Genomic DNA, 57,671 nt, shown 5'->3' on the forward strand with positions numbered 1-57,671 from the left:
GCGGGAAGGCTTGTTGATGCAAGAGTGGGGACGTCATGACGCCTTTCCGAGATCTGCGTGCGGTAGCGGCACCACTACCGTTGGCCAACATCGACACAGACAAGATTCTACCCGGTCGCTTCCTCAAAACTATTACGCGCGCCGGCCTCGGCAACGCACTGTTCTCGGCATTAAGGGAAGACCCGTGCTTTGTACTCAACAAAGCCCCCTACAGCTCTGCTGGTATCTTGGTGACATTGGAAAATTTCGGCTGCGGCTCTAGTCGTGAGCATGCCCCATGGGCCCTATCTGATTTCGGTATTCAGTGCGTAATTGCGCCAAGTATAGCCGATATATTTTATAATAACTGCTTTAAAAACGGTATTCTTGCGATTGTTCTGGATCATGGAGCTGTAATGATGCTCTTGAATACAATAACCAACCCATCGACATCTGAGTTGTTTGTGGACTTAAGTAGCCAAGAGATTGTTACCCTGTTGGGTGATAGATTTAGGTTTGATATCGACGGGGGTTCGAAAAGGGGCCCTGCTCCGCGGCGACGACGAGATATCGAAAACACTCTCGTTTATAGATCACATACATAAATTCGAGAACGACCAATTTAGGCTTGCCCCTTGGTTGGTCGAGGGAATCGACTCTGGCTTACTTATCTAATAAACTCGTTATCCTAATTAACGTGGCATCTTGCACACTGTGGATAGCTTTGACCCTGATGCATGCAGGCGACATGTCAAGACATCGCTAATCCTAGATCAAGTTTTTGGCCTGGATTAAGGGTTGCATCCGAAATAACGCCGCCCAAAACGAGACGTCTAAGCGATCTGATCCGAACGACATTTTTGATCGTCCTTTGGACAGATGTTAAATAGGGTTGGATCGGCAAGTCGGTGCCTGCGGAGCCGTCGATTCATGTTGATTGCGCGTTAGCCGGGCGAACCGCTCGGCCAGCAAAGAGCACGAATGCCGCATCTGCATGTATTTAACGATAAGACTGATTGGTCGCTTATCGATTCTCGAGGATCCGGGGCGGCCATCGACGCGTTGAGCTGCTACCCGGAAAACATGCCGCTGATAAGTTAGCTCGTCAGATGGAGACGAGCGATGCGGCGAAGCCGTTTTACCGAGGATCAGATCATTGGCGTGCTGCGCGAGCATTAGGCTGGCGTGAAGACCGCAGAGTTGTGCCGCAAGCACGGGATCAGCGATGCGACGTTCTACAGTTAGAAGGCGAAGTACGGCGGCATGGCACCCGCCGAATTCACCAACCGCCCCCGCCAGGGGCATGAGGACACGGAAGCTAACTTATCAGTGGCCTGAAAAAGGGGAGCAGGTCAGTCGCTGCCTTGCGCGCGTTGCTGGCGGGTTGGAGCATCGAGCGCAATTAGACCGGTTTGATACCGGGCAATACGTCTGCGTCCGCCAGGGTTGTAGGGTAGCATTTGGCACGCGTTCTACCAACCTCGGGAGCACCGAGCCGTACTCCGGTGTTACGTCTGCGGCGTCACAAGGGCGCGTATCGTTAATCGTTCGATCAAGCTGCTCACGTCATCGGCTGAACTGGTCAGTCCTTCCGTCAACCACCAGCTTAAAATGGTGATTATTCCGCCCACTACGACGCGAACAGCGAGTCCGCGAGGCACGGATGAATCAAACGGAAGATCGAGCCCCTCTGCGTATCGAATGGCGCGAGCCGTTACTTCCTGTCGCACTGCATCGCCACCGCCAACCAGCAGAGCTGCAGACGCGTGCCGGTGTAGATCGACGAACTCTACGACCGATCGCACGGCGTTTCCCACGTCTCCACGTACGAGAGCCGGGGCCACCTGCTTAACCAACCGTCCCATCAACTCATCCGCCACGTCGAGCAACAGCGTGTCGACGCCGGGATAATGGCGAAAGAAGGTCGCGTAGCCGACTCCGGCATGAGCGACGATACGTTGCGCTGTGATCGAATGCGCGTCGCCGTTTTGCAACAGCGCCAGCATCGCGTCGCGCAGCAGCGAACGGGTTCGCGTGACACGAGCGTCCACGCCCTTTTCGCTATTACCCCTTTTATGAGCCACAGTAGATCATATATAGCGGACCTTGGAGTAAAGGAGCAAAGCGATGAGTTCGTATTCCACGCTATCGCGCGAACCGTCCAGCGGGGTCGACGATCTCTGTGATGATCGAAAAAGCATTCCATCGCGGCCCATGGGTCGCGATTGCCCAGTCCAGTCTTTTTCGGAAGCACGCGCGCTGCTCCGGGATGATGAGTTGCATCAGGCGAGTTTCCGCGCTGATCTGATGGCAAGGTTCAGCGACGAGCGCTTTGCGCCGATCATTTTCCAGCACGGTGAGCGCCATCGCCGTCAGCGTGCTGCGACCGCTCGGTTCTTCACCCCCAAAACCGTCGACACCAGCTACCGTGCGATCATCGAGCGTGAATCCGATGCGTTAATCGGCGACATGCAGCGTCGCGGCCACGCAAAGCTGGACGACATGAGCATGCGGCTAGCGGTGTCCGTTGCGGCCGAGGTTGTCGGTGTTACCGATAGTAATCGCACCGGGATGGCGCGTCGGCTCGAACGCTTTTTTCACGCTGGCAATGTCGCGCTCGGCAAGTCGATCCTCGATCTGCCACGCTTCGCGCGGGCGCAGATCCACATGCTTAACTTTTACGTTCGAGACGTGTTCCCAGCGGTTCTTGCGCGTCGCCGTGCCCCACGCGAAGACGTGATCTCGCATTTGATCGCCGAAGGCTATTCTGATCGCGCGATTCTTACCGAGTGCGTGACCTACGCTGCCGCCGGCATGGTGACGACACGCGAATTCATCACGATGGCGGGATGGCATTTGCTCGAGCGCGAGGAGCTTCGGACACGCTTCCTTGCCACAGATGAGACCGGGCGGATCGCCATCTTAGAAGAGATCCTTAGGCTCGAACCGGTCGTCGGAGAGCTTTCGCGACGGAATCCAAATTCCGGCCAGATTTTCAAAATCGATATCCGCCAGGCGAATGCTGATGTTGCGGCGGTGGGCGCGTGTCCGCATGCAGTCGATCCTGATCGCGCCTTGGCAGCGCGGGTCGGTAGCGCAGGGCTTGCGTTCGGTGATGGTTCGCATCGATGCCCTGGCGCGAGCATCGCAATTCTCGAAACCGCAATCTTTCTCGATCGCCTGCTGCGCATTGCGGACTTAACGCTGGAAGCACCGCCGAAGATCAACTGGAACGCGTTGATCACAGGGTATGAACTTCGCGATTGTCGCCTTCGCATTGCACCCACAATCAGCTTGAGTTCCGGAACCTGACCCGGCGCTGCCGCATTGCTTCCCGCAGCCATCATATGGCTCGGTAGCCCCTCCCTTGCCTGACGGAACCGGCAAGAATGACGAGACGTTCAAAAGAACATATTAACAGGAGAAAACGATGCTTCGAGCTCTTATACTTTCCAGCGCTGCCGCAATCATGATGCTACGCCTGTCGTCGCTCAGGACATGATGGCTTCTACCGGATCCCTGACGCCGACAGAGGTGGGGGTGTCGCCCCTCTCTGCAACATCAGCGACCGACTATGTCAAATTGGCGGCTGACTCGGACAATTACGAAATTCAGTCCAGCCGTCTGGCTCTGACGAAAAGCAAGCGCGACGACATCAAGTCTTTTGCCCAGCAGATGATCACCGATCATACCGGCACGACGAAGGCAAGATGACTACCGCGCTCCTCGACCGCCTCACTCACCATTGCCACATCGTCGAGACCGGCAACGACAGCTTCCGGTTCCGCGTCCGGTCAGAGGCCGGCAAGTCCAAAAAGGAGAAGGCTGCGACTTGACCCGCAACTCCGCGGGCCTGACATTACCCCCACGACCCGGGTCACTTCTCGATGAAAACGCCGGGTCAACTCTCAGTGCAAATCAACAGTTGGAAGCTCACTTTGAGCCCGGCGATGGTGACGATATCCCCTCGATCATAGAAGGCATTGCAGGGCTGCAGCCCGATCTCGCACAGCAGATCGCAGACGAGCTCGCTTCGCTTGCTGGTTATGTAGCGAGCGGGGGGGGAGACCTTCTACGATTGTGAAGACGGCTATGTCGTCATCCAGAATCCGTCGGGCGTCCGCGACCGTCAGTGGGAGACGTTCACGCAGACAGTGAGATCTCAGGCTCGCTTCTTCAACCGCCACGCGGAGGAGTGGCTCGCCAAGATTTTCGGTCCGTTGTCGGAGGATCGGACCTGGCGCGGACAGGCAGTGATCAAGACCTGCGACCCCGGCACCGGCTTCTATCGTGCGCGACATGTCGCGACTGAAGCGAGGGCCTTTGACATCCTGCGGGCACCGGCCGCACAACTCGGTCCCTTACCCACTGGTGCCGGCTCAGCTGGGCGCATGAACGCTGCCGGCGTATCGGTTTTCTATGGGGCGTTCGATGTTGAGACCTGCGTCGCCGAAATCAGGCCGCCGGTGGGCTCAACCGTAGTGTCAGGCCGCTTCGAGCTTCAGCGGCCGCTCCAGCTTCTCGATTTCGATTTGCTCGAGATGGTGGTCGCCAAGGCAAGTCATTTCGATCCAGATTATGAAATGAAGATGGAACGCGCACTGTTCCTACGTGCCTTCGGTCGGCGTATCGCTGAGCCAGTGATGCCAGGAGAGGAAGGGTTCGGCTATCTAGCGACCCAGATCGTAGCTGACTATCTGGCGCAGCGCGCTGAGCCTCCGCTTGATGGGTTGATCTATCGGTCCACCCAAACCGGCGGCAAAGGCCGCAACGTCGTCCTTTTCAATCACGCGTCACGAGTCTTCGGCGATCCTAATCCAGCGCCGGCCTCAGCGACCGCCATTGTCGATCCAAGACTGGAAACGCTGGCTCTCGTGCCGGATAGCATAGAAATCACGGATATCCGGGCGGTCACCTATGAGCAGCCGAGCCGATCGGTCGAAATCTGGGAGATAGAGCTGGAGGAGCGGGAGCACTATCAGGAATGAGCCTACGCTGCGGCTGTCGGCAATGGGTTGGCGGGCAAGGCAACGACATTGGTTGCGCCAAACAATTGGGTCACTTCGGCCATAGCCGCGGCATTCAAGACCTGGGTAAACAGCACCGCCAGCCGCCGTTTTGGCCGGGAGCACGCTACGTAAAACAAATTGCGATTGCTTTCGAAGGATTCGACCTTGTCGGCAGGTGGACCGCGATTGAGACGTTCCAGCATCTGCGCGAAGTTGTAGATATTCCAACCGCGGCCCACGATGACCAGCACGTTTTCGAATTCGGCTCCCTTCACACCATGCTTCGTCGCAAAGGGCGTGTGTCCGTCGATGAAAGCGTCCACCGCCATCAATTCGGTGTAGGCGACGTCGCGCAATTTGCGCAGCTGCGTCACTCTGCTCGACTCGCCTTCAATCGGCTCCGGCCCGGCGTCTGCGAGACGTTGTTCGCGTTCCAACACCGCTTCGGGCAAGTGTATGTGAGGCTGACCCCTGATGAGATCGATCACCTCGCCGATCGAGCCAGACGTTCGCAATTTGAAGAGCTCCTCTAAGGATTGCGTCCATGCGACCTTGTCTTGATGCTGTCGGATGCTCGGCCTGCCCGCGCCCAGGGCCTCGAACATCTCACCATAGCGTTGCGCCTGAAAGGCTGCGACGGCGGGTTCGAGTTGGTCAGCCAAGAATTTGATATGCGGATCCTCCTTCTTGAGCCACGCGCCGTTGAACCGACCGTAGATGCTCTGAATCGTGGAATAGCCCTGTTCCTTCGCAAGCACGCTGTGGCTGAGCATCAGGATTTTGGTGCGTTCGACGGCAAAATCCCAACCTTCGTCTCCCAGGCGCCGCTTCAGATGGTCGGCATATGCGCGAGCGGCCTCCGGTGATGTATCGCCAGCCCAATGTCCGCCCGTCCGGCGCTGCCCCGGCCACGCATTAGAGTGGAAAACGCGCGCCTCGCCCTGCGCATCCGGATCGCTTGCTATCTGGTCCAGCCCCGGACGCATCCGGTTGAGCACGGCGACGATCGGCTCGGCCGAGCGAAAATTGGCGTTCTTGTCGATGGCCTCGAGCGCAGCATGTTCAACCGCGCCGCAACCCTCACCGTAGATTTTCTGCCAGTGATCTCCAAACAAGCCGATGACCGGACCGGTGCCGGTATCTAGGAAATGCTGTTTGAGGGCATCGACAAAGCCTGCATCTGTGTCCTGATACTCATCTATCAGGAGGACCGGATAGCGGGTCGAAAGCACCTGGCGGAATTTTGGACGAGTGAGGAGCTCGATCATCACCAAAAGCACGTCCTCATGCTTCAGCGAAACTTCGTCCGGCGTCACCCGCGGATAACCAAGATCATATTTGACGGTGCGGCTGCCAAGCGCCTCAGCACCCGCCTCGGCGAGACGGTCGGCCCATCCCGGCAGGGCAGGCACAACGGTGCGCAGATCCGACTGAAAGTCCTGGAGCAATGACCAGCAGAAACCATGAATTGTTTCGGGCCGAACCGCGGGATGCGCCTGAACGCGCGCGATGATCTCGTCCTTCGCGACGTTCGTAAAGGTAATGCAGCCGATCTGCTGCCGCTTGCGCACAAGATCCGTGCCGCGCTGGACAATCAGGCGCCGAAGCGCCTTTTCCAGCGAATAGGTCTTGCCGGCTCCCGCACCGGCTTCGAGGCGAAAGCTCTGTCCGGCGTCGAGGCAAGCATACACGCGTTCGAGCGCGACGCGACCAGCGATATCGGCGGCGCTTTCTTCATCAGCCATTAGCGTGGCCGCCGTCGACCGCCTCGATGACCTCTGCAACCAGCTCGGCGGCCAGCGCCGCCGGCGCCAGGGTCGGAGCCGGATTGCCCTGCGCCAGCCACCGCAGCCCTTCCGCGATATAGCGCGGCGTTTGCCACTCGGTGTTCACGATCGCATGCTCAAGCGCGAAACTTGATTTCTTTTGCTCGGCCGCATGCTGATAGGCCAGCGCCGCGACGTCACCCTCGCCGAGGTCGAAAAAGGTCCGGGTTGGCGAGAATGAAGGCGTCTTCGAAGCTGCGGGCGCAAGGTCCGCCGTCTTGTTCAGGGACCTGAAAAGCAAGGCGTCGCCCTCCACCGGTTTTCTCCTCAACCGTCTTGGCCAAGAGTTGCTCTGGACTCACATCTGGTTCGAACCAGCTTTTGATACAGGCGTTGCTGGTGAACGTACCGGACGCGACTTGGACCGCGACGCGCTTGTTATTCGCGCCTGGGGCGACAGTATCGATATCGGTGATGATCAACGTCCGGAGCTCAAGGAAGGCAAGTAACTCGAAGAACCGGTGGGCATAGGCACCGCCGACCTCCATGACAGTCAGATACTGGCTACTCAACTGGGGCTCGCCAACCGCGGCGGCATCGGTCTTTCGAATCATCGCGGGGAGCAACAATCTTTCTGCCGTTCCCTCAATCAACACAGCTTTGTCGGCGAAAAATAGGTCGCAGCGCGACAGGGTGAGATATTGATGGAGGAAGTTTCGATCTTCGACAGGCGTCCCTCCCATTCCCTGGCGCAAATCTTTCACGACGGAGCGACGCAACACCGGTCCGTCCGGGATCGACAGGAAATAGCGCAGGCTTTCGAAGCGTGCTTCGTTGGCCATGTGCGGCGAGTGAGTGGTGACAACGAACTGGACCGGCCATGGCCGATCGGCGTTTAGCTGTGCGACGAACGCGTTCGAAATGCGTTCGAGCTGCCGGATGAAGACTTCTTGCATCTGAGGATGCAGGTGCGCCTCGGGTTCCTCAATGAAGATCAGATGCACACCCGCCGCGGTCGGCGTTCCCTGAAACTCCCGGAAGAAGCGGAGCAGCTGCAGCAGCATATAGACGAGGTTGCGGGCTCCGAGCCCGTTGTAGGTCTCTGGCAACGTCACGCCATTGACCCCGCGGTAGCGCAACCGGGTGTGATTGTTGAGAAGCTTATCGCGTCGAAACTAGTCTCCGTCACCAGGCCAGGATCGAGGAGGCCGGGATATCCGAAGAGGTCAAACGTTGGCAGGAGCGACGTCAATTTAGCGTTGAAGCCGATATGAAGGTCGCCTTGGATCTGGTCGACAGCCTCTTTGAGCTGCTCGGCGGTGGTACGTCGCTCCGGATCCAGATCATCGTTCAGTGCCGACTGGAACAGCACCTCCACAACCTTACCGAGCACGTCACGCTCGCGAAAAGTATCATCGTCGAGCCCGCGCTGCGCGTTGATGAAACCGCCGCCCACGAGCACTTGAAGAAGTTTGGGTTCGAGCATTTTGCGGTTTGTAGCGTCGTTTGGATCAACGGCCTCGAGCGACCCCGAATAGGCGGTGACGATGCGATCTCCGAGCGACCGGAAGACCCGCGCGCGATCCTCGTCATGGCTCTCGAGCGGCTCGGTGAAGTCCGCGAACAGAAGCTGCAAGGCATTGGCTTTTGGAGCGAAACGAAACTCGAGACGCGCCTCATGGCAATCGGGGTTCAGATCGATAATGCACTCGCTGAGCGGCCCAAGGTCGGTGGCGTCGACCTCGTATCCGATATCGAGAACGAGCTTGATCGCGGGAAGCTGTCCTAGCGTCTCCGATGCGTCAGGCGCTGCCCGGTAAGCAAGCAGCGCGGTCCAAAAACATTCATGGCAACCAAGAGAGAAGTCTTCGAGACGGAAGCTCAACGCGCGATCGGACAGCAGTCGCCGAAACAACTCGGCGATCGACGTCTTACCGCTATTGTTGCGGCCGACGATGAGTGTTGTGCGCTCCTCGAAGCCGATCTCGACATCGCGGAGCAGCCGGAAATTCTCAATCTTGGCCCGGTTAATTCGCATGCATTTACCCCCCTCAACATCGATTAGCAGATCGGGAGGAGACTGTCCCCGCCGACAGCGTTCTTAAGGTAAGGGCTCCTCAGCCAACTAGCCTTAGACGATCCGCTCTTCGATCCGGCTGCCGCTTGGAGTCTTGATAACGGTGAACCCATTGGGCACCGCCTGTTGCACGAGCGGAACGTGCGAGATCAGACCGACCGCCCTGCGCTGGCCGACGATATCCTGGAGAACCTGCAGAACTTGGTCCAAGGTCCCACCGTCGCTGTCGCTGTCGAGGCTGCCGAATCCCTCGTCGATAAAGATTGTGTCGAGACGGATCGCGCCATGCGTCATCTCCACGATATCTGAAAGCCCAAGCGCTAAGGCCAAAGCGGCGATGAAGGTCTCGCCGCCCGACAGGGTCGTGACTTCGCGCGCACGCCCGGTCTGGATGTCATGCACGCGGATATCGAGACCGCGCTTCCTGCGACCGCCTACCGTCTGCACGTCGCGCTCCAGGCGGTACCGGCCTTGGCTCATCGGACCGAAGCGAAGGTTGGCGGCTTCCAGCACCTGATCGAACATCGCGCCGACGGCGTAGGTCTCCAGAGTGATATTCATCGCGTTGCGGCCTTCGAACGCGTCGGCCAGAGCGCGCAAAGGACCGGATTGTTCGTTCAACCGCGCGAGACGCTCCATCTGCTGGCGAAGGCTTTCGAGCAATTGGGTCAGCTGGTTGCAACCCGCCCGCGCATCGGCGGCAGTGCGGGTGGCGGTCGCGGCGGCTGCGTGCGCGGCATCCCGGTCTGCGCGGAGAAGCTCGAGATTTGGTCGCTCACGCTCCGCTATCGCCGCGCTCGTATCTTCGGCCCGGCTCTGGGCACGCGTCAGGTTTTCGCGGAACGTGTCGAGTTGCTCGAGCATGGTCGCGATGTTCGCAATATCGGCTTTCGCGGCTCGATATTGCTCATCGGTTAGGCCGAGCTCGTCGCGCCTTGTCTCGTAAGCGGTACGCGCATCCGCAAGGCCCTGGTCGCATTCGGTGATACGCTTTGCCGCACCCGTTCGGTCGCTTTCGGCGGCGGCGCGATCGGCGCTGCTCTGCGTGCAGGTGTCCTGCGCCGTCTGGATCTCCTGCTGACGGTCGTCGATCTGTGTGCTGACGGTGCTCCGCCGAAGCGTGATCGTGGCTGCGTCGCGAAGCGATTCGGGAACTGCGGCGATATGGTCATTATATGACTGCCGGGCGAGCGCGGCCGCTGTCTCCGCCGACTGCTCTGCTTCGGCCTTCGTCGAGCGTTCGGCGTCCGCTGTGGTGACATTGCCCTCGAGCGTCCCGGTCTGTCCGACGAGGGACGCAACATCGACAGCAGCGCCCAGCGCCTCGATCGCCTTGCCCATCCGCAGGGCCTCACTCTCGAGATCCGCGGCACTGCCTTCGGGCGCGTCCAGCGCTTCCAGGGCAGTCTTTCGTTCATCCCGAACGCTGCGTGCAGCGCTGAATGCTGATTCCGCCGTCTGTGCATCCGTTGCGGCGCTGTCGAAAGCGACCTGCGCCTCACACCATGCGGCCTCCAATCCGGCGGCTGGCTCGCCACCATGGGCTGGCCGGGGATGGTCTGCGCTGCCACAGACAGGGCAGGGGCTGCCGCTCTCAAGGCTCTCGGCGAGCAGCCTCGCCTGGCCAGCGATGAATTCCGCCTGCCGATCACGGACCGCGCTCTCAAGGCCGCTACGGTGCAACCGTGCGTCCGCCACGGTGGTCTGCGCTTTCGTCAGAAGTCCTTCGGCGATGTCCAGGGCCGTCCGAGCCCGCTCCACCTCGCGTGCGTGGCGCGATAGCCGCTGAACGCGGTCTCGATCTGCGGTGAGGCGCACCCGTTCATTCTGGTTGGCATGCGCCCGATCGACGTTTGCACGATGGGTGACGAGCGCTTGCGTTGCACGATCGGCCTGTTGCCGGGCCATCGCGGCCGCGGTCCGAGAGCTTGCGACCAGGCTCTCGGTATTCTCGGCCTGCACCTTCAAATCGGCGGCATCGGCGAGGACCGTAGCATAGCGATCGAAATCGGAAAGTTGCTGCTTCAAGGCGTCGATTTCACCGACCTTGGCTTTAAGATCTTCCAGTGTCCGCTGCGCTGTCGCCTCTGCCGCCACGGTTTCGATCACGCGCCGCGAGGCGATCGTCTCCGTGTCCTTGGCCGCAGCCAAGGCTGTGACCGCGCGCGTGACGGCGTCATCACGATCGACCAGCTGCGCCGCGCATCCGGCCGCCGTATGGCGCTCGCGAAGGGCGTCCATATCGGTCTGGCGTCCTTGAAGGGCCGCGAGCGCGGTCGCAGCAGCGCCGGCTTCATCGAAACATTTCTGCAGGGCCTCACCATTGCCAAGCGTGGCGGCGGCGGCAGCACGGGTCGCGTCGGCCGTGGCGGCGCCAACATCGAGTTCGGCGCAGCGTCCTTCCGCTGCATCGATCGCGCTGGTCAGATCATCGGTGCTGGCGAACCCGGCGTTGGTCAGTTGCTGAACGTGCAGCGACATGCCCTGTTGGTAGGTCGTGCGGGCTTCGGCGGCACGCTCCTTCAGGCGCTCGGTCATCCGCTCGTAGAGCGAGACGTCGAACAGGCCGCGCAATATCTCCAGACGCGCCTTGCTGTCCGACGCGAGGAAGCGCTCGAATTGCCCCTGAGGCAGAAGGACGATCTGGCGGAATTGCTCGACGTCGTAGCCAAGCAAATCGCGAATGCGCTCGTTGACCACGCCGACCCGCTTCTCGGCCAACACCGTCCCGCAATTGTCGACCGAGACATCATCGACCTCGATATCAGTTACATCGAATAGATAGGCGGTGTGGACATGGTCGGTCTCGCCATCGCCCCGCATTCTAGGCCGCTTCTGCTCTGGCTGCCGGCGCACGAAGTATCGCTTGCCGCCCAGCTCGAATAGGAAAGACACCTCTGTGAGGGTCTGCGCTGCGGCATGGCCTGACCGCATGCTGGTCGTCGGCTGCTCGTGCCTCGCACCTTCGCCGAAGAGCGCGAACGCCATTGCGCTGAAGATCGAGGATTTGCCCGATCCGGAGGGCCCGTAGATCCCGAACAGGCCTGCATCGACGGCGCGGCGGAAATCGACGACCTCGGTCGCGGCATAGGGCCCGAAGGCGGTTATGAAAAGCTTGAGCGGTTTCACGCCTCGATCTCCTGACGTGCTTCGTGGATCAGTGTGTTCACTAGCTGGGTGTCGATCTCGCCCGGTGCTTCCCCGCGAACGAATTCTATGAAGTCGGAGACAAGGGTCTCAGGATCGTCGATGGCGGCGCGCCCTTCACCCAGCTTCTCCTCCAGCGTGCGTTCAGCGCGTTCGTAACTGAGCTGGACAGCATTGGGGTAGAGCACACGGATTCGCTTCATCGGATCGATTTGGGGCGTCTCATCGGTGAGGACCACGCGGATGAAATCTTCCGAGCCAACGGGCGCTGCGACGAGCTCCTCGAGCGTCCCCCGGATCGTCCGGGCCTGCCGTCGGGGCTTTAGCGGTATGGCCGTTGTCTCGATGGAGCCATCGGCGCCCATGTCGATCAGCGTCAGCGATTTCTCCTGACCTTCCTCGTCGAAGCCGAAGGCGAGCGGCGAGCCGGAATAGCGAATGTGCGGTGCTCCCACCGATTGCGCCCGATGGAGATGCCCAAGCGCGACATAGTGGGCGCCGTCGAAAATCTCCGCGCTGATCGTCTCGATTCCGCCGACGGTGCGTGACAGCGACCGTTCGCTGTCCGTCGGGGCGGCGCCTTCGACGAAGCTGTGGGCGACCACGATCCAGCGAGCGCCGGCCGGGACACGGTCACGCGCGGCGTTGACCTGGGCTGCGATGACGTCGGCTGGGCAGCTGATATCCTCTGCGTCAAAGCAGGCTCGCGCGGCGAACTCATAGGAAAAGGGAAGGGCAGAGATAGCAACTGACCCGTGCTCGTCTTCGAGCATCATCGGCAGATCGTTGGCATCGAGCGGTCCCCGGATCAGCGCCTTTTCGATCGGCGCGAGGACGCCGAGCATGCCGATCTGGGCGGCCGCATCATGATTGCCGGCGATGACAACGATGGCGAGTCCTGGGTTGGCCGTCGCCCGAACCAGAAAGTCGCGAAGACGCGTGAGCGCGGTTTGCGGTGGCCCGGCGCGGTCGAAGATATCGCCGGCAATGATCAGCACGTCGGGGGGAATGCTCGAGGATGGCCGAATCGATCTGGGCGAGGATCGTATCGTGATCATCGTCGAGCGGGAGCTGAAAGAACTGGCGGCCGAGATGCCAGTCGCTCGTGTGCAAAATCCGCATGCCGTGATTCCATCTATTTTCTATGCGTGTAGAAACTAGATGGATTATACCCGTAGAGTCAACTAAGGTCCCATCATGACCGACGGCGAGCTCAAGCCCGCACAGCGTGCGAGGCTACACTATCTGGACCAATGCCTCACCTGGCTGGGGCAGGCGAACAGGCGCGACCTGATCGAGCGGTTCGGTATCTCCAACGCACAGGCGGCGGTCGACTTCCGGATCTACATGGAGCGCGTGCGCGCGCCCGCACCGTCCTATGACCCCGTTCGCAAAACCTATGTCGCGGACTGGGCGCATCGCGGACTCGAAGATGCGGCCGAGCCGCCTTCGCTTGAAGCGATATACGCACAGGCCCACCAGGATTTTGCGCGGCTTCCCGGACCGAGCCGGCAATGTCCGGCGCCGGTAATGCGCGAGCTAAATCAGGCGATCGAAAGGCGCTGTTTCGTCGAGATCGACTATGTGTCGATGTCGTCCGGCCGCCGCGATCGCCAATGGATCGCGCCCGCCCATATCGCGAGCGACGGCGAGCGATTGCATGTCCGGGCCTGGAGCCCAGATCGCAACGAGTGGCGTGACTTCCTGCCTGTACGGGTGTCGGACGGTAGCAGCTTCAAGATGCGCCCGATCGAGGACACGCTGCCGCCGGACGAAGACTGGGACATGATTGTCGAGGTCCGCTTGCGGCCCAGAGCGGATCTGACGGCGGAGCAGAAGCGGGCGGTCCGGCTCGAATATGGCTTCGTGGGCGACGATATCCGCTTCGAGACGCGGCGAGCCCTCGAATTCTACATCGAGCGGCGTTGGGGGCTTGATCGCCCCGGCGCCCGGCTCGAGCGGTATTGACTGCGCGATGGGTGGCAACGTCACCATCGATCCCCGTGAGCGGGCCACCCCGGTCGACGATCCCGCGATCATCGAAGCGCGCAGCCGTCGTACCGGCCGCCTGCTCGACGCCAAGCGTCTGATCCGCTTTTTCGATTACGCCGCAGCCATCCGCCTGAGGGGCATTTTGAAAGACGCAGCCAGTCGTGGACGGCCGCGCCTGGTCTGCCCGATGTGCGGCGTCACGCTGTTCCTGGCGAGCAGCATGCACAAGAATTTTTTACCTCCGGCACCGTTCGGAGGACGGCTCCTGTCCGGCGGTCACTCATAGCGGGCTGACCGAAGCCGAGATGCGCGCCATGAAATATCGCGGCGCACAGGAGAGCGACGCACATCTGCGCACGAAGGAACTGCTGGTGCGCAGCCTCGCGGCAGACCCCGGTTTCTCCGAAGTGCGGGTGGAGGCCACTTGGCGAGCGAGCGAGGGTCTGCCAGGCCTGCGTCGTCCCGACGTATCCGCCCGGCACGGCAAGCTTCGAACGGCGTTCGAGGTGCAGCTCAGCACGACCTTCCTTGATGTCGTCCTCGGGCGGAAGCGCTTTTACCGGCAGGAAGGGGCGGCGCTCGTTTGGGTCTTGCCCAGTTTCGACCCGAGCTATCGGCGAATGACTACCGACGACATCCTGTTCGGCAACAACTCAAACATCCTTGTCGTCGACGACGCGACCGTCACGGCTTCCATCGCGGCGAGCCAGCTGGTCGTACGCGTGTGGCACCGGCAGCCTCGGATCGAGGGCGAGCGTATCATCGACGACTGGATCGAGCGGCTTGTTCCGTGGAACGAGCTCCTCATCGATGTCGATCGCCAAACCGTCTGTGCGTTCGATTTCGCTGCAGCCGAGAGCACGGCCATATCGCAGCTTGGCCGGCTGCGGGAGCAACAGAAAGCAGCAAAAGAGGCGACTTGGCGCGCCGCCGCGGCAGCGGCTGAGCAGGAATTGCGAACAGAGATATTTGGGTGGGCCTTGGCCGAAGACCGGGTGGACGATCTGGTCGGCTATTATCATCGTTGGGCCGAACTGAACTACGATCTGGTCGCCTATTGCGCCGACCTTCTTAGTACGCCTTCGGACGTGCGCGTGCCCATCCGGATGGTGAAGGTGATCGAAACAGCAAAAGCCGGAAAACCCGTTGGTTTCGGGTACGATACACTCATGGAGGTGGCACACCATCTCTTCCACCAACGTCCGGAGCTGCTCATGGGCTTCGGCTACCTGCTGCGCGCTTACGGACATCACCACCTCCTCGCTAAACAGGACTCCAGCGGGAAGTGGGCAGCCAAGGTCTCCGCCAATCGTGAAGCAATGAGGCGCGATCCGCGCTTCCAACTTGCGGAAGACGAGCAGCGACTTTTTCGACTTTCTTTCAAAGGATCTTTGCCGGAAACCGGCGGCGGGGGGAGGGTGGCAAATGACGGAAGCACGTCTGTTCGATCTCAACATCGAGAAGATCCTCGAAGCCTGGGAAAGCGCCCATGCGGTTCGCGAGCTGATCGCCAACGCGATCGACGAGCAGCAGCTCAGCGACACCAGCGACATCGAGGTCTTCAAGGCCGAAGATGGCAGCTGGATCATCCGCGATTACGGTCGCGGCCTGCGCTACGAACATTTTACGCAGAACGAGAATGTCGAGAAGCTTCAGAATTCCGGCAAGGTGATCGGCAAGTTCGGTGTCGGCCTGAAGGATGCGATGGCGACACTCCATCGCAACGGTGTCCAGGTCGATATACGCTCGGCGCATGGTGAGATTACGCTTGCGCAGGTGGCCAAGCGCGATTTCGCCGATGTCGTCACCCTGCACGCGGCGGTGCAGCCAGCTTCCGATCCGACGATGACCGGCACGATGATCGTGCTGCGCGGGTTGAGCGACGAGCAGATGGACAAGGCTAAGGGCTTTTTCCTCCGCTTTTCCGACGAGGACCTTCTCGAGAGCACCAAAATCGGTGACATCCTGCGCCGCAAGCCGGGCGCGGTGGCCAGAATCTATGTCGCCGGCCTGCTGGTCGCCGAGGAGGAGAATTTCGCCTTCTCCTACAATATCACCGCGCTCACCGAGCCGATGCGCAAGGCGCTCAACCGCGAGCGGACCAATGTCGGGCGCACCGCCTATACCGATCGCGTCAAGCAGATGCTGCTCAACGCCACCGCGAGCGACGTCGCCGAGGAGCTGGCACGCCAGCTCCAGGCGATGCAATCCGGGGAAGGGAGCGACGAGGTTCGGTGGAAGGAGGTCGCGATCCATGCGGTACGGATCCTCAGCGTTAGCGGCGACTATCTGTTCGTGACCGCAGACCAGTTGATGAGCAACTCGTCAGCGGTCGACCATGCCCGTGGCGACGGAATCCGTATCATCATGATCCCGGATACGATCCAGCAGGAAGTCTCGGGCATGACCGATCTGTCGGGCGCGCCGATCCGCGACCTCGGCCAATACCAGTCGGAATGGAATAATAGCTTCGTATTCGATTTTGTTGAGCCGAGCGGACTAGCACCCGGTGAGCGGGTGGTATTCGGCCAGGCGCAGGCGATCGTTGATCTGGTGGGCGGACTCCCCGCACGTGTGCACGCGGTTCGAGTCAGCAATACGATGCGCGTCGATTTCGCGACCGGTAGCGATGCTCTCGGCCTCTGGGATGGGGAGACGAATTCGATTGTTATCCGCAGGGATCAGCTCGCATCGTTACCGGACTTCGCCGGCACGCTGCTGCACGAGCTCGTTCACGCCCAAACCGGCTATGACGACGTGACGCGCAATTTCGAAGGCGCCCTGACCGACATCATCGGCAAGACCGCGGCCGCTGCGCTGACGAGCGCGCCGGAGCCAAAGTTCAGCTTCCGGCGCCTGCTGGGCCGCTAGGCGCGTGGGATCCCGTCGATCGAATTTGCGTCATTTGGACGGCGCGCTTGCCAACTTCGTTGGCAGTACGGGCAAGGGGATGTGCCTTTTTCGATCGGCTGCCCTAGTGCTCGATTTGCCCGGCACTGAGCTTGGCGTCGGGGTTTTAGCGGGAGCGACCGCTAAGGAGCTTGCCGCCAACCCCGACGCCTCGGTTAGCCGATGCATCGCCACGGCCTCGCTATGCATTCATGGTTCTCAATCTCATCGCCAAGTTCGCCAACAGCAACAACGGCAGCGCCGGCCCCTATGTGGTGGAGGAAGATCGTAGGGTGCCTTTGCGTGACTGGTTGTGCGACTCCCTAGTGCCGATGGCAAAACGTGATGCGCGCCGGCTCGCCATCGTCGAGGAAGTACGCATGTCGCTCGTGCGCGATCATCTGCTGCCGAGTGATTCGGGCGACGCCGATCGGCTAATCGATGATGAGGTCCGTTCACGGGTTCGGCGGTCTGGCCGCTGTAACGTCAGTCGCGCGGTCTCGGATTTGGTGCGTGCGGGTTTAGTCCGGGCCATTATTAGGGCTACCACATCGACCATCACAATCGTGGTGCACAACGAGAGGCCGTCTATACGGTCATGCCTGCGGCGGCCTCAGCCGTGGCCGGCCGAGGTTGATCGGTGGTGAGGTTTGTCTCCGAACATGTTGATGAGCGCTAGGTTTCTATTGTCGGTCGCTGGACGTCCGAAAGGCCATTGCGTATGACTACGCTTTGCCCGTTCTGCTTCGATGAGCCTGGGTTCAGGCGCAGGCTGAAGGATATCCGGCCCAATTTCCCTCGCGATCTCAAATGTGATTTCCATCCGTCGCGTAGCGGTATTCCCGTCGCAGCGATCGCGCCGATCATCGATGCCGTGATTGCGCCAAATTATGTGACCGGTGGTTACGAGCCTTACTTCGCGGGCGATGGCGACAAGCCTGATTACCAGCAGCAGGGCATGAGCCTGGTCGAACTTGTAGGCGACCTGACACAAGCAGAGCACGACGATATCGCTCGCGAGATCGTCAATCAGCTGATCGACGACGATCCTGCTGATCCGCACGACGGTGGTGAAACCTTCTACGCCGATGATCAGAGCTATGTGCGGTACGAAAGTAGCTACAATCCCCGCAGTGAGGCGTGGGATCAGTTCAAAATAGAAATCACGTACAACCGACGGTTCTTCAGCGACATCGCGCGGGGCAGACTGAAGCAAATTTTCTAGAATATTCATCTGCAGAAGGACGATCGCGACCAGCCTGTCGTGTACCAACTAGGCGCAGGGGCTGATATTCAGATTTACCGTGCACGGCAGATCAATAATGCTGCCGAGCGAGACAAAGCGATCGTCGATCCGGCCAATCTGCTCGGGACGCCGCCACGCCGCTACCGTGCCCCTGGCCGTATGAATGCGGCTGGCGTGCCGGCTTTCTATGCCGCCTTTGAGTTCGATACCTGCGTCGCGGAGATCCGCCCGTCGGTTGGGTCGCAGGTTGTGGGCGCCGCGTTCACGATTGTCCGTCCGCTTGTCGTGCTCGACACGACACGCTTTGAACGACCGATCCGTCGACGCAGCGTGTTCTCTGTCAACTACACCGAGCGGCTGCAGCAATGGAGCTTCATGCAGAGGTTCATGTACGAGATCAGCCAGCCAGTCCTACCGGACGATACGCTGCTCGACTATATACCGACCCAGGCGGTCGCGGAATTCATCTGCAATGAGCTCGATGTCTACGCGCCGGCGACAAGAAAAAAGATCGATGCGATCATCTTTTCGTCCGCGCAGCGGCCGGATGGCAGGAATATCGTCATCTTCGGAGATGCGGCCGTCGTCGAGAATAGCGAGTCCGCCAGCGACGCGACAACGCCGGAGCCGGCCGTTGAATCGACGGACTTCTGGACATCGTGGCGCCTCGAGCCCCCTTCCGCTGGGCTAGCGGTGGTTGCCGGATCCGTACTGACCCATCACGTCACCGGTGTCTCTTTCACGCATGCGTCTGCCGATGCTCATGACGGAGATTTCGACGCAGATCTCTGAAGACGGGAAGCCTATGGTGATGGCGCCCAGCGGGGGCCTCGCCCACCTTTTCCCGGTACCGATCAGGATGATTGTCACGTCATAGGGCGATGGTGCTATCGAGATCCTCGTGCAGCTTGGCAAGCAAGTATGTTCGTTATATGTTCCGTGTGGCAAATTTGTTGCGAGGCGTGCGGTAGTGGGTAGAGTCGTTGCCATGAATGTTGAAGCGCCGGAATATTCGCAGAAGCGGTCGGGCGCTTTTTTCACGCCGGACGATGTAAGCGCAGCGCTGGTCGCATGGGCCTGCCGTAAACCAAGCGACCGCATGATCGACCCATCCTGCGGCGACGGCCAGTTTTTGTCGCTTCATCGCAACAGCGTTGGGATCGAGCAAAATCCGATCTCGGCGCACCTTGCGATCGGGCGCGCACCGGGTGCGCTCGTTCATGAAGGTGATTTCTTCACCTGGGCTACCGAGACCGGCGAGCGGTTTGAATGCGCGGCAGGCAACCCGCCTTTCATCCGTTACCAGCTGTTCAAGGGCGAGATGCGTCGGCGTGCGCTCGATTTGTGCCTCGACCTCGGCGCACGCTTTAGCGGACTGACCTCGTCCTGGGCGCCATTTCTGGTCGCAACCGCTGGTCTGCTCAAACGCGGCGGCCGGATGGCTTTCGTTGTGCCAGCGGAGATCGGCCACGCGCCTTATGCAGCTCCGTTGCTCGACTTCCTAGTTTCATCCTTCTCGACGGTTCATGTCATTGCCGTGCGCGAGAAATTGTTTCCGACGCTCTCTGAAGATTGCTGGTTGCTTTATACCGAGGGCTTTGGCGGCAAGGCCGACGGCATTGACTTGACCGTGCTTGATCGGTTTGTGCCCGGAAAAGCTCGGCCGAAGCCGACAATGACCATCAACTTAGAGGAGTGGTGCAGCGTCTGGAGCCAGCGGTTGCGGCCCTATCTTTTGCCTGCATCCGTGCGGCGTCTCTATGAGGCAGCCGTCGCGGACCCCGGATCGCGTCGCCTGTCCGAATTCGCCAGCGTCGGGATCGGCTATATCAGCGGCGCCAATGATTTCTTCCATTTGCGACCGTCAGAGGCCAAGCGCCTGGGCATCTCTTCCGCCTATCTGCTGCCAGCCATCCGCAACGGTCGAGCGATGCCGGCTAAGCAGATCACCAAAGCGACAGTCGACGCGTGGACGCGCAACGACGATGAGATGCTACTGCTGCGTTTGAAGCGGGATCAGGAACTTCCGATCGCTGTTCGACGCTATCTTGATAGCGCTCCGGGACGCGAAGCGCGGCTTGGTTATAAGTGTCGCAATCGCGCGCCCTGGTATGCCGTGCCGGACGTCCAAATCCCCGACTTTGTGATGAGCTACATGTCGGGTCGCACGGTGAATCTCGTTAAAAAATGTTGGGGGGGTCTCCTGCACCAACAGCGTCCATTCGGTAAGGGTCCGCGACGCCGCACTTGCAGCCCGATATCTGCCTTCATGGTCCTCACCCTTCGTCCGACTGAGCTGCGAGCTAGAGGGCCATGCGCTTGGCGGAGGCATGCTCAAGCTTGAACCGCGCGAAGGGGGCCGGATCGTTTTTCCGTCGCCGGCGGCAATAACTACGGCGCACGATGGCGAGCTTGAAGAGGCGATCGGGACCATGCAACGCTGGCGGCATTATGCGGATTGATGCCGATCGCAGCAATGATGCTCGTATGATCCGGGCGCAGGGGTAACGACAGGACGTGGCAGCCAAAACATCATCGAAGGCGGACGCCTGGGTTCTCTACGATCGGATTGTCGCCGATGCCGCGCCAAACGGCGTGCACAGCAACCCTTGGGTCAAAGGCGCGGACCAGCAACTACGTTTCGAGCCTGATTATGCTACGCTCGAACGCCTGCTTGGAGTTCCGCTTCACTTGAAGGCGCAGACCCAGTCCGGCGTGCCGGCGCTCGCGCTCGACGTGTGGCTGAGTTACGAATTGCGTAGGGCCGGCTTCCGGCCGGACCAGATCTGGCCAAGGCCGACCCACCCGCGCGTGATCCCGGCAGCTATCGGCCCGCTGATCAGTTCGCTTCCGGTCAAACTGCGCGAGCAAGTGCAGGCGCATGTTACAAAGAAGGCGTCCATCACGGGCGTGACCTCTTCATCAGCCGTCATTCTCGGCAAAAATTATCTGAAGCAGGTCGATGTCGTCATCTCGGACTGGCAGACCGGCCCCGAGCTATTGATCTCCACGAAGCGGATGGATTCTTCCTACGGTAAGAATGCGCCGAATCGGGTAGAGGAATCCTACGGCGACGCGAAAAACCTTCGCTTGAGGCATCCGCTGGCTGCGCTGGGATTTGTCTTCGGCGTGCGCTCCGACATTCTTCAAAAGGAGCTGAAGACTGCGGAGTGGCTGTTTGATCTTCTGGCCAAGCTCGGCCAGGAAGATGACGCCTATCACGCAACCTGCCTGATCCTGATGGACTATGACGATGATGTCGCTGTCCCCAGCTCCCAAAGCGAGCCTGAAGATGGGATATTGGATCTTGGGTCCGATCCAGCAAGCGACGACGATGATGACGAGCCTGCGCCTACCATCCCCGAGACCAAAATCGACGATGTGCTGACCCGACTGCCGAGAGTGAGCATTCTTCGGGATCGCACGCCGGACGTGTTGTGTCCCGGCCGCTTTCTGACCGCGATGGTGGTGCGCGTGTTGGGTGCCACGCCGATTAACATGCATGAGGAAGTGCGCGAACGCCGCAAGCGCGTGGCAACACCGCCGCCCCCGGAGGAGGAAGCAACAGTCTAGCGACCACGCTATTGAACCGATCGGACGCGGGGACAGCGCGTCTTCGCAGCGGTGGCCTGATACTCAATTTTGGCCTTCGATCCAGTGATCGAGAGCACGCCGGCTTATTTCCCGCGCTGCTCGGCTATGGGCAGTCCGACTAGGTGCCGACACCCGGTTCCTGCTGACGCTGTTCGAAGCGTGGTTCCCATCTAGAGCGGAGTGAACGGTTTACCCAGATGGATCACCCGGCGCGCGGCGGGAAGACGATAAATGGGTTATGTGCCGTTCATGCCGTTGCTGTGGCGACGTCAAATTGCGAGCACCTTTTACGGCTACAGAGCGGCTGATCGGCATTTGCCGACACGAGGGAAAATATGGACGGCGGATCAGGTCTGACTGTTGCGGTAATCATCACCGCGATCATTGGCATCTTCACCCTGATCATCAATCGCGGCATGAAGGTCTCCGAGTTCCGGCAGGCTTGGATCAACGACCAGCGCGCCGACTTAGCGAAATGGGGCGCTGCAGCGCTTACTCTTGCACGTCAAAATAGCTCGGTGACGCGTGCTGCTGACTTTACCACACTGGAGGAGACGGCTTATCGCATTCGGCTCCGTGAGAACCCAACGAAACCTGAGTGGGCCGATGTCCTGACCAAGATGGATTCAGTTCGCACCAACCTGATCGACAACCCAACGACGGCGATTGAGATCTTTCCGGATGTGAAAGCCATCGCGGATGACGCGCAGGTGCGTCTGAAAAGAGATTGGAACAAAGTACGTAACGGCGAGGTCGGCTACAAGGTGCTTTGTTTCCTGTTCCCAGCGCTATTCGGCGTCCTACTTGTCATGACCGTCTGGGCCTTTCGACCCGACCTTAACCCATTCGGGCATGAGCCAGCCAAGCCGGTCGAACAGCATCTGACCGGAAGCGTCCGTCTGATCGAACCAGAAAAAACCGTGACGCCCGTGAAAGCGGTACCGTCAAACCCAACCGAGATTCACAGGCAGCGAGGCTAAGCCTCATCGCCATACCTGCAGGAGAAGAGCTTTGTCGGAGATCTTCAAGTTTGCCTATACCCGGGAACTCTTCGATCTCGCTCCCGAGAAGCACCGCGTAGGATTCCTGCCCTTCGGTCAGCTGTGGAATGACAGCAACATTCTATCGCGCCAGCTCCTGACGGCGAGGACGAAACCCCCCGAAGGCAGGTCGGATCCCGACATGCATGGGCAGATCGCCACCGAATTCCTCAACCTCCGCTTGCTCGCTAGCCGGCTCTCGGAAGGATATGAGCTGTTGAAGGAGTTGGGCAAGTTTCTGCCATCGTGGAAAGACGATCTACCTTCGGAGGCTGTTTCGGCGGTCAAGAATGTGCGGACGTATTTCAATAAGTCACAGGCACCGCTGCGCCTACTGCGCAATAAACTCGGCTTTCATCAAGACATTGATCTGGCAACAGAGTCTGTCGACGGCATCGCGGATGAAGAGCTGATTGACTATCGCGGACGATTTTACGCGACCACATTGTTCATGAGCGCTGAGGTGCTGCATTTGCGCGCGCTGGCGATCCTGTTCGAAGTTCAGTCGAGCAAGGAAGCGCTGGCGATCCTGGCTGCGGATGCCCTGAGGATGCTCGGCGAATTCTACGAGGTCTGCCAAGGCTATCACGAGTGGTTCATGGAAACCCACATTCTACCGACTCATAGCATGGCGCACGGCGAGAAGATTTCCTTGGCAGCCGCGCCAGCCTTCGACGCAATCGTTACGCCATTCTTTGTCAATTTCGAGAAGCTAAAACAGCAGGTAGACGCCCGTGCCGCAAATGCTGCTAACGCATTGACTTAACACAAGATTTATTATCGGGCTGTGTTATTGATGCCCATCTTATGAGCTGGCTGCTCTTAGGCGCTAGAGTTTACTGGTAACGAACTTTGTTCGCTTGGAGCGAACTAAAGTGCGACTGCGCAAACCGACCGCCGTCCCGTTGAACGATTGGAAAGATAACGAAAATTCGTGATCCAGTCAAGAATGCGAGATGACCGCATATTAACGAATTGGGAGGGATGAGGGAGATCTTTATAGAATGAATGGCGTCGTGTGGGCCGGCTTATAAGAAACTCTCGCCCGCGTGCTCTCGAAACCGCTCATGATCGCGCACATATTCCGCGACCATTTCCAGAGAAGAATGTCGGCTGTGCTCTTTCATCTTGAACAAATTGGCGTTCTGGCGACCTGCCTCGGTCAGGAAACCGGCGCGGAGCGAGTGGCCTGAGAATAGTTCGGGCGGGTACCTGCCGCGACCGCGGCGGCCTTCACTACCAGCGCCACACCCTGAGCGCTCATAGGTTTGTCGGTCAGTCGTCCCTGCGGCGTAAGCTTACGAAATACGGCACCGCTGGTGATCCCGGCCGTTGCTAACCACGCGCGATAATGCCGCACCGGCTCAAGCCGCCGCCCGTCGGGAATCGCAACGGTATGGCCCTTGCCCTCCTGATCGGTTTTAGACGCCGCTATCCGCACAAGCAGTCCGCGACCGTCCTCGCTGACGCGCCCGACCGTGATCGCCACGAGTTCGGAACGCCGGAATGCGCCGGCCATGCCGATTGCCAGTAGCGCGCGGTCGCGGTGGCTCCGCAGATCCTCCCCAACGATGGCACGCACCATGTCGCGCAGCACATCGCCGTCGCAGGTCGCTTCTTGCCGGGCATCTCGCCGCGCTTGTCCTTGCGGATGCCGCGCATCGCGCGCTCGAGGCGAGCCGCGTCTGGCTGCGAGGTCGGCGGCTCGACGTCGGCGGCTCGGTGCGCGAATACGATTGCGGCTAGCCGCCGACCGATCGTTGCACGGCCGAGCGGCACCGGCTCCTTGCGCGGCAGTACCACCCCGCGCTTCGTCCGGCGGAGTTCCTGCGGACTGAACCCGCTCTCGGCAAGCAGCGTCAGGAACGCGGCGACCGTCGCCGGCGTCGCGGGAAGCGGGCGATAGCCGCTCTCTTGGCACCACGCGCAGAACAGTCGCCAGTCCGACTTGTAGGCGCGCAGGGTCGCGTCGGCGGACGCCCGGCGGACATAGTCGTCGACGCGCTCGCGATCGTGGGGCGCAAGCTGCGGGAGATAGGGTTCGAGCGACTGGACCTGATCAACGACGACCAGCGCGTCAGCCACGATCGCGTCCAGGTCCGCGCGGTCGACGCGGGCCGCATCATCGATGTCATCATCGGGCAAGCCGACCTCCTACGCCGCACGTTCATCCAACCGGCCGTGAGCGAGACCGCCCGGAGTCTATGAAACGGGCTAACCGATCACCGAAATCTGCGCCAGCATGTAATTAGCGGGAATCAGCGTTATCGCTATTTACACGGCGTGGTATGGGACGGGCGGAGTGAAAAACGGAGAATGAGTTTTGCGACACGGTTCGGCGCAAGAGCTGACGCGTTTCTTTGTCGATCTGCATCGATCGTATAGGTCCAAGAACATCCTCAAACGTGCGGAGACGGTCTACAATGGGAAGTGTCGATCTAATTGAGATGCGAACGAAGATCCGCTCGATGACGTTTGAACGTGGCACCCCGGATCAAATCACACTTTGGCGCGACGATCTGGCCGAAGCGCGCGCGAACCTCGTCATCGAGGGGCTTGCACCGACACTAGATGATGATGAGATGTTCGCAATGATGCTTGAAGAGGGCGTTCCACCACGATTGATGCCAACCCTTATACTTCAAATTTACCGGCAGGACGGTCGCGGATGAACTCTTGCGTTATCGGACGCAAGAATGAAGTCAGCTTTGGCAAAAACTTCTAGGCGTCTACAACGGGCGACTGGGTTGCATTTATTTCACGCCCATTCCTATCCAACTCGCCTGCGATCGCTGTCAGAGTGCTGCTTCTGCCCGTGACTGCCATTTGGCACCTTTTGGCGGTTACGTTCAAGGCCGGTTGATCGCGCCGGTCGATAAGTCCGTCGTGTCGCGCACTGCTCGATCAAGAAGCCAAGATCGTGCGCGTAAAGGTTAGAGAGGCGCTGACACGTGCTCGTCCTGGTGGCGCGATATAGCCTTATTTGCGATGCTGATCAGTCTCGAATGGTCGTCGAAAGCACGAACTCGCGGCCTTTCGGCTGACCATTCTTGAGTGGAATCTCGCGTATGAGCTTCCCGATTCGTGCTTTAGACGACCGATCACCACCGCAGGCCGTCGGCACAACGTTGCCGCTCGCGCGGATGTCCGACGTCGCGCGACGATTATTGAGGGATCGCTATAGCCCACACGATAGCTCAGATCTGCTAAAACCTTCCGGGGAAGCGGACAGGCCCACTAACCCGCCGCGGGTAAGGTGTGTCTAGATGCTGTAGGAAAAAAGCGAGTCTGCCGCGCCGGTGCCGGTAAATTGAAATCCGGGTAGAGGAGGTGTGCCACGTGGCACACCTATCTTCCGCGGTCGTGTCCCCGCTGGTGGTGTAGCTCAGCGGTAGTGAAGCTGACCGGCCGCGCGCATCCCCGAGCGCTGTAGCGGCCGGTCAGGTTCACGGGTGGCCATCGAAGATCTTCGGATAGGTTGGGGTTGCGAAACTCAACTAACGGAGACCTTCGATGACCGATGATACGATGAACCTGCAGGCGCTGGTGGGAAAGAGCGCGGATGCAGATTTCCTGCGCGAGATGATCGGCTTTGCCGCGCAGCGGCTCATGGACCTGGAGGTCGGCAACCTGACCGGCGCGGGTTATGGCGAGAAGAGCAGTGACCGCCTCGCGCAACGTAACGGTTACCGCGAGCGGGACTGGGAGACGCGGGCCGGCACCGTTGAATTGCGCATCCCCAAGCTGAGGACGGGCAGCTACTTTCCCGCCTTCTTGGAGCCCCGGCGCCTTTCAGAAAAAGCGCTGACCGCGGTGGTCCAAGAGGCGTACATCCAGGGCATCTCGACCCGTTCGGTCGACGACCTGGTGAAGGCCATGGGTATGAGCGGCATCTCGAAGAGCCAGGTGAGCCGGCTTTGCGAGGAGATCGACGTCCGCGTGAAAGCGTTTCTTGACCGGCCTATCGAGGGCGACTGGCCGTATGTCTGGGTCGACGCCACCTATCTGAAGGTCCGTCGGGCCGGTCGCATCGTCTCGGTCGCGGTCACCATCGCGGTCGGCGTGAACGGTGACGGCAGGCGCGAGGTGCTCGGCATGGCGATCGGTGCGTCGGAGGCCGAGACGTTCTGGACAGACTTCCTCCGCGGCCTCGCACGGCGGGGCCTACGCGGCGTGAAACTCATCATCTCGGATGCCCACGAGGGCATCAAAGCTGCCGTCTCACGCGTGTTCAGCGCCACGTGGCAGCGGTGCCGCGTACATTTCGCGCGCAACGCTACGGCCCATGCCGGCAAGAGCGGGCGGCGCGTCGTCTCGGCCTTCATCGCCACCGCGTACGCACAAGAGACGCCCGAAGCCGCCAAGGGTCAGTGGCGCAAGGTCGCCGATCAGCTCAGGCCCAATGTCCCCAAGCTCGCGAAGCTCATGGACACTGCCGAGGAGGACGTGCTCGCGTACATGTCGTTCCCGCCACAGCATCGCACCAAACTACATTCGACCAATCCACTTGAGCGCCTCAACGGCGAGATCAAGCGGCGCACCAATGTCGTCGGCATCTTCCCCAACGAGGATGCCATCACCCGGCTGGTCGGGGCCATTCTGCTCGAGCAAAATGATGAGTGGGCGGTTCAGCGGGGGCGCTACATGACACTGGAAAGCGTGACGCAATTGAGCGATGATCCCACCGTCACGTTGTCGTCCATGGCGGCGTGATCGACCCGGCCATGTCCGGAGATCAAAGCGGCTACGCCGCTGAAGCTACACCACGCGGTGGGACACGATCGACGCTGCTTCATCCCCACACTCCTTCTCCTCAAAGAATGAAGTGTTGCGACCACCCGTTGAACCCACCGGCGCTTCCGGTCCGTCCGCTTTCCAGACGAATACCGCCCTCCCCGTCCGCCTTCCTGCCGCCTCGCCTCTATATACTTAATTTCCCGCCGGTGCGTTTCAGGTATACGCTACGCGCTCTCGCCCCTTTGAGAGGCGGTTTCGATTAGGAGATCACCCATCGGATTGCGTGATAATGGGCACTCGAGTCCGCTTAAGGTTCTAGCCAAAGAGCACCATACGGCACCTACTCAAGCGGCACTGTCGACGCTTCGTCTCGCGGGTCACGAAGTGCCCTCCCCATTGCCGCCAGTCCCACAAACGATGCTGAAACGGGAAAGCTCCTACGGCATGGCTGCTAGGCTTCGCGCACCCTCCATGTCCCTGGGCCGGCCAAAAGCGGTGAGCATAGCTTGTAGCTCCATCCGTTCGGCAACAAAGACGGCCACACCTTCGACCATGATGGATTGTCGCGTCACCGGTCGCATCGGCAACCACGCTTCACCGGATCGATGGTGGAAGTCTTCCATGAACTCGACCGGTAACGCCGTCTCCGACCGGCTGGCAGCTACGAGCATCGAGCGCGAGCAGCCTAACCTCGTCAAGGCGCATGCGGAGGTGATGCGTCAGCAGCGTGTCGAGCAGATCGTGCAGGCCAAGCGGACGGCACAGGCGGCAGCGGCACGGGCCGAACGGATCGCGCAGTTCGAGAAGGCCGAACGGGCGCAAGGCGAGCGGCTAGTCAAGGAACGCGAGAAGATCAGGGAGCAGCGCGAGCGCGACGATCGCGGCCGGGGGCGGTAAACCGACCATGCCAGAAGCCGGTCTACCGCGGCATTACCAGTAAATCTAAAGTAGGCTATATTTGCAAGAACGCAAATAAATATTGCCAATCTATAACTATATGGTGACAAACTAGATAATGGGGCGAATACAATCCTTAAAAACTGCCTGTTGTACAGTTAGGCACGTTTGTATATCCCTCCCCTGATCCATGCACCCGTTAAAATAGGTATTTGCGATACCTTGGCAGCGAATAGTATTATTACTTTGCGCATGGACTGCGGAGATCGGTACAAACAACGCAACGATAGCGGCAAACACAAAATTATTTATGTGACCCTCCTGTAACAGAGGCATAGAATCCTTATAAATTGACATTAGTCAATTGTTATTTGTGTTAAATCACGTTGTGACGACACAACCGATAATTTCATAAAAACGACTTAGAATCAACCATTTAACCCGGATATTGGGCGTAAAAACTATTCACATAGTAACATTAGCGGCGAGGAGTTGTATTTAGCAAAATAGACTTTATTTTTTACGCAAACTCTTTTATATTTTATTGATCAAAATATGAGAATTTGTAAAATGCATTCAAGTATAATCTTAATTAAAAATATTAAGCATAATTGTAGCTGCCACCCCACAGACTGCTGAATTAACTGATAAAAAAAGAAAGTAGTCAAGAAATAGTTGTAAAAGCAAATACCGGTATACGGCATAAAAATATACCTAATATGGTAGAGTCAATAACAAATGGCATAAGCATAGATAAACCTATAGCAAGATTTGTAGATCCAGTCTGTTTTGAGGTTTATGGTCTGCAAGATAATGCTAATGTAGTGATCAATAATAGAATTTCTAATAATGCTAGAAAAGTTGGAATAAAGGTTATTGGCTCAAGATGTCCTGCAAAGGTTTTCATTCTTTTTGTTGAGGACGATCATAAAGAGCTAATTCGGTTATGGGAAAAAAAGGCCGCACCTTTTTGGATCTATGAGTTTATTGGATATTAAAAACGACTTTACACGAACCCGAGCCAGTCCATTCGATTTTGAGAATATCCTCAAGAAACAAGGACGGTATGCCTATTGTTGATAAAGTTCTTAATACATATAGTGTATCACAAATAGATCTACCTACTATTTTGGCAATAGAATCCTCAGTTATTATTATAAATCGCAATAGTATAGTAGGAATGAGTTTGATACAGATTGCTGATTATTTAACAATGAGAGGCCTACTAAATTCTAGAGCGTCAAGAGAAATTACAAATGATAGTATATTAGGAATATTTAATGTCAATTCAGAAGATAAGCCATCAGAAATGACATATTTTGATCGGGAGTATATTAAGGGAGTGTATTCAGGAAGCGGCAATACAAAAAAGCACTCTAAAGTTAGGGCAAATATCAAGAAATATATCAAAAGGTTATAAAGCAAATACCGTTAATAATAAGTAAAGATCAACCAATAGACACATACTGGCGCAAGTTCAGTAATATAGAATATATTAAATTAGTGACTCTGCGCATTACCTAAACACAGATTCAGGGTACGAATCGTTTTGGCCTGAAAGCGCTCAATGTCAGCCGGACGTCGCCAATAAAGGTTTTCAACGTCTGGAGGTGCGGCCGGACATCCTGAGGAAAGGCGTCGGCGATGCCTGTCGGCCCCACAAGCTGCACATGAATATGTTCTCAACCTTGGTTGCCAATCCAACCTTATGCGCGAGTAAGCTCGGCCTGCAAATGACCGATGACATTCCCTTCCCGATTGGGAACGTCTGGCGGGAATCTCGCCGCCTCGATCGCGCTGACGGACGCCTGTGGGTTTCGCTTTCCCAAACGTATGGCTCGCCCCGTTTGCAAGAGGATTTTACGGTGTTCTGAGTAGTCTGCGTCAACGTATACGGTCTCGTGAGCATGCTCACGGCCAAGATGGACATCCGCGCGTTTGGGGCCGCCATAATCTGTCAGGCATCGAGTGCCATTTTGGGAACCGGGCTTTCCAAACGCCGATCGACTCTCAGGCCATCTTTACGATCCTTCCTGCAAACCTCGTTGGGCCACGCGCGTTGGTGCGCGGCCGAGCTGTTTACGCCGCTAACGGGTAGCCGCGGTCGAAGTCGGTTTCCTTGCGCAAAGTTGCCCAGGCGATGCGCGCCAGCTTATTCGCTAGTGCGACAAGCACGACATTGCGGTGAGAACCGCGCTCGATCATCGCTTTAAGCCACCGGCCGAGCGGCGTGTCGCTCTGCGACAGCGAGGGCAGTGCTGCCCGGGCACCGTGGATAAGCAACGTGCGCAGATAGGTGTTGCCGCGCTTGGATATCCCGAGAAGCCGAGGCTTGCCGCCAGTGGTGTGCTGTCGGGGAACGAGGCCGAGCCAGGCGGCCAGATCCCGGGCTTTAGCAAAGCTGCTGGCATCACCTACCGCCGCGACCAGAGCAGTTGCATTCAGAACCCCGATGCCGGGGATCGAGGTCAACCGTCGCGTGGCGGGATCATTGCGCGCGAGTGCAACGAATTCTCCGTTTAGCGTTTCGATCTTTTCGTCGAGCTTCTTCCATTCGTCCCGCAGTTCGCCGACGAGTTGGTGTAGCCGTGTCGACAGCACCTCACCCTTGTCGGCGATTACGTCATCGATGCCGAGTTCCAGCTTGCGCCGTCCGACGGGGAAGATGATCCCGCGCTCCAGCAGGATCGCACGCAACTGGTTGATGAGGTTCGTTCGTTCGGCCACGAGCCGCGACCGCACGCGATGCAGCGTCTGGATGTCGAGCTGCTCTTGCGATTTGAGTTCGACGAAGCGCATCGTCGGGCGTGACGCTGCCTCCGCGATCCCCTCGGCATCCCGGTCGTCGTTCTTCTGTGCCTTGACGTACGGGCGCACATATTCCGGCGACATCAGCCGGATTTCATGACCTCCCGTTTTGAACAGGCGACCGAGGTGATGTGCTCCACAGCAAGCTTCCATCGCGATCACGCAGGCTGGAAGCTTGGCTACATAGTCGATGAGAGACTGACGCCGCATCGACCGGCGAACGATGACGGCTCCGGCAGCGTCGACACCGACTACACTGCAGGCGTTCTTGCCCAGATCAACACCAAGGATAACAATAGACATTTGCCCACTCCCTTCCTTTCAGATGCCGACACCATATCCGATGTCGGTTGATTAGGGCGAGCCATCCCATAATCTGTTCCCGATTTAAGATTCTCGAAATTGCCAATTTCGATGGGAAAACGGGAAAGATGCTGATTGGCTATGCGCGCGTTTCAACGGCCGATCAGGACTTGGCGCTGCAAACCGACGCCCTGAACAAAGCCGGGTGCGAAAAGCTGTTCACCGATAAGGCGAGTGGCGCGAAAGCCGATCGGCCGGGGATGATGGAAGCCCTGCGCTTCGCGCGTGCCGGCGATTGCATCGTAGTCTGGAAACTCGACCGCCTCGGCCGCTCGATCCAGGGCCTTATTACGCTGGCTGCGGACCTGTCGGCACGGAAGATCGACTTTCGATCACTCACAGACGGTTTCGACACGTCCACGGCCTCGGGACGGCTACTGTTCCATATTCTCGCCTCCGTAGCCGAAATGGAGCGCGAGTTGATAAAGGAGCGGACGATCGCCGGTTTGGCTGCGGCTCGGAAGAAGGGTGGTATCGGTAGTGGCCGGAAATCGGCGCTGACGCCGGACAAGGTAGATACGGCACGCAAGCTCCTGGCGGCGGGAGACAAGCCCGCCAAGGTCGCGAAGGTGCTACAAGTCGGCCTCTCGACCTTTTACCGTCATTTTCCTGCGAGTGAGAGGGCAGACGAAGCGGATGTAGGGTGACATTTACCCCTGACAGAACCGTGCCAATTAGCGCTGATATCTACACACAAGCATCGGTATGCTGTCGCGAAATTTAGCATATTTGCGACAAGGGCACCCTGCGTGCGTGGCGACGGATCAGCGCGAGACCTGAGGCTCCTCTTTAAGATATTTGACGAATTGATCTGTCGACGACCGCAGCGCGCTGGCACTTTGTGACAGCGCGCCTGCGCTTTTATAAACATCCGTCGAGAGCAGCGAAGCCGCGGACACCGCTGATGCCACGGACTGGATACGCCGTCCTATCGTGTCGGCATTTGCCTCGACGTCGGCAGCACTCGCCGCAATCTGCGAGACGTGACTCCGCTGGTCTTCGACTGCCCCAGCGATGTTGGCGGACCCTTCGGCAACCTCACGAACCGTGCTCGCCACGCTCTCGATCCCGGCTGCTGACTCTGCGACCGCAGCCTGGATCCCTTGCAGCAAGGTGCTGACGCTATCGCTTGCGCGCGCTGCATCACTTGCGAGATTTTTTGATCTCGCTGGCCACTACTGCAAACCCGCGTCCGGCCTCACCGGCGCGAGCGGCTTCGATAGTTGCGTTCAGCGCAAGCAGATTGGTGTTGGTGGAGATCGCCTTGATCGTATCGACGAACGAGGCAATGCTCGCGGCCTTGTCGAAGAGCTGCGTGATGGTCTCGACACTTTGGCGGCCTTCAAGATCAGCTGCTTTCGTTGAGCTGCGCTGCTGTTGAGAGGTAGCTGCGATCGAGCTGATCGACCCGCCCAGGCTGCGGATTGAGTCACCGACTTTGCGGATTTCACCGCTTGCCTCTGCTGCACTCGATGCAACATCATCTGCTTCGCGGCGGGCGTTTCCTGCGATGTTGCTGAGACTGGTGGACGAGTTCGCCATGTCCGAGGCGGCGGTTTCGAGCGATTTGACAACGTTCGAAACAGTGCGATCAAACTCATTCGCAAGAATATGCATCTCGGCACGGCGCTCGACGACAAAACGCTGTTCTGCGGCCTGGCGATGGGCACGCTCCTCAGCCCTGCCCCTTGAGGCTGCTTCAGCCGCGGAGAGCGCGTTTGCGGCCTGTTCGATCAGTCGCTTGCTTTCCGCGACCGCTTCATCCTGACGCGTCAGGAGTATCGTGAGGCGGTGCGCGATGGCACCAAGGGCCCAGCACTGCAGGATGACGGCGACCGCGTGGATAACGATCCGACCGATATTGCCGGACCCGCTAAACACCCATGCGGGTGCGATCAACTCGAACAGAAGATGGTGTAGAGCAATCATCGCGGAGGCGACGGCGAGCGACTTCCAGTCGCACAGCACTGTCAGCCCCGCGAGCGCCACGAAGAAGTACATGTGGCCATCCATCTGCCAGGGATGCCCTTGGAGGGCATAGACCAGCAGCGCGGGCATGATGGCGGCGAGTGTGCTGACGATCGCCCGCGCTTCGGTATCGTAACGCGCTCGCAGGGCCATGGCAGTGGGCGCCAGATTGACGAAAACCCCGACAGCCAGCAGCGGTAGTGACGTCCCACTATCCACCCAGAGGCTGGTAGTGATGATGACGGCAAGCGAAACCCAGCCGGAAATTGCGATGCCAATGATGCCACGTAGGCGCAGCCGGTCGACCGTGCTTGTGGGCCGACCCTGAGCAATGCTCGATGAACGAAACGCCAGTCGCAGCGCCGACAACCGGCCTTTCGCCAGCCGTGGCATCATGAATTTACACCCGCCTGGTTGGTCTGGCCGCAGCCAGCGGATGGCGCTGCCATCATTAGTATCTGCTGGTTCCATGCTGCATCGCTAGGTCAGCGCGTCTACCATCCACGATGACTGATCCGCGCACCGGACCGACGCCGATCAATAAGGCACCGCCACCTAATGCTAGGCGAACCGCTTCGCCCTTATCGCCCGACCAGAGCGGCACCAGAAGCAGACGCCTGAATTTGGTGGCCAAAAAGCCGAGAACCGCCAGCGCTATCGCAACAGCGCAGCATTGCATCGATAGGAGACGAGGTCGGGCGTAGCCGGGGCGCATTTGCAATCGATACGCCATATATAGTTAATAAATCTCAAAGGGTTCTAGTTTGTAGATCCGTCCTGGCTGCGGTCCGGTCGCGTGTTGCTGCACAATAACAAGGTCGCCGGCCTAGTCGCAGATGTACCAGACGATATCGAAGCTGCCGCCCAGTTCGGCCGAGCTACGCGGCCTTTCGCTTGATTTTTGCAAATTCACTGAACAACGCACGAGTATTCGGATCAGGCACTTGCGCGACCATCTTAGCTACCAGAACCCCGAGAGAGTCGTCGTCAGCTATAAGATCAACCTTCTGGCTTGCCATCTCCCAGCTTCCAAACTGCCTTGACCAGACCTCGCGTAGCGAAAGCTTCACGGACGCGCGGTGACGCGTGTCGAGCTTGATACGTTCGTAGGCCTTGTCGACCGCCGTACCTGGTCCCTCAAGAGCCTGAAGAAAACGCCGGCCGTCGTAGATAAGTAACCCGGTAAGGTCATCGCGAGCGTTGTTTAGCCTTGAAATGGCAAGGATGCTGTCGATGTCAGTTGATGTGACATTTAAAGCTGCCGAGCTGATGTAAATTAGCTGGTGCATAGGTAGGGAGGGCCTTTAAGCCAGTCGTCGATCGTGGTCATTTTCCTGCCCAGCTAAGGCAGCAGGCGTTTAGATGGACTTAACATTCGGAGGCGATCTGACGATCGCGGTCGTACAATCGTAGGGACCGGCATCCGGATGCTGGCATGCCGGCGCCTTTATGCCGACGCAGATGGCACCCGCCTGAGGCGCCGCGCGCCTAGCTCTGTTTCAAACCTCGGGCCTGCCCGCAGCCGATCCCGGCTTTTTCAACACAATCGCCCAATTTCGGCCATTCCGCTTACGCCAAAACACAGACGCGCAGGCCGCAGCCTTGATGGTAGCTTACATGGCTATAGGTGAGAAATGCGCCGACCGATGCTGATCAAGGGCGGACCCGCTCACATCTGCTGCGGATCATCAGGGTTCTCATCTATCGATCCTGAATAGAAGGCCGACGGCAGGGCTGAAGCAGAGCACCACGGTAAGAACCACCACGAACGTTAGAAGAAAGTTGGTCGTAAATGCACCAGCCGAAGGGTAAACCAGCCTCCTCAGAATCCCGCAGACCAGCCATATCGGTGCGGCGAATAATGAAGCGATCAATAGCACCCGCCCTAGACTGGCCAGAATATGCGTTTCAGCACAACCGATTGAGGGATCGCACGTACCCAACAGACTGCCCAGCAGTACAATACTGCCGATGCCAGATGCAAGAAGCCCAACCGTAAGACAGCCAAACGGCCAAGCCTTTCGTATGTGGGGAAAGAGTGGATCTTCGCTCATGCTGCGACCCTAGTAACAATCGTAAGCCCTTTAAAGTAGCCGCTTCTGGATCTGCTACGCTGCTGCAGTACGCGGACCGTCCGCTCTCCATCTGTGGACGCCCCTTCGGTTGCAAGCGGCTTATTGAGGGTCTGACACGTAATCGGATGCTGCCATCTGTCCGGCCTGTGATGCGACCAGGTCGCTGGCCCGTATGGGAGTTCGCGGACCGGAACCACATCACCAACAGCGTGCTCATGGCACGGTGGAAAGCCCTGGTTCTTCCGGCCCCGTCTCGCCGACTGTTGTGCCATACCCTCCTTCGACCGACTGCGCCCTCCGACGCCTCTGGCCCGCCTCGGCTTATGCCGCGACTGCGACCGGAGCTCTGTAATCCTCTCGCTTCATCAGCAACGCCCACACGGTGCGCGCCATCTTGTTGGCGAGGGCAACCGTGACCAGCATGCGTGGTTTCCGGGCAAGCATGCCCTCGAGCCATGAGCCGGCGGGCGCACCGCGCTTGCTCGCCTGGAGCACGACCGCGCTGGCCCCGATGATGAGCAGCCGCCTCAGGGTTCGTTCGCCCATGCGCGAGATCGCGCCCAGCTTCTGCTTGCCGCCTGTCGACGCCTGCTTCGGCACCAAGCCAAGCCAGGCAGCGAAATCACGCCCCTTGGCGAAGGTCTCGGCCGCGGGCGCTATCGCGGCAATGGCCGTTGCCGTGATCGGTCCAACGCCCGGGATGGTCATCAACCGGCGTGCAACCTCATCCTCGCGAGCGCGACGCGTGATCTCCGGTTGTGCAACATGAGGTATGGAAATTGGCGCGGGGCGTGATCAGCCATTCCGGCATTCCCATTTGATATAGGCCTTGGTGTCGGAGGCCCATGTTTCGTCGATCTCGACGAGAACGGCGGAGATGAGGCGCAGGAGCGCCTGGTCGTTGGGGAAGACCCGGACCTTGACGGTGCGCCGCTTGAGTTCTTGCTGGACGGCGCGCTCGATGAGGTTGGAGGTGCGCAGGCGTCGGCGATGATGCTCAGGCAGCGTGAATACAGCCAAACCTTCGGGAACGGCGTTTTCCACCCAGGCCGCGAGGCTCGGGGCCGTGTCGCGGTAGCCGGCAACGAGCTCGTCGAGCGCGACCTGAGCTTTGGCGAGCGTCGCTGCATTCCAGACGCTGCGCAGCTCGGCACCGATACGCTCGCGGATGGCGGTGTTGGGGGCATGGTGGACGGCGTTTGCGGCGAGGTGGAACTGGCAGCGCTGCAGGTAGCGGCACCGAGCACGGCGCGGCGAGCGGCACGCAGGCCGGCATGATCGTCGGAGACGATGAACTCGACGCCGCGCATGCCGCGTGCGACCAAGTCGTCAAGAAAGCCACGCCAGTGGACCTCGGCTTCCGACAGAGCGACGCTGACGCCTAGCACCCGGCGCCGTTCGTCGGAGCCGATGCCGATCGCCGAGAGGACGGCTGCGTCGCGCACGACGCCGCCTGCGCGCATCTTCTCATACCGGGCGTCGAGGATCAGGTAGCGGATCTCACCGAGCGGGCGGTTGCGCCATGCCTCCAGCTCCTCGTCGAGCAAAGCCGCGGCGCGGCTGACCTGGGATGAAGACAGGTTCTCAATGCCGAATTCGCGCAGCACTGCCTCGGCCTGCCGGGTCGAGACGCCCTTCACGTACATCTCTGCGACCGCCAGCATCACCGCGCGTACCGAACGACAGCCGCGCTCCAGCGACTGTGGGAAAAACGGCTCGGCGCCGTGGCCGGCAGTCTTGGGCACCGCCACGTTCACCGTGCCCGCCGGCGTATCGATCCGCTTGGACTTGTAGCCATTGGCATAGCCCCGCCGGCCGGTCGTGCGTTCGTAGTGCCCCGCGCCCAGGAAGCGCTCGCGCTCGATCCGCATCGCCATCTCGAAGGTGCGCGCGAACACCGCGGCGATGCCCTCGGGGCCGTGTTCAATCAGCTGTTCCAGTACTGCCTCGATCGCCGTATCATGCTTGCTGTCCATTCGGTCTCTCCACGGTTGTGTTGCAACTCCATGGAATGCCGAAGATGGGCAGCTGGTGCCGGGGCATGCCCCGGCACCAGCTTACAAATCCCGACCCGATCGAATTTCCAGGCCTCGCGTTACACAACCGTCGGCAACGGAAAAACGGGAAAGATTGCGCTTAACGAATGGCCGTTATCGGGAGCCCAGGTTGCCCGCTTGAACGTCCGGGTGTGGGCGTTCCCAGTCCATCCGCTCCGACGGCCGAAAGCTGCCGGTCAGCTTCGGGGAAGGGCGATCGCGTTCATAACGGTTGAACGTCGCGACCTGGTGGAGAACAGACGTCCCGCGTTCATTCGGCCGGCATCTGATGTGCCGTTGTCATCGCGACTGGCGCACGTCACCCATGAGGTTGCCTCGAACATCCGCCTGAGCGTTGCCTTCTAGGCCACGTGGACAAAGGTTGACGCGCGTCTGATCGGTTGATTCAAGGCTGTCTTTTGGAGGCGGCATTGGGCGAGCGGATTGGGGTTTCGGATGATGAGTGGGCTCTGATAGGGCCCCTGCTGCCGTCGGAGCGAGGACGTGGCTGCCGACCCGCGGGAGACAACCGGCCTTATTCGAGGCATGGTGTGGATGGCGCGGACAGGCGCGCAATGGCGGCATTTGCCGGATGAATATGGCAAGTGGAACAGCGTGTTCCGGCGGTATCGTCGCTGGGTCGTGACGGGCGTGTTCGAGGCCATGCTGGAGACCCTGGCCGCTGTCGTCGAGCGGGATGTCAGCGCCGACATGATCGACAGCACCGTAGTCCGGGCGCACCACTGCGCCGTCGGGCTAAAAAAAGGGATCAAGAATTCGAAGGGCTCGGCCGCTCGCGAGGCGGTTTCACAACCAAGCTGCACGCCCGCTGTGATGGTCAGGGGCGACCGCTATGTTTCGTCCTGACGCCGGGCCAGGCCCACGACGTGAAGGGCTTCGGGCCCTTGTTCGGGATGCTGGCTGACCGGATTGAGGCCCTGCTTGCCGATAAGGGCTATGACGCCGATGCCATCCGCCAGGAACTCGCCAAGGCGGATGTCGAGGCGGTCATTCCAACCAAAAGTAACCGCCGCATGCCGATCCCGCATGATCGCGAGAAATACCGTTGGCGCAATCTCGTCGAGCGCTTGTTCAGCAAGCTCAAGAACTGGCGCCGTGTCGCAACGCGTTATGACAAGACAGCAGAGTCATATCTCGGCTTCGTCGCGCTCGCATCAGTTACGCTGTGGCTGCCCTTTGTCCACGTGGCCTAGGAACCGGTTTTTACGAGCTTGGTTCTTGAACAGACCGACCGGTTTTATTTTTATTTGGTGGGTTTCCCAAGCGCCCTGCTGCCTTTGGCAGTGGGGCATTTTGTTATCTATCAGATTCGCCAGCTCACCAATATCGAAGGTCTAGCTATGCCTTTCGCAAAGCCGCGATATTGTGGCTTGGTCAACCCCGAACAGAGGCACCCAGGACAATTGTCGTAGCTCAGCAGGCAAGCATCAGTTCTTGTAGTGGCCGTCAGGTGCACGAGGCGAAGCGTGCTCTATCGCAGCGAAATTACGAACGGTTTAATGTAACACCAAGACGAGCGCTGCCGCCTAACCGCCAGTAGATCGCTCGCCCTGATTAACCCACCAAAGGCAAAATATAGCGAGCGCGTACAGGAAGCGGCCATGGTCTCGCCGCCCGGACCGTTGCTCTTCAAAAATCGCGTCGACCGCTGCGGGATTAAGAAAGCCAGACGTCGCGGCGGCGCTATCAAACCATAGGCTTCTTACATGCGCACCGAAATCACCGTTGAACCAGTCGGCAAGGGGGATCTGAAAGCCTTGTTTGCGACGGTTCAGGATGCCCGGTGGGAGCCAGGGTTCAATCGCAGCGCGAACGGGATACTTGCCAACGCCCCTTCGTAGCTTGATATCCGCAGGCATCGATAGTGCCAATGCAACGACGGACTGCGAAAGCATCGGCACCCGGACTTCCAACGAGTGCGCCATGCTAGCGCGATCCACCTTGGTCAGCATTGCACCGGGCAAATTAATCCGCAGATCACACATGGCGAACTGCTCCAGCGTATCGCGAGAGATCGCTGACATGTCCGGGTAATATTCGGACGCCAGCGATGATATGGCGAGGTCATCATCCCGGTGATCGAGCAGCGTTCCGGCAAATATTTTACGCCTGAACTCCGGGGACGTAATCTGAGTCTTAGCGAAGAAACGAGTACCGCCGTCGGGCAGCCCGGCGCTGCGCGCCGTTTTCTGCCACCGCTGCAGGCGCCGGTTGCCGGCCTGCCATGGAAAGGGAGGAAGGCTGGCGAACCCCCGCGCGGCTCTGCGTGCGAATGCCGGGACGGAGCCAAGCTGGCGTTCCGTAAGGTGACGTTTGTAGCCGAAGAAAAGCTCATCGCCGCCGTCGCCCGACAAAGCCACCTTCACCTCCTGCGCGGCGATGCGGCTGAGGTACCATGTTGGTATCGACGACGGATCGGCAAAAGGTTCGTCATAGGTGCGCTGGATGGTGGGCAGGATATCCCGCGCATCGCCGGGCGCGAGAATATGCGTGTGGTGATCGCAACCTAGATGCTGCGCTACTGCCTCCGCATAAGGGGCCTCGTCATAGGCGCGCTCCGCGAAGCCGATGGTAAAGGTCTTGATCGGCCGGTCCGATAGGCGGGCCATCGCGGCCACGACGGCCGACGAGTCTACCCCGCCAGAGAGGAAGGCACCGACGTCGACGTCGGCGGTCAACATCTGATCCTGCACTGCCTTTAACCACGTTTTTTCGAAACCGGTCACCCAGTCGTCGAGTGGACGGGGCGCGCTCGGCGTATATTGCGCGACCCAGAATGGCCGAATTTCTGGGGAGGCCGCCCCATCATATGTCAACACATGACCTGGATCCAGTACGCTCGCCTGACGATAGATCGATCGCGGCGAACGGACATGCCCAAAGCTAAAGTAATCGTGGATTGATCGGGGATCGGGATCAAAGGCTAGGCCGGGCACGGCACGCAAAGCCCTCAATTCGGATCCAAAGACCAACGACCCGTTCTGCCAGCTGTAGTAGAGCGGCTTGATGCCGATCGGATCACGGGCCAGAATGACCTTGCGGGTCGCGGCGTGCCAGATTGCGACGCCAAACATCCCGTCGAGCTTGTTCCAGGCATCGTGACCCCAGTGGACCCACGCCGCCAACACGACCTCGGCATCGCCCTTTGTATGGAAGCAGTAACCAAGGCTCAGCAACTCGTCCCTGAGCGATCGGTAATTATATATTTCACCATTGAAAACGATGGAATATTGTCGGTCTGCCGTAAAGATGGGCTGGTCGCTGCCGTCAAGGTCGACGATGCTCAGGCGGCGCATGCCGAAACCGAACCGCCCATCAACGAATACGCCGTTGCTGTCAGGCCCACGATGGAGGAGCGTGTCACATTGGGACTCGATCACCGTCGCGGGCACCCGACCGAGTGCATAGAAGCCGGCGATGCCGCAGATGGTCCGTCTCCAATACAGTCAACATATCCTGAATATCAAAATTCGCGCAGATACAAGGCATCTACATGGCCAGCACACGGATGATTTCCTCAGCGGCCCTCGTCGCGCCCTTGCCGCTGGTCTCGCCCAGCGCCGCTTCCGCGATATGCTGCTGGACGCCCACATACTCGTCGTGACGGACAAGCGAGCGCTCGAGTGCCGGCAGCACGTCGTCCAATCGGGTGATGACTTCGCCAGCCCGCCACATGGCGAAAGCAGGGTTATCTTGCCATCGCCTACCGGTCGGATCGAGAAAGACAGCCGGGCGCGGCCGCATCAGATACTCCATCAGCTGGCTCGATGTATCGCCAAGATAGATGTCGGCAGCCGTCGTGTAGCTGCCGTCGACCATCGAAAAGCTATCGAGATCGACGTGGACATGGGGGTGATGTGCGACCTTCGCAAAAATGGATCGTAGTTCGGGGGCGCGCTCGACCAGTCGCTGATGCGGGGCGAATATGACGTTGAACCTCGTCTGTTCGATAAGCATTTCGGTTACCACAGAGCCCCATTTAGGCCAGGATGAGCGGTACGCCTGCCAGTGGGGGGTAAAAAGCACGATTGGCCGCTCCTCTGCGAACAGCGCACTCACCGGGGTCCGTTGCTGGAACGCTGCTTTGACGTAGCCGGTCGCGATGATGCGCTCGGGTAATATGCCGCGCATGAGGTAGGTTTGCCTCTCCTGTTCGCTGGGCACCAGCGTGTGGAACGCCGCCTTCCTGCGCCTGTCATCACGCGCACTCATCGATCCAACGCCGTGTGACGTCTTCACAAAGCGGGTTGGCAGCCACGGAAGCAGCCTTGGCAGCCATAGGCTCGTTTGTTCGGCACATACCGTCACTGCTGTTCGCGCGAGGAAAGGCGCGAGTGCCAGAAGCATTGGCAGCTTAGACGGCAGATCCGGATTGCGCCCGTCTTCTCCACCGGCAATCGTACGGAAGCCGTACGCACGCCGTACGCGAACGCCAGGTAGGCCGATCGTCCACTTAATCAGCAATGCTTCATGAACGGACGTGGATACCCATAGATCGATCGGCAGGCCAGGTTTCAGTCGTGCGAGCGCTTCTACGATGGGAAAGAGGTGGGGGATCAGGAGCGTTTCGCCCAGAAACAGAAACGCCACTCGCTTGCTAGTCACCGCTTCATCCACCGATCCAGACATAGCGTCCGGCAACAACCAGACGTCTTTTAGGAAATCCTATTGAAACCCTATCGTGCCGTAACATTCTAAGGGCCTTGCTAAGCTACCATCAACGCCGCCTGCTCGGTGGCCCTATAGCCGATCGTCAAGGACTAAATTGCACCGAATAGCGGTTCCACCGCGGTATGACCAGTCTAGGTGTTTAGTCCCGGCATCTGGTGGATCGGATTGAGGATGAACCGGTCTGGATCCGAAGTCCAGATTTTGGCGATGTATTCGTAGGGTGTGAGGCCGCTGAGCGTCTTGAGCCGGCGGGCGAAGTTATAGGCAGCCATGACGTCGGCGAGGTGCGTCCGTAGCTGGGGTCACTGCACGAAAGTGAAGTTTACGTACGCTAGGATCGAACGAACGGCGAACGCTGACGATGCTAACGTCGGAAGGGTATGACGACAGCCTGGTCGAGGAAGGCGCGCATACCTTCTTCATCGACGGTCTGACGGAAAGCCGCATGCGCGGCATCATCAGTCGCGAAGAGGTCGTCCCAGACCGTAGACGTTCCATGCTCGTTTTCGACCTCAAGCGACCAGCCCGGCTCATTTTCCAACCGGATGATGTTTACTCTCACGCTGACGCCCTGCTCGGTGACGAAACCAGACAGGCTTGAGGTGACGATGTTGGGATCGCGTTCGTGCATCACTCTTCCTCATGCTTTGACTGCGGTTTTAGCAGCGGTGCCTTCGAGCGCCTTGTAGAGCGCGGTTTTGCCCACCTTGAGGCGCGTGGCCGCTTCGCGAACCGTCAGCCCTGCCGCTATATGATCGCGCGCCTTACGCAATTTGTCAGGCGTGATGACCGGACGCCGACCGCCAAGGCTCCCCCGCTCCCGCGCAGCCTTCAATCCGGCGTTGGTGCGCTCGCGGATCAGGTCGCGCTCGAACTGGGCGAGCGAGCCGAAGATGTTGAACACGAGCATTCCGCCCGACGTGGTGGTGTCGATCTGCTCGGTGAGCGATCGGAAACCGACACCGCGCGTGGCCAGTTCGCCGACCTTCTCGATCAGGTGGCTCATCGAACGGCCGAGCCGGTCGAGCTTCCACACGACCAGCGTGTCGCCGGCACGCAGATAGGCAAGCGCTTCGGCCAGCCCCGGCCGATCGGTCTTCGCGCCAGAGGCGTGGTCGTCGAACGTGCGCTCGCATCCGGCCGCGTTCAGCGCATCATGCTGGAGCGCCAGCTTCTGGTCGCCGGTCGATACCCGCGCATAGCCGATCAGCGCCACAGTCGGTCCCGATCTGTCCGTTTTCCCATCAATTTGCATTCTTGTCCGAATCGCCATCGCGGGTCCAGAGTTGACGGACATATTCATGCTGACCGCCAGAGGACCGTCTGACGGACAACGCGGGAAAGGTCGTGACGCATGGCAAGACGGCAGTTGCTGACACGCGAGGGGCTAGCCACACATTACGATCCCCCGACCGACGAACGGGAAATAGCCCGTCACTTCACCCTCAGCTGTGAGGATCTCAATCTTGTCGGCGAACGCCGGGGAGCGTCGAGCCGGCTCGGGTTCGCGGCGCTGCTGCTCTACATGCGTTGGCCGGGCCGCGTGCTGGAGGCCGGCGAGAAACCGCCGCACGCGATCCTCGCCTTCATCGCCGATCAGATCGACGTGCCGGTAAAGGCGTTCGACGATTACGCCCGTCGCGATGAAACCCGCCGCGCGCATCTCGCCGATCTCATGCGGCAGTTCGGCTATACCGCTTTCGACCGTAACCACTTTCGCACGATCGTGGCGTTCGCGATGCCGGTCGCGCAGACCGTCGCCCAGCCTCTCCTGCTTGCCGGCACCGTCATCGATGAGTTGCGACGACGCCGGTCGCTGCTGCCGCCCCCGGCTGTCATCGAGGCGATCGTCAGACACGCGCGCCAGCAGGCCGAACAGCTCACCCATGAAATCCTGACCAACCGCATCGAGCCGGACAAGCTGGCGGCGCTGGACGCCTTGCTGACCCGGCGCTCAGATCAGGGAGCAACATGGCTGGCCTGGCTGCGCAACGCGCCGCAGTCGCCGGCAGCGCGCAACATTCTGCGGCTGCTCGAACGGCTCGATCATGTCCGGATGCTCGGCCTCGACCCGGCGCGCGCCGCCATGATCCCATCGGCAACCTTCGATCGACTGGCCGACGAGGCAGTGCGGATCACGCCGCAACATCTCGGCGAACTTGGCACATTGCGCCGCCATGCGACGCTCGCAGCCGCAGCCATTCGCCTCGAGGAAAGCCTGACCGACGCCGCGCTGACGATGTTCGACAAGTTTATCGGCAGTATGACCCGCCGCGCAGAAAACCGGACGCGTGACAAGGCGATCAGGACGGTGCGCGAGATGCAGGGGCACCTACGCGCCCTTACCGATAGCTGCCGCGTGCTGATCGATGCACACGCCAAGGGTATCGACTCCCTTGCGCGTATCGGCCCGTTCGACTGGGAACGGTTCGGCTCCGCTGTCGCCCAGGCGGAAGTTCTCGTTCGCCCCGAGACGATCGACCGCACGGCCGAACTGATCGAGCGGCATCGCACGGTGAAATTGTTTGCCGGGCAATTTCTGCGAGCGTTCGCGTTTCGCGGCGCCGGACCGGTCCAGGACATCCTCGATGCGCTCGCCATAATTGCCGATCTCTATCACGCGGGCAAACGACGCCTGCCCGACAAGGTGCCACTGCGCTTCGTGCCGGCAGGCTGGCGACCCTTCGTGATCCACGACGGCGTCGTCGATCGCGCAGCCTATGAACTCTGCGCGCTGTCCCAGCTTCGCGACCGGTTGCGGGCCGGCGATATCTGGGTGGCAGGCAGCCGACAGTTTCGGGATTTCGACAGCTATCTCATTCCACCCGCGACCTTCGCGGCGTTGCGCGAGAAGGGGCCACTTCCGCTCGCGATCGAGACCGGGTTCGATCGTCATATCGAGAATCGCCGTGAGCGACTGGACCGTGCGATCGAGCGGGTGACGGTACTGGCTCGGCAAGGTGAATTGCCCCAGGTCCGCCTCGATGAAAACGGTCTGATGATCTCGCCGCTGAAGGCGATCACGCCGCCCGCCGCAGAGGTCGCGCGCCGCACCGCCTATGACCGTCTCCCTCGCGTGAAGATCACGGACATCCTGCTCGATGTCGATGCATGGACCGGCTTCGGCGATTGTTTTACGCACCGCCGTTCAGGCCGTCCTGCCGATGACCGTAATGCGTTGCTGACCGTGATCCTCGCCGACGGCATCAATCTTGGCCTGACCCGGATGGCGGACAGTTGCCGGGGCGCAAGTCTGCGCCAGCTCGCCCATCTGCATGACTGGCACATCAGCGAGGCTGCCTATGGCGAGGCGCTGGGACGACTGATCGACGCACATCGTGCGATGCCGCTTGCGGAACTGTGGGGCAGCGGCATCAGCTCGTCGAGCGACGGACAGCAATTCCATGCCGGTGGGCGTGGTGCCGCGATCAGCGACATCAACGCGCGCAACGGCAACGAACCCGGCGTGTCCTTCTACACGCATATCTCGGACCAGTATGACCCGTTCGGCTCGCGCGTGATCGCCGCGACCGCGGGCGAAGCCCCCTATGTCCTCGACGGTTTGCTGTACCACCAGACCGGGTTGTCGATCGAAGAGCATTATACTGACACGGGCGGCGCGTCCGACCATGTGTTCGGGCTGATGCCATTCTTCGGCTACCGCTTCGCGCCGCGCTTACGCGACATCAAGGAGCGCCGCTTGCATCTGCTGCCCGGTCAGGAAGCTGGGCCGTTGCTCGCCGGCATGGTCGGCGATCCCATCGCGCACGACCATGCCGCTGCGCACTGGGACGAACTGCTGCGACTCGCCACCTCGATACGGACAGGGTCCGTCACCGCCTCGGCGATGCTTCGCAAGCTGTCCGCCTATCCGCGCCAGAACGGTTTGGCACTGGCATTACGCGAGGTCGGGCGGCTCGAACGCTCGATCTTCATGCTCGACTGGTTGCAGGACATCGATCTGCGCAGGCGAACCCAGGCCGGGCTGAACAAGGGCGAGGCGCGCAACGCCCTTGCCCGCGCATTGTTCTTCAACCAGCTCGGCGAGTTGCGCGACCGCCAGTTCGAAAACCAGTCTTACCGCGCCTCAGGCCTCAACCTGCTGGTCGCCGCGATCATCCTGTGGAACACCGGCTATCTTGAACGGGCATTGGCCGACATCGGCACGCCGGACGAGGTAGCCCGGCATATTGCACCGCTGGGATGGGAGCATATCGCGCTCACCGGCGACTATAGCTGGGAGCGGGACGATAGACCGGGCCGGGATCAATTACGGCCACTCCGCATCTTGCCCTCGTTCCTCGCAGCATGAGGCCCTTTGCATGACCAGACGCGCCCGATTGTGTTGAAAAGTCCCAGCGCAAAATCTTCATACGCAGACGCGTGGCTATTAATTTCGAATGCAGTCCTTCTTAGGCCGCCCACATTCCGTGCCGCTGTCGCATCTCTGCCGGCTCGGGTCGCCCGAACATATACCCTTGGCCCGCCGTGCACCCTAGTTGAACAAGTACATCCCGCTGTTCTTCAGTCTCAATCCCCTCGGCAATGACTTCAATCCCGAGGCGACCGCCAAGCGAGGTAATCGCGCCTACGATACCCGAACTGTAGGGCTCGTAGCAGATATCTTCGACGAACGATTTGTCGATCTTCAGTCGCGTGACTGGAATCTGTTTAAGCGTGCTCAGAGACGCAAATCCTGTCCCGAAGTCGTCGAGTGCGATCCCGACGCCGGCATCGCGAAGCGCATTCAGGCTCCTGAGGACGTGCTCGTCAGGACGCAAGGCAATCGTCTCGGTGATCTCGATCTCCAGATCGCCCGGCTCCAGTGCGTAGCGCTCGAGCGCTGCGCTCACCACATGCTCGAGGTTTCCGGCGCTGAATTGCGCAGCGAACAGGTTGACGCTCATGCGAGGTAGAGGTCGCCCACGAGAGCGCCAATAGGCCAGTTGGGCACAGGCCTCGTCAATCACCCAGCTTCCCACTTCGTAGGCAACACTATGGGTTTCCAGGACTGGAATGAAGGCCGCAGGCATAATGAGCCCGCGGCTAGGGTGGCGCCAGCGCAACAAGGCTTCTGCGCCGATCGCTTTGCCGTCGCTGAGCGTTACCTGTGGCTGGTAGAAAAGCTCCCACTCACCTCGCTCGGTGGCCTGACGCAGCTCGTCCTTGAACGCTCGCCTGATTGTCAACTGGTTGGCCATGCCAGCGTCGAACATTCGAACCCTTCGTCCTCCATCCCGCTTGGCGGCAAGAAGGGCCAAATCTGCTCGAAAAAAGAAGTTCGTCGGCATGCGTAGCATGTAGCGGCGCCAGCGACAGCCCAATGCTCAATCCGATTTGAAGCAGATGGCCAGCAATATGGAATGGCTGCGAGAATTCCATCAAAAGCTGGTCCGCAAGAGAGCGCGCGACCACCGGATTATCCGTGCCTGGCAGCAGAATAGCGAACTCGTCACCCCCGATACGGCCTAGCATGGCGCCGTTTTCCGTCGCCGCGGCAAGCCTGATCGCGACGGCTTGCAAGGCCGCGTCGCCCAATGCGTGCCCAAAGCCATCGTTGATCGCCTTGAAGCCATCCAGGTTCAGGGCCAGCAGCGTCCCGGACCCGTGCTCTTCCAAACATTTGACGAGGTTCGAAACAAAGCCAGATCGATTAGGCAGTCCGGTTAAAACATCATGGACCGCGAGATGCTCAAGGCGTGCCTCACGCTCACGCCTTGCAGTGATGTCCTGAATTTGTGCGCCAATCTCAATCCCTAGCAGGCCCTGCCAGGAGGAGATCGTGATATCGATGGGGAACTCGGTCCCGTCTGCCCGAAGCGCGATCAACTCAACCGTTTTACCGCTCAGCGGAACCGAGCCTGTGGAAACGATACGTCGCATTCCCGCGTTGTGCATTTCGCGAAAGCGAACGGGCATAATAGTATCGAGACGCCGCCCGAGCATATTACCGGAAGAGTGGCCGAACATCGTTTCGGCAGCCTTGTTCCAAAAGGTAATTCGCCCCTCGGCCGTGACTGTGATCACAGCCATTGGCGAGGCATCGGCAAACCCGCCGACTGCCAAACCCGCCCGCGATGCCCGCCCCTTTTGTATGCGTCGGCCAACTATCGATGCCAGATTCGACAAAAGCCGCTGCTCGTCGGTGCCGAAAACCACACGCGGCTTGGTGTCGATGATACAGAATGCACCAAGGTGTATTCCCTCCGCGTCGATCAGCGGCGCTCCGGCGTAAAAGCGAATGCGCGGCGCGCCGCTCACCTGCGGGTTGTCACGGAATCGATTGTCCTGAGTCGCATCGAGAACGACTAAGGGCTCTTCCACCGTCAGGGTATGTGCACAGAAAGAAGCATCACGAGACGTACTGCAAACATCCAGCCCATGATGGGACTTCAACCACTGCTCATGCTCTCCAACGAGGGAAATGAGGCAGATTGGCACCTCGAACAGTCGAGCACCAAGCTCAGTGAGCTGGTCGTAGTCCGGTTCGGACGCGCTACCGACCAGTTCGTATGACCGTAGCACTTCGAGTCGATGTGTCTCGGCCGTATTAGGCATCTCTGCATTCCAAGTCTTTTAGAGCCAGCAACCCTTTTCAGTTTGATACTGTTAAATTATCAATAACTAAATCAAATGTTGACGCACGGAGATTGACATTTATCAAACCACAATGGTTTTTTAAAGGGAGATTAAGGTCGGGACGTGAGGAGGAGATCAATACACCGGCTCACGAGGTTTCCCGTGTGGCCGAGCTGCGTCGATATGCAGGGGGTTATGACAGCCTCCAAGAGGTATTTAATTCCGCTACAATAATGTGCAGAACTCTATTTTGCGCACAGGCTAGCATGGTAACGTTTATTGACAGCGATACGCAGAACATCAAGGCCGCGTCAGGGGTAGATCTGGTAAGCACACAGCGTTCAGACTCGTTTTGTGCGCATAAAATTTTGTCAAAAGACGTTTGGTCGTACTAAATGCCGCGGAAGACGCTCGCTTTCGTCATAATTGCTACGTTACGGATGCGCCCTATATTCGATTCTACGCGGGCGCTCCGCTAAAAACGGCTTCCGGATTTAATATTGGCGCGTTATGCATTATCGATCCGAGCCCCCGGAAAGGTTTCGCAGCCGCCAGTCGTTCTCAACTCAATAGTTTGGCTGGAGTAATATCGTCTCGTCTGGACCAGCTTATGGCTGGACCGGGGGATAGAACTGAAACCAGACACGCTATGAACTTGGAAGGAACGGTAAGTAGCTACGGGAAAAAGTCGGAAGTGGTTGCCATACACAATATCTCCACCCGCGGCGCGATGATTCATTCGCCCGAGCGCGTACTCCCTCGGGGCGAAGAGGTTATCATATCGATCAATACGTTAGCTATCGTCGGTACGGTGATGTGGGCCCGGGATGGAATGAACGGCCTCTCATTCCATCGTGCAATCGACGATAAAGCCCTGGAAATGATTCAAAAAAACCGAGTCAAAGCCAGCCGCGGCCTTAACGGCCGCGACACCAAAATATAATTCGGGGATGAATAGACGTGCGGTACGCTTCTCAGCCTATTCCTGCTCCCAGCGAGCGGCATGTCCGACGCCGTTGGTCACCGGCTGACGATAGTGAATTGAGGCAACGCTATCTTGCGGGTGACCAGGTTATGGAAATCGCGGTTGCAATTGACCGCACTCCGCAAGCGGTAAATGTCAGGGCCGCGCGCCTGCGGATCCATCGGCCTGAGGCTTTAAACACTGCTCAGGAAACTGAGGCATTGGCGCGGCTTGCGGCAGGCGAAACGCAGAGCAGCGTTGCCGCTCTGCTTGGGGTCAACCAGTCACGGATATCCCGCCTGTTCCGTAACCGCGGATGAATGAGAGCATGGCGCGGAGCCACAAAAACCATGGAATATTAGGCCAGTGTATCAGTTTTACCGTTGCAGAGCGGTTGCTGAAAATTCTAGTCTGCCTAGACAATTCGGAAGCAAAATGATGCCCATTCTTATCGAGAAGGACGCTGTCGTATGCCAAGGCCAACTACGGTGATGTCCATGGACGCTCCGGTCCTTAAAGATCCCACTCCCTTCGATGTAGTACGTGCGGGGGCCCTTATGCGCGAAGCGCTTCTATTACTCGATCATGGCGGAGCAAGCCTAGCCGCGGTTCAGCTTCAACATGCGATCGACACGCTCGACATAGTGCCGTCGGTCGCAATGCAGGAATGAGCAGTTCATCCTATCGCGTCCAGCTTCTCCCGCGCCCGATCGTTATCGACGTACCGGGCTGCCCGTTCCCAACTCTCACGTGATCGATATCGTGTTTCCAGGTGACATGAGCAACACCATGCTCGGCCCGGTCAACACAATTGTGGGTCAAGGCGTTGCCAAGATTTTTGGTTGGCGAGGCAACCATTCGGGGCGTGGAGATATGCTAAATGTACGGCTCGCTGAACCGGTCGATCTGGCGTCTGTTATTAAGTTCGACGCTTTTCCCGGTGATCGGGTCATTGAAATTATGGACCGACGGATGTTGGTGATCGAGGTTGACGGTAAAACACAGGACTATGCGTCTTGGCAAAAGAATGGCTGCATTGGCATGGATTACGTCAATAAGCTCGTAGTAAGCGATACCTACCGGCGCCGTGGCCTGGCGAAATACCTTATTGGGGAACTGAACACGGTCTTTGCAGGGTAGAATATTCATCTCCGCGTCAATCAGTAACATGGCAGTTATTCAGTTGTTGCACGACACCATGTAGATGAGAACAGGCAAAATAAGAGGTCTGTTGCTGTCGGGTGAGGTTAAAGTATTTTTTTAAAGATATCTCGAACTGATTAACTAAGATAGATGAGTGCCGTTTTTTCTACTTTTGCTTCGTGGGGTGAATAAGGGTAGGTAATTAGCCTTTGGTTCTAGAAGCTCAAGCACACTATGCGGCAAGCGAAGACTGATTTCGGCCCTGCCGCTTGGCGGCATACAAAGCCTCATCAGCTCTACTCATAGCACTCACTTGGTCGTCATCTTCGCGGAACTGTGCGATTCCAATGCTGACGGTGACTCGCACTGGCAAATCACCGGCCTTTACCGAGATTGCCGCTACTGCTTCACGAATACGCTCGCAGACTGCATGCGCGTGCTCGCCGGGTAGCTTGGGGAATATGAAACCAAACTCCTCGCCGCCAATACGCGCCACACTGTCGCCGTTGCGGATCTGACCTTCGGCGACGCGTGCGAATGCGCAAAGAACGTCGTCGCCGATCGCATGCCCGAATGTATCATTGATGCGCTTGAAGTGATCGAGGTCAAAGATCGCAACGCAGCCCCCGTTCGTGCCATCGGCCTGACCCAGCTGCTGCGCTAGCTCATGATTGAACGCACGCCGGTTGGACAAGCCCGTCAAAGGATCCGTGTTGGCGGCCTTTGATAGCTCTACTTCGGCCAGATGCCGGGTTGATGTGTCACGGACCGCGCTGACGAGTCCTCGTACGACGCCCTCTTGGTCAGTCACGGCGCGGGTCTGCATCTCGAACCAGCGCTGCTGGCCGCCCGTCACGATCGCGCGGAATTCAACACTAAACATCTCGGAGGGGTTCTTTAAGGTTTGAAGATGGGCAGCTGCAACGCGGCCCCGGTCTTCGACGTCCACAAGGTTTATGCTGGCGGTGCCGATCAGCTGGTGGGGATCGTAGCCACCAAGCCGCTTTATGGAGGGTGAAGCGTAGCGAATCACCCCATCGATACCAAGGTTGAGAACAATATCCGTCGAGTTTTCAGTAAGAAGTCGGAAACGAGCTTCACTATCTTGCAATCGATCGAATAAGAGATGGCGACGAGCAAGTTCAGCAGCGACCGGAAGCACCGTCATAACCGTGATAGTGAGGTAAAACTGAAAGAATTGCAGTCGATGGCCGTTACTTCCGTGAATCAGGTTTATCGGACCCAGTCCCTTGAGGGTCATTGCAGTACCAATGGTTGCGATTATAGCTATGGCAAATGCCGCTCCAATATTGCCTGTGCGGAATGTGATCAGCATCAGTGGCAGGATCGGAAGGAATAGCAACGGTAGCTGCGACTGCGAGAACACGACGACCGATGTGATCGTCATGATGACAAAAAGCAGTGCTGCTTCCGACCTTCCTTTGAAGGTAGCGTACTTTACCCAACGGTATATATCGCCGCTGGCTAGTTGTAGGAAGATCGGGGTAAATGTCAGCGCACCGAGCGCGTGGCCGACTATCCAGTTGTAATAGTTGGCGGAGAAACTGGTGTGCGATGCAAGTGAGATTATCGCTGCGCCTGCCAATCCGGTTACGGCAGGGGCTATAATCCCGGCCACGAGCACGAACATGCTAAAATTACGAGTAGAGTCGAGAAAAGAGCGCTGGACTCCCCACTTTCGGATCAACACCGCCGCAATAAAGGGCTCGGTAACGAGAGGTAACGAAACGAACGGTGCTGCGGCCCATCCCAAACCAAAAATCCCGGTTGCGATGGAACCAGTCGCCCAGCAACATAGTATCAAAGCTAACCAATGCCGGCGTCCGACTGTCGTAAGGGACGCCAACAGTATGGCGTTGGAGATCCACAGGAACGCCGCGCCTCCTTCAAAGCGGGTAAGCGCAATGGCGAACCCGCTTGCAAGGAAATAGGCTGCACTTGTAACTGCCAGCCGGACGACGATTTGACGGGGCGAACGATTGTTTGGCATTATGCTAGAATGGCATGCCCGGATTAACGCTTTGCTCACGAGACATCAGTCTTAGCCTGGCGGAAATCAGCTTTGTATCGAGTGCGTGGAGCCGCAGGTGCCCGCCGGTCCACGCCTCAGGCGCGTCTTAAGCTGCCTCGATCCGCCCTTCCCAATCTAGCCCATCCTTCTTTGGAAATGGGGCTCGAGTGTAGGACCGCAGCTAACGCCTTTCGTCATCCCAGACGCGTTGGAGTGCTTGCCACCATAACTAGCTGTTCGCCGTTCGTTCGTACTTAGCGTACGTAAAGTTTACCTTCGTGCAGTGACCTCAAGATCTACCGACAATCGTCGCGCCATCCATGCCAGTCTCCTGCACCGGCATGAATCCTGAATCAGAAAACCGCAGCTACGAGAATCCCTTATGATTCAGCCCGGTGAGAAACCGCTCTAGAACCCGACATGATGGCTGTGGTGGAGGCAGGCCAGCAGCGAGCGGGGGCCAAGCCCGAACGGCGTACCCGCCTGAATCCCCGTCGGCACCTCAGGACGGTAACGTCGGCAACAGCTCCCGCAGCGACCACCGAACAGCTCTACCCGCGTCACGACCGGACGGATTGGGGGCAGGTCGATACGATCGTAACGATGTCGGCAGCGCGGGAGGCGCTCGACACAGTTATCCCGTAATGACCGCAGGCATCCGCAGTCCAGCGCAACGTTTATTCGGCCTTTCCGTCAGCGGTCGGGTCTTACCTTGCCAAGCAGGGCGCGGCCCGATAGTTTGCACCGCTTTCTGTCACGCGCCCGATCCCGTCTTTCGACGGAGGAAATTGCGAATTGACCGACGTCTTGCGGCGGTTTGTCCACCAGAGCTTCGAACTCTCGAAATCCGCACCACCAGTCGCTCGATCATATCTTGTTGCTGCGCAAGCAGCGCATCTTTGTCAGCGTCACTCCAAACAATGCGCGGGGAAAAGGCATCTGCAGGGTGATCAGATACCCACGCTGGCTGCAACCTTATCCGCCACCCCGGTGAGCAATTACAAAACAGCCCTCCGGCTTAAGTTATATAAGACTGCAATGTCCTTTCTAGTTTTAACATATTGTACATCTTTCCTACCATTCTCTTAGTTACACCATCTTTCGTAGCGTCCCTGACATTAGCGAGTGCGGCATACACGTCTGCGATACCATAATCACCGATTATAGACGTCTTAAACTGGGCGTCGTAGTCCAACTCTATGGCCTCCATCATAAGCACCGGGCCAAAATTCTCTACATAGCGTGGCAAAAGGAATCCGTCGCTTAGCCCGCGCGCGCCATCGTAAGAATGTTCAGCAGTCGGCCCTCCCGCATCTGCTTAGGCAATGCCCGGCAGAAATTGATAACCGATATGTCGAGCAGGGGATTCACAGGCCAAATACCGCGCCGCATGAACATGTCCGCACGACTGACCGCCGCCAAAATCGACGACGAACTTGAGAAGCCACTAACTTCCCATTCTTCCCGATGAAAAGTGTGCTCCTTCGTCAGCTCGTCTCCACCGATACCCGTTATTACGATATCTGAATTCTGCAGTCCGTGCCGCTCAATGGTATTGATGCAAGGCATCCGGTACAGATCGTCATAGGGCGTCACTCGGCATTCGGCGAAGTCCAGCGACAATGTCGGCAGCGGATCCCAAGATATGCCGTCATGGTCGTTTAGGCCGAACAGATCGACTAGTTCACGCCGCCGTTGACGTTGTTGGACCCCGATGGCACCAGGCTGGATGACACCATAGCTGGTCAAAGACCCGCGAATTTCCGCCGCTGCGATTGCCACGCACGATGAGTCCATTCCACCACTGATTTCGAGTAGAGGGGATAATGACCGGCTGAGATTGCGGGACATTGCGGCCCCAATTAGTCGCACGAACTCGTCCGTCGCCCGGGCTCCGTCTGTGAACGCGGAGGACAAGACGATGTCGGGGTCGGGCATGGCGGAGAAGCGCAGGCCGTGTTCGTCAAAAGTTGCCTGTTCCCCTGGCCACAGCATGTACACGTTCTGCAGGATTTGCTCGCGCGTTTGCGACTTTCCATGATCAAGATAAATACGACATGCTTCAATATTAGGCTTTGCTGGCCCCGCCGCCCGAGCAGCGACTTCAAATTTCCAAGACGCGACAAGCGTGCCATGGCCGTGCGAGATGTAGAGCGGACATGTGCCCGCCATGGTGCGTAAAACGTCAACCTGCGGCCCACGATCTTTCGACATCTGGACCCGCATACCTTCAAACGCGTCAAAACTCCGCGTCAACGATGCCCTGCTTTCTGCTGAAATCACATCCGCGAAAGGGTCTTCGTCTTCGCCAACCCAAACCTCGCGCATTGCCGGGGTGCACAGTACAGACGCAGTGAGGTGTTTCGTCTCGAATGGTTCGAAGACACTATCTCCTAATCCGATCCGTTTCCCATTGGAAATGAGATCCCGACCTACATCGCTCAAACTTACGTTAAAACGAGATCATCACAAATCCAGAGAAAAAAAAAGGCGCCCGATCAAGGGCGCCTAGGTCAGAAGGTAAATGCTTTATTCCTAAAGCTTTAATTAACGAAAAAAACCGGAGGTATCGTCCGGAATATCGCGAGGTTTTTTAGTCTCAATTGGCTCATAAGTTCCGCCGCTGACTTTCACGAGTTCCTCGGACTTAAGAGTCCGGATTGGATTCTGGAAAATAGAAGCGGTTTTTTTATCGTTACGAGCACGAAACATAATCTTTCCTTTGCCAAGTCGGTATAGCACCAACAGGCAGACTTTATTTTCGTTAATGCTTATGTCAAGAGAGGAAGTTTGTCATAGAACCTTATTGGAAATTCGTTCTGAAAAACCGACCAAAATTGATATGAACAATTCCAGCAGTTGAGAAAACCACGGAGATCACATGAGCTGGACCAAACCACTTAACGGGAAAATGACAGAAAAAGGCTGCCCTACGCAAGCGACTGTCTCGACGAGGAATGGGTGATCAGCGCTCTGCAGCCACACGGGGTTGGTTCATTTTGCCGACATCCAAGACCGTGAGGGCGGGCCTGCCCTTGTCGAACGTCGCCGCGCCACCTATGCGTTGCCAAAATAGCAGATCAAGTGGGGCGCTAGGATGAGCGTTCTACAACTACACCGCGATCGAGATACAATATTCGTTCCGCGCTTTCTATCGTTTCCCTACGATGGGCGACGATGACGCGAGTGATACCCATTGCAGCAACTGCCTGGTTGATCTGACGCTCGCGCGTCTCGTCTAGGCTGGATGTTCCTTCGTCCATGATTAAAATCCGAGGTCTGCGATAAAGCGCGCGAGCTAGGAGCACACGCTGACTCTGGCCGCCGGATAGCGCTGCCCCCCATTTCACCGACGAGCGTTTCATATCCCATCGGCATGGCCTCGATGTCATCGTTGATCGCAGCAATGCGGGCGCATTCACGAATGAGAGACACATCCGGATACTCGTCAAAAAGGGAAATGTTCTCGCTCAGCGAGCCGCCAAACAATGTATCGTCCTGCAGCACCGCCGCGACTTGCGTATGGTAGGATCGATAACCGAAATCCTGTAGCATCATCCCATCGACTAAAATGTTACCGCTGGTCGGTTTGGTCAGTCCAAGAAGAATCTGGACAAGGGTTGATTTTCCTCCCCCGGAAGGACCAGTTATGGCTATAGACTCGCCAGCCTTAACTGTAAGGTTTACGCCATTCAAAACGTTAGGATCGTCGTCGCCATATCGGTAGCACACGTCTTGTAGCTCTATCTTGCCCTTGAGGGTCAGTCCTGCATCACGATTAGTTGCAAACGTGATATCCTCAGAAGCAAGCGCGATGTCTGAGAGTCGGTTTAGGTGCAGGCCCAGCATCTTAAAGTCGGACGCCTTCGTAATTAGTGAGGCCGCGGCAGTTAAGAACTGTGCCTTGTACGCTAGGAAAGCAAAGACCATCCCGACACTGAAGCCACCTTGGATTACCATTCCTACTGATAGCCAAACGCTGACAATGTTCTCTAATGAGAATAAGGTAGCTTGAAGCGTGGTCTGCCAATTAGTCAAACGTTGCGACCTGACATTGCCGTTGACCGCGTCTGTCAATCGCGATTGCCAGAGGGCATGCCGCAATGTTTCGCGGCCTGCGAGCCGCAAGGACCGAATGCCCCGTATCGTTTCAATCAGAACGGATTGTTCACGGCCAGTTGCAATTATCATCTCCTCCTGCGCGGTACGTTGCGAACGAAAGAGGACGATCCTAATCAATGCGTATATCGTCAACGCGGTCAGCGCGACCAAAGCTAAAAACGGCGGAGTAGGCGAACATCAATACAAGAGTTAATCCCGCAAGAGCACCGTCGACGAGTGTTGCAGGCGCGTCCTCCGCTAGCATTTTCCGAATCGGTATGACCGACTGGAATCTCGACAGTATATCGCCGACCTGACGTCGGCTGAACCATTCAGTTGGCAACCTGAATAGCTTTCGCGCGACGTTAGATGATAATCCATACCCAAAGGACGATCCGACGGCTAGCAGTACCGTCGATCGAAGTAGTATTGCAACCCCGTTCAAAACTGTAAACAGTCCGAATCCCAAGGCCAACACGCTAAGGAAACTGATATTAAGTTCGGGTAACGCGCTATCAATCGCAAGCTGAATATAAT

At 58.5% G+C, this 57,671-nt stretch carries 49 protein-coding genes and 7 pseudogenes (2 of these 56 only partly in view); 29 read left to right on the forward strand and 27 right to left on the reverse strand.

Going from position 1 to position 57,671, the window contains the following annotated elements:
* The 3 genes and pseudogenes from leuC to NI18_RS24205 all read left to right on the forward strand — a co-directional run.
* A protein-coding gene (leuC, locus tag NI18_RS23160) for a 3-isopropylmalate dehydratase large subunit (protein ID WP_084215115.1) crosses the window boundary here: on the forward strand, positions 1-39 show its end. The gene continues 1,389 nt to the left of window position 1, outside the view; only the last 39 of its 1,428 coding nucleotides appear in the window; its start codon lies off the left edge, out of view; the stop codon is at positions 37-39.
* Positions 36-584, forward strand: a complete 549-nt coding sequence (gene leuD / locus NI18_RS23165) for a 3-isopropylmalate dehydratase small subunit (RefSeq protein WP_306286286.1) — start codon at positions 36-38, stop codon at positions 582-584. The genes leuC and leuD overlap by 4 nt, the downstream gene beginning before the upstream one ends.
* Before the next feature lie 517 nt (positions 585-1,101).
* A pseudogene (locus tag NI18_RS24205) lies at positions 1,102-1,221 on the forward strand (transposase); the annotation flags it as partial.
* A 266-nt stretch (positions 1,222-1,487) separates the two neighbouring features.
* Here the strand turns inward: NI18_RS24205 and NI18_RS08010 are convergent.
* Positions 1,488-1,985 carry a TetR/AcrR family transcriptional regulator gene (locus NI18_RS08010; protein ID WP_037529253.1) on the reverse strand — a complete coding sequence of 166 codons (498 nt, stop codon included), beginning with the start codon at positions 1,983-1,985 and terminating at the stop codon, positions 1,488-1,490.
* 121 nt (positions 1,986-2,106) lie between these two features.
* Between NI18_RS08010 and NI18_RS08015 the strand changes: the two genes are divergently transcribed.
* The 4 genes and pseudogenes from NI18_RS08015 to NI18_RS08025 all read left to right on the forward strand — a co-directional run bounded on the left by NI18_RS08015 (position 2,107) and on the right by NI18_RS08025 (position 4,967).
* A complete protein-coding gene (locus NI18_RS08015; RefSeq protein ID WP_084215098.1) occupies positions 2,107-3,291 on the forward strand; it encodes a cytochrome P450 in 1,185 nt (394 codons plus the stop codon).
* 189 nt (positions 3,292-3,480) lie between these two features.
* Entirely contained in the window at positions 3,481-3,693 is a 213-nt protein-coding gene (locus tag NI18_RS08020) for a DUF4142 domain-containing protein (RefSeq protein WP_306286303.1), read from the forward strand.
* A pseudogene (locus NI18_RS23170) lies at positions 3,681-3,815 on the forward strand (ATP-binding protein); the annotation flags it as partial. The gene NI18_RS08020 and the pseudogene NI18_RS23170, both read left to right, overlap by 13 nt.
* Positions 3,816-4,232: 417 nt before the next feature.
* Positions 4,233-4,967, forward strand: a complete 735-nt coding sequence (locus NI18_RS08025) for an RES family NAD+ phosphorylase (RefSeq protein ID WP_157840500.1) — start codon at positions 4,233-4,235, stop codon at positions 4,965-4,967.
* Between the two features lie 2 nt (positions 4,968-4,969).
* Here NI18_RS08025 and NI18_RS08030 read toward each other — a convergent pair whose 3' ends face one another.
* The 6 genes from NI18_RS08030 to NI18_RS08045 form a co-directional block, all read right to left on the reverse strand.
* Entirely contained in the window at positions 4,970-6,733 is a 1,764-nt protein-coding gene (locus NI18_RS08030; RefSeq protein ID WP_037529257.1) for a UvrD-helicase domain-containing protein, read from the reverse strand.
* On the reverse strand, positions 6,726-7,070 hold the full coding sequence (locus NI18_RS26670; RefSeq protein WP_306286309.1) for a hypothetical protein: 345 nt from the start codon (positions 7,068-7,070) through the stop codon (positions 6,726-6,728). The genes NI18_RS08030 and NI18_RS26670 overlap by 8 nt, the downstream gene beginning before the upstream one ends.
* Complete coding sequence (locus NI18_RS26675) at positions 6,952-7,863, reverse strand: AAA family ATPase (protein ID WP_306286287.1); 912 nt, start codon at positions 7,861-7,863, stop codon at positions 6,952-6,954. The genes NI18_RS26670 and NI18_RS26675 overlap by 119 nt, the downstream gene beginning before the upstream one ends.
* A gap of 2 nt (positions 7,864-7,865) precedes the next feature.
* On the reverse strand, positions 7,866-8,792 hold the full coding sequence (locus NI18_RS26680; RefSeq protein ID WP_306286288.1) for an AAA family ATPase: 927 nt from the start codon (positions 8,790-8,792) through the stop codon (positions 7,866-7,868).
* A 93-nt stretch (positions 8,793-8,885) separates the two neighbouring features.
* Positions 8,886-11,960 (reverse strand): SMC family ATPase, encoded by a 3,075-nt coding sequence (locus tag NI18_RS08040; protein ID WP_037529259.1) that lies wholly within the window; start codon positions 11,958-11,960, stop codon positions 8,886-8,888.
* On the reverse strand, positions 11,957-12,976 hold the full coding sequence (locus NI18_RS08045; protein ID WP_198526965.1) for an exonuclease SbcCD subunit D C-terminal domain-containing protein: 1,020 nt from the start codon (positions 12,974-12,976) through the stop codon (positions 11,957-11,959). The genes NI18_RS08040 and NI18_RS08045 overlap by 4 nt, the downstream gene beginning before the upstream one ends.
* Between NI18_RS08045 and NI18_RS25575 the strand changes: the two genes are divergently transcribed.
* The 3 genes from NI18_RS25575 to NI18_RS08055 are packed head-to-tail and all read left to right on the forward strand — an operon-like array spanning position 12,966 to position 14,256.
* Positions 12,966-13,139, forward strand: coding sequence for a hypothetical protein (locus NI18_RS25575; protein ID WP_198526966.1), 174 nt, complete (start codon positions 12,966-12,968; stop codon positions 13,137-13,139). The genes NI18_RS08045 and NI18_RS25575 overlap by 11 nt on opposite strands.
* Before the next feature lie 36 nt (positions 13,140-13,175).
* A complete protein-coding gene (locus tag NI18_RS08050; RefSeq protein ID WP_037529389.1) occupies positions 13,176-13,946 on the forward strand; it encodes a WYL domain-containing protein in 771 nt (256 codons plus the stop codon).
* Positions 13,947-13,953: 7 nt separating this feature from the next.
* Positions 13,954-14,256 (forward strand): hypothetical protein, encoded by a 303-nt coding sequence (locus NI18_RS08055; protein WP_037529260.1) that lies wholly within the window; start codon positions 13,954-13,956, stop codon positions 14,254-14,256.
* 367 nt (positions 14,257-14,623) lie between these two features.
* Here NI18_RS08055 and NI18_RS24210 read toward each other — a convergent pair whose 3' ends face one another.
* Positions 14,624-15,313 (reverse strand): hypothetical protein, encoded by a 690-nt coding sequence (locus NI18_RS24210; RefSeq protein WP_128082130.1) that lies wholly within the window; start codon positions 15,311-15,313, stop codon positions 14,624-14,626.
* An 82-nt stretch (positions 15,314-15,395) separates the two neighbouring features.
* Between NI18_RS24210 and NI18_RS08065 the strand changes: the two genes are divergently transcribed.
* From NI18_RS08065 to NI18_RS08095, 8 genes and pseudogenes are all read left to right on the forward strand, one after another.
* Positions 15,396-16,841 (forward strand): ATP-binding protein, encoded by a 1,446-nt coding sequence (locus NI18_RS08065; protein WP_037529263.1) that lies wholly within the window; start codon positions 15,396-15,398, stop codon positions 16,839-16,841.
* A 191-nt stretch (positions 16,842-17,032) separates the two neighbouring features.
* Positions 17,033-17,496, forward strand: a pseudogene (locus tag NI18_RS08070) (hypothetical protein); the annotation flags it as partial.
* Between the two features lie 84 nt (positions 17,497-17,580).
* Entirely contained in the window at positions 17,581-18,084 is a 504-nt protein-coding gene (locus NI18_RS22215) for a hypothetical protein (RefSeq protein ID WP_052149072.1), read from the forward strand.
* Between the two features lie 39 nt (positions 18,085-18,123).
* On the forward strand, positions 18,124-18,897 hold the full coding sequence (locus tag NI18_RS22220; protein WP_052149073.1) for an RES family NAD+ phosphorylase: 774 nt from the start codon (positions 18,124-18,126) through the stop codon (positions 18,895-18,897).
* A 196-nt stretch (positions 18,898-19,093) separates the two neighbouring features.
* Positions 19,094-20,449, forward strand: a complete 1,356-nt coding sequence (locus NI18_RS08080) for an N-6 DNA methylase (protein ID WP_198526967.1) — start codon at positions 19,094-19,096, stop codon at positions 20,447-20,449.
* Positions 20,450-20,622: 173 nt separating this feature from the next.
* Complete coding sequence (locus NI18_RS08085) at positions 20,623-21,678, forward strand: hypothetical protein (protein WP_037529265.1); 1,056 nt, start codon at positions 20,623-20,625, stop codon at positions 21,676-21,678.
* A gap of 356 nt (positions 21,679-22,034) precedes the next feature.
* Positions 22,035-22,679: a hypothetical protein gene (locus tag NI18_RS08090; protein ID WP_037529267.1), complete on the forward strand. Its 645-nt coding sequence runs from the start codon at positions 22,035-22,037 to the stop codon at positions 22,677-22,679.
* A gap of 31 nt (positions 22,680-22,710) precedes the next feature.
* Complete coding sequence (locus NI18_RS08095; protein WP_037529270.1) at positions 22,711-23,505, forward strand: hypothetical protein; 795 nt, start codon at positions 22,711-22,713, stop codon at positions 23,503-23,505.
* 665 nt (positions 23,506-24,170) lie between these two features.
* Here NI18_RS08095 and NI18_RS26685 read toward each other — a convergent pair.
* A complete protein-coding gene (locus NI18_RS26685) occupies positions 24,171-24,884 on the reverse strand; it encodes a hypothetical protein (RefSeq protein WP_306286289.1) in 714 nt (237 codons plus the stop codon).
* A 302-nt stretch (positions 24,885-25,186) separates the two neighbouring features.
* Here NI18_RS26685 and NI18_RS08105 point away from each other — a divergent pair, with 302 nt between their 5' ends.
* The 5 genes from NI18_RS08105 to NI18_RS24220 all read left to right on the forward strand — a co-directional run bounded on the left by NI18_RS08105 (position 25,187) and on the right by NI18_RS24220 (position 30,247).
* A complete protein-coding gene (locus NI18_RS08105; protein WP_306286290.1) occupies positions 25,187-25,411 on the forward strand; it encodes a hypothetical protein in 225 nt (74 codons plus the stop codon).
* 841 nt (positions 25,412-26,252) lie between these two features.
* Entirely contained in the window at positions 26,253-27,452 is a 1,200-nt protein-coding gene (locus NI18_RS08110; RefSeq protein ID WP_037529274.1) for an IS256 family transposase, read from the forward strand.
* 645 nt (positions 27,453-28,097) lie between these two features.
* Positions 28,098-28,373 carry a hypothetical protein gene (locus tag NI18_RS08120; protein WP_037529276.1) on the forward strand — a complete coding sequence of 92 codons (276 nt, stop codon included), beginning with the start codon at positions 28,098-28,100 and terminating at the stop codon, positions 28,371-28,373.
* Between the two features lie 1,066 nt (positions 28,374-29,439).
* Positions 29,440-29,793, forward strand: a complete 354-nt coding sequence (locus tag NI18_RS24215; protein ID WP_128082131.1) for a hypothetical protein — start codon at positions 29,440-29,442, stop codon at positions 29,791-29,793.
* Between the two features lie 250 nt (positions 29,794-30,043).
* Positions 30,044-30,247, forward strand: coding sequence for a hypothetical protein (locus tag NI18_RS24220; RefSeq protein ID WP_128082132.1), 204 nt, complete (start codon positions 30,044-30,046; stop codon positions 30,245-30,247).
* Between the two features lie 205 nt (positions 30,248-30,452).
* Here the strand turns inward: NI18_RS24220 and NI18_RS08125 are convergent, their stop codons facing one another.
* Positions 30,453-31,484 (reverse strand): IS110 family transposase, encoded by a 1,032-nt coding sequence (locus NI18_RS08125; protein WP_037529278.1) that lies wholly within the window; start codon positions 31,482-31,484, stop codon positions 30,453-30,455.
* A 128-nt stretch (positions 31,485-31,612) separates the two neighbouring features.
* Here NI18_RS08125 and NI18_RS08130 point away from each other — a divergent pair, with 128 nt between their 5' ends.
* Positions 31,613-32,191, forward strand: coding sequence for a recombinase family protein (locus NI18_RS08130; RefSeq protein ID WP_037529280.1), 579 nt, complete (start codon positions 31,613-31,615; stop codon positions 32,189-32,191).
* Between the two features lie 117 nt (positions 32,192-32,308).
* Here the strand turns inward: NI18_RS08130 and NI18_RS08135 are convergent, their stop codons facing one another.
* The 5 genes and pseudogenes from NI18_RS08135 to NI18_RS08155 form a co-directional block, all read right to left on the reverse strand.
* A complete protein-coding gene (locus NI18_RS08135; protein WP_128082133.1) occupies positions 32,309-32,602 on the reverse strand; it encodes a hypothetical protein in 294 nt (97 codons plus the stop codon).
* An 85-nt stretch (positions 32,603-32,687) separates the two neighbouring features.
* Positions 32,688-33,908, reverse strand: coding sequence for a methyl-accepting chemotaxis protein (locus tag NI18_RS08140; protein WP_157840502.1), 1,221 nt, complete (start codon positions 33,906-33,908; stop codon positions 32,688-32,690).
* A gap of 482 nt (positions 33,909-34,390) precedes the next feature.
* Entirely contained in the window at positions 34,391-34,801 is a 411-nt protein-coding gene (locus tag NI18_RS08145; protein WP_037529285.1) for a BLUF domain-containing protein, read from the reverse strand.
* Between the two features lie 1,107 nt (positions 34,802-35,908).
* Positions 35,909-36,340, reverse strand: a pseudogene (locus tag NI18_RS08150) (IS110 family transposase); the annotation flags it as partial.
* Positions 36,295-37,563 carry a transposase gene (locus tag NI18_RS08155; RefSeq protein ID WP_198526968.1) on the reverse strand — a complete coding sequence of 423 codons (1,269 nt, stop codon included), beginning with the start codon at positions 37,561-37,563 and terminating at the stop codon, positions 36,295-36,297. The gene NI18_RS08155 and the pseudogene NI18_RS08150, both read right to left, overlap by 46 nt.
* Positions 37,564-38,178: 615 nt before the next feature.
* Here NI18_RS08155 and NI18_RS26690 point away from each other — a divergent pair.
* Together NI18_RS26690 and NI18_RS23175 are read left to right on the forward strand one after the other, a co-directional pair.
* Positions 38,179-38,229, forward strand: a pseudogene (locus tag NI18_RS26690) (hypothetical protein); the annotation flags it as partial.
* The gene (locus NI18_RS23175; RefSeq protein ID WP_306286291.1) at positions 38,229-38,837 is read left to right on the forward strand and encodes an IS5 family transposase; all 609 of its coding nucleotides are present in this window, start codon (positions 38,229-38,231) and stop codon (positions 38,835-38,837) included. The pseudogene NI18_RS26690 and the gene NI18_RS23175, both read left to right, overlap by 1 nt.
* A 333-nt stretch (positions 38,838-39,170) precedes the next feature.
* Here the strand turns inward: NI18_RS23175 and asnB are convergent, their stop codons facing one another.
* From asnB to NI18_RS08185, 5 genes and pseudogenes are all read right to left on the reverse strand, one after another.
* Positions 39,171-41,090 (reverse strand): asparagine synthase (glutamine-hydrolyzing), encoded by a 1,920-nt coding sequence (gene asnB, locus NI18_RS08170; protein WP_347574825.1) that lies wholly within the window; start codon positions 41,088-41,090, stop codon positions 39,171-39,173.
* Positions 41,091-41,133: 43 nt separating this feature from the next.
* Positions 41,134-42,261, reverse strand: a complete 1,128-nt coding sequence (locus NI18_RS08175) for a hypothetical protein (RefSeq protein ID WP_306286292.1) — start codon at positions 42,259-42,261, stop codon at positions 41,134-41,136.
* Positions 42,262-42,446: 185 nt separating this feature from the next.
* A pseudogene (locus NI18_RS23180) lies at positions 42,447-42,614 on the reverse strand (IS481 family transposase); the annotation flags it as partial.
* A 65-nt stretch (positions 42,615-42,679) separates the two neighbouring features.
* On the reverse strand, positions 42,680-42,946 hold the full coding sequence (locus NI18_RS08180) for a hypothetical protein (protein WP_037529288.1): 267 nt from the start codon (positions 42,944-42,946) through the stop codon (positions 42,680-42,682).
* Positions 42,947-42,955: 9 nt separating this feature from the next.
* Complete coding sequence (locus tag NI18_RS08185; RefSeq protein ID WP_037529289.1) at positions 42,956-43,531, reverse strand: recombinase family protein; 576 nt, start codon at positions 43,529-43,531, stop codon at positions 42,956-42,958.
* Positions 43,532-43,669: 138 nt separating this feature from the next.
* Between NI18_RS08185 and NI18_RS08190 the strand changes: the two genes are divergently transcribed.
* The gene (locus NI18_RS08190) at positions 43,670-46,627 is read left to right on the forward strand and encodes a Tn3 family transposase (protein WP_037529291.1); all 2,958 of its coding nucleotides are present in this window, start codon (positions 43,670-43,672) and stop codon (positions 46,625-46,627) included.
* A gap of 100 nt (positions 46,628-46,727) precedes the next feature.
* On the opposite strand, the gene NI18_RS23185 is transcribed toward NI18_RS08190, so the two are convergent.
* On the reverse strand, positions 46,728-47,516 hold the full coding sequence (locus tag NI18_RS23185) for an EAL domain-containing protein (RefSeq protein WP_198526969.1): 789 nt from the start codon (positions 47,514-47,516) through the stop codon (positions 46,728-46,730).
* Positions 47,449-48,873: a diguanylate cyclase gene (locus tag NI18_RS08195; RefSeq protein WP_084215103.1), complete on the reverse strand. Its 1,425-nt coding sequence runs from the start codon at positions 48,871-48,873 to the stop codon at positions 47,449-47,451. The genes NI18_RS23185 and NI18_RS08195 overlap by 68 nt, the downstream gene beginning before the upstream one ends.
* A 631-nt stretch (positions 48,874-49,504) precedes the next feature.
* Between NI18_RS08195 and NI18_RS08200 the strand changes: the two genes are divergently transcribed.
* Positions 49,505-49,837 carry a PilZ domain-containing protein gene (locus tag NI18_RS08200; RefSeq protein ID WP_084215104.1) on the forward strand — a complete coding sequence of 111 codons (333 nt, stop codon included), beginning with the start codon at positions 49,505-49,507 and terminating at the stop codon, positions 49,835-49,837.
* Positions 49,838-50,608: 771 nt separating this feature from the next.
* Positions 50,609-50,998: a GNAT family N-acetyltransferase gene (locus NI18_RS08210; RefSeq protein ID WP_306286293.1), complete on the forward strand. Its 390-nt coding sequence runs from the start codon at positions 50,609-50,611 to the stop codon at positions 50,996-50,998.
* Between the two features lie 235 nt (positions 50,999-51,233).
* On the opposite strand, the gene NI18_RS08215 is transcribed toward NI18_RS08210, so the two are convergent.
* From NI18_RS08215 to NI18_RS26700, 5 genes and pseudogenes are all read right to left on the reverse strand, one after another.
* On the reverse strand, positions 51,234-53,012 hold the full coding sequence (locus NI18_RS08215) for a sensor domain-containing diguanylate cyclase (protein WP_084215106.1): 1,779 nt from the start codon (positions 53,010-53,012) through the stop codon (positions 51,234-51,236).
* Between the two features lie 1,284 nt (positions 53,013-54,296).
* Positions 54,297-55,361 carry an asparagine synthase-related protein gene (locus NI18_RS08230; RefSeq protein ID WP_128082135.1) on the reverse strand — a complete coding sequence of 355 codons (1,065 nt, stop codon included), beginning with the start codon at positions 55,359-55,361 and terminating at the stop codon, positions 54,297-54,299.
* A gap of 764 nt (positions 55,362-56,125) precedes the next feature.
* Complete coding sequence (locus tag NI18_RS27930; protein WP_347574826.1) at positions 56,126-56,470, reverse strand: ATP-binding cassette domain-containing protein; 345 nt, start codon at positions 56,468-56,470, stop codon at positions 56,126-56,128.
* 43 nt (positions 56,471-56,513) lie between these two features.
* Positions 56,514-57,305 (reverse strand): annotated as a pseudogene (locus NI18_RS26695) (ATP-binding cassette domain-containing protein); the annotation flags it as partial.
* Positions 57,265-57,671: the 3' portion of a cysteine peptidase family C39 domain-containing protein gene (locus tag NI18_RS26700; protein ID WP_306286295.1), read on the reverse strand. 469 nt of this gene lie beyond the right edge of the window; the window shows 407 of its 876 coding nt (coding positions 470-876); its start codon lies beyond the right edge, outside the window; its stop codon occupies positions 57,265-57,267. The gene NI18_RS26700 and the pseudogene NI18_RS26695, both read right to left, overlap by 41 nt.

Origin of the sequence: Sphingomonas sp. Ant20 (assembly GCF_000783375.1) — a bacterium.
Classification (GTDB): domain Bacteria; phylum Pseudomonadota; class Alphaproteobacteria; order Sphingomonadales; family Sphingomonadaceae; genus Sphingomonas; species Sphingomonas aerolata.

Bases quoted from the DNA above. Each gene is read 5' to 3' on its own strand.
- leuD (WP_306286286.1), top strand. From the start codon at position 36: ATGACGCCTTTCCGAGATCTGCGTGCGGTAGCGGCACCACTACCGTTG.
- NI18_RS08010 (WP_037529253.1), bottom strand. From the start codon at position 1,985: ATGCTGGCGCTGTTGCAAAACGGCGACGCGCATTCGATCACAGCGCAA.
- NI18_RS08015 (WP_084215098.1), top strand. From the start codon at position 2,107: ATGAGTTCGTATTCCACGCTATCGCGCGAACCGTCCAGCGGGGTCGAC.
- NI18_RS08020 (WP_306286303.1), top strand. From the start codon at position 3,481: ATGGCTTCTACCGGATCCCTGACGCCGACAGAGGTGGGGGTGTCGCCC.
- NI18_RS08030 (WP_037529257.1), bottom strand. From the start codon at position 6,733: ATGGCTGATGAAGAAAGCGCCGCCGATATCGCTGGTCGCGTCGCGCTC.
- NI18_RS26680 (WP_306286288.1), bottom strand. From the start codon at position 8,792: ATGCGAATTAACCGGGCCAAGATTGAGAATTTCCGGCTGCTCCGCGAT.
- NI18_RS25575 (WP_198526966.1), top strand. From the start codon at position 12,966: ATGATCAGCACGTCGGGGGGAATGCTCGAGGATGGCCGAATCGATCTG.
- NI18_RS08050 (WP_037529389.1), top strand. From the start codon at position 13,176: ATGACCGACGGCGAGCTCAAGCCCGCACAGCGTGCGAGGCTACACTAT.
- NI18_RS08055 (WP_037529260.1), top strand. From the start codon at position 13,954: ATGGGTGGCAACGTCACCATCGATCCCCGTGAGCGGGCCACCCCGGTC.
- NI18_RS08065 (WP_037529263.1), top strand. From the start codon at position 15,396: ATGACGGAAGCACGTCTGTTCGATCTCAACATCGAGAAGATCCTCGAA.
- NI18_RS22215 (WP_052149072.1), top strand. From the start codon at position 17,581: ATGACTACGCTTTGCCCGTTCTGCTTCGATGAGCCTGGGTTCAGGCGC.
- NI18_RS08080 (WP_198526967.1), top strand. From the start codon at position 19,094: ATGAATGTTGAAGCGCCGGAATATTCGCAGAAGCGGTCGGGCGCTTTT.
- NI18_RS08090 (WP_037529267.1), top strand. From the start codon at position 22,035: ATGGACGGCGGATCAGGTCTGACTGTTGCGGTAATCATCACCGCGATC.
- NI18_RS08105 (WP_306286290.1), top strand. From the start codon at position 25,187: ATGCGAACGAAGATCCGCTCGATGACGTTTGAACGTGGCACCCCGGAT.
- NI18_RS08110 (WP_037529274.1), top strand. From the start codon at position 26,253: ATGACCGATGATACGATGAACCTGCAGGCGCTGGTGGGAAAGAGCGCG.
- NI18_RS08120 (WP_037529276.1), top strand. From the start codon at position 28,098: ATGAACTCGACCGGTAACGCCGTCTCCGACCGGCTGGCAGCTACGAGC.
- NI18_RS24215 (WP_128082131.1), top strand. From the start codon at position 29,440: ATGCCTATTGTTGATAAAGTTCTTAATACATATAGTGTATCACAAATA.
- NI18_RS24220 (WP_128082132.1), top strand. From the start codon at position 30,044: ATGAATATGTTCTCAACCTTGGTTGCCAATCCAACCTTATGCGCGAGT.
- NI18_RS08125 (WP_037529278.1), bottom strand. From the start codon at position 31,484: ATGTCTATTGTTATCCTTGGTGTTGATCTGGGCAAGAACGCCTGCAGT.
- NI18_RS08130 (WP_037529280.1), top strand. From the start codon at position 31,613: ATGCTGATTGGCTATGCGCGCGTTTCAACGGCCGATCAGGACTTGGCG.
- NI18_RS08140 (WP_157840502.1), bottom strand. From the start codon at position 33,908: ATGATGCCACGGCTGGCGAAAGGCCGGTTGTCGGCGCTGCGACTGGCG.
- NI18_RS08145 (WP_037529285.1), bottom strand. From the start codon at position 34,801: ATGCACCAGCTAATTTACATCAGCTCGGCAGCTTTAAATGTCACATCA.
- NI18_RS08155 (WP_198526968.1), bottom strand. From the start codon at position 37,563: ATGGACAGCAAGCATGATACGGCGATCGAGGCAGTACTGGAACAGCTG.
- NI18_RS08180 (WP_037529288.1), bottom strand. From the start codon at position 42,946: ATGCACGAACGCGATCCCAACATCGTCACCTCAAGCCTGTCTGGTTTC.
- NI18_RS08190 (WP_037529291.1), top strand. From the start codon at position 43,670: ATGGCAAGACGGCAGTTGCTGACACGCGAGGGGCTAGCCACACATTAC.
- NI18_RS23185 (WP_198526969.1), bottom strand. From the start codon at position 47,516: ATGGCCAACCAGTTGACAATCAGGCGAGCGTTCAAGGACGAGCTGCGT.
- NI18_RS08195 (WP_084215103.1), bottom strand. From the start codon at position 48,873: ATGCCTAATACGGCCGAGACACATCGACTCGAAGTGCTACGGTCATAC.
- NI18_RS08200 (WP_084215104.1), top strand. From the start codon at position 49,505: ATGGCTGGACCGGGGGATAGAACTGAAACCAGACACGCTATGAACTTG.
- NI18_RS08215 (WP_084215106.1), bottom strand. From the start codon at position 53,012: ATGCCAAACAATCGTTCGCCCCGTCAAATCGTCGTCCGGCTGGCAGTT.
- NI18_RS08230 (WP_128082135.1), bottom strand. From the start codon at position 55,361: ATGCGCGAGGTTTGGGTTGGCGAAGACGAAGACCCTTTCGCGGATGTG.
- NI18_RS27930 (WP_347574826.1), bottom strand. From the start codon at position 56,470: ATGTGTCTCTCATTCGTGAATGCGCCCGCATTGCTGCGATCAACGATG.